The 57671-nt window shown below is 70.0% G+C and carries 50 protein-coding genes, 1 tRNA gene and 2 pseudogenes (1 of these 53 running past the window's edge); 9 read left to right on the top strand and 44 right to left on the bottom strand.

Annotated elements, in window-relative coordinates:
• The 6 genes from carB to pyrR form a co-directional block, all read right to left on the bottom strand.
• On the bottom strand, window positions 1-515 hold the beginning of the coding sequence (gene carB / locus M2271_RS18545) for a carbamoyl-phosphate synthase large subunit (RefSeq protein ID WP_280888361.1). Its footprint begins 2794 nt before the window's first position; 515 of the gene's 3309 nt are visible here — the first part of the coding sequence; the start codon lies at window positions 513-515; its stop codon lies off the left edge, out of view.
• Complete coding sequence (gene carA / locus M2271_RS18540) at window positions 508-1677, bottom strand: glutamine-hydrolyzing carbamoyl-phosphate synthase small subunit (RefSeq protein ID WP_280888360.1); 1170 nt, start codon at window positions 1675-1677, stop codon at window positions 508-510. The genes carB and carA overlap by 8 nt, the downstream gene beginning before the upstream one ends.
• The gene (locus M2271_RS18535) at window positions 1674-2267 is read right to left on the bottom strand and encodes a hypothetical protein (protein WP_280888359.1); all 594 of its coding nucleotides are present in this window, start codon (window positions 2265-2267) and stop codon (window positions 1674-1676) included. The genes carA and M2271_RS18535 overlap by 4 nt, the downstream gene beginning before the upstream one ends.
• Entirely contained in the window at window positions 2264-3550 is a 1287-nt protein-coding gene (locus tag M2271_RS18530; RefSeq protein ID WP_280888358.1) for a dihydroorotase, read from the bottom strand. Before M2271_RS18530 ends, M2271_RS18535 begins: the two co-directional genes overlap by 4 nt.
• 5 nt (window positions 3551-3555) lie before the next feature.
• Complete coding sequence (locus M2271_RS18525; RefSeq protein WP_280888357.1) at window positions 3556-4587, bottom strand: aspartate carbamoyltransferase catalytic subunit; 1032 nt, start codon at window positions 4585-4587, stop codon at window positions 3556-3558.
• A gap of 91 nt (window positions 4588-4678) precedes the next feature.
• Window positions 4679-5290 carry a bifunctional pyr operon transcriptional regulator/uracil phosphoribosyltransferase PyrR gene (pyrR, locus tag M2271_RS18520; RefSeq protein ID WP_280888356.1) on the bottom strand — a complete coding sequence of 204 codons (612 nt, stop codon included), beginning with the start codon at window positions 5288-5290 and terminating at the stop codon, window positions 4679-4681.
• A gap of 277 nt (window positions 5291-5567) precedes the next feature.
• Here pyrR and bldD point away from each other — a divergent pair, with 277 nt between their 5' ends.
• The gene (gene bldD / locus M2271_RS18515) at window positions 5568-6071 is read left to right on the top strand and encodes a transcriptional regulator BldD (protein WP_280888355.1); all 504 of its coding nucleotides are present in this window, start codon (window positions 5568-5570) and stop codon (window positions 6069-6071) included.
• A gap of 170 nt (window positions 6072-6241) precedes the next feature.
• Here bldD and nusB read toward each other — a convergent pair whose 3' ends face one another.
• The 15 genes from nusB to M2271_RS18440 all read right to left on the bottom strand — a co-directional run bounded on the left by nusB (window position 6242) and on the right by M2271_RS18440 (window position 23063).
• A complete protein-coding gene (nusB, locus tag M2271_RS18510) occupies window positions 6242-6676 on the bottom strand; it encodes a transcription antitermination factor NusB (RefSeq protein WP_280888354.1) in 435 nt (144 codons plus the stop codon).
• A 2-nt stretch (window positions 6677-6678) separates the two neighbouring features.
• Entirely contained in the window at window positions 6679-7245 is a 567-nt protein-coding gene (efp, locus tag M2271_RS18505; protein ID WP_280888353.1) for an elongation factor P, read from the bottom strand.
• A 49-nt stretch (window positions 7246-7294) separates the two neighbouring features.
• Window positions 7295-8401, bottom strand: coding sequence for an aminopeptidase P family protein (locus M2271_RS18500; RefSeq protein WP_280888352.1), 1107 nt, complete (start codon window positions 8399-8401; stop codon window positions 7295-7297).
• A 256-nt stretch (window positions 8402-8657) separates the two neighbouring features.
• Entirely contained in the window at window positions 8658-9533 is an 876-nt protein-coding gene (locus tag M2271_RS18495; RefSeq protein ID WP_280888351.1) for a Pro-rich N-terminal domain-containing protein, read from the bottom strand.
• Between the two features lie 524 nt (window positions 9534-10057).
• Window positions 10058-11704: a 3-dehydroquinate synthase gene (aroB, locus tag M2271_RS18490; RefSeq protein ID WP_280888350.1), complete on the bottom strand. Its 1647-nt coding sequence runs from the start codon at window positions 11702-11704 to the stop codon at window positions 10058-10060.
• A complete protein-coding gene (gene aroC / locus M2271_RS18485) occupies window positions 11701-12885 on the bottom strand; it encodes a chorismate synthase (protein WP_280888349.1) in 1185 nt (394 codons plus the stop codon). The genes aroB and aroC overlap by 4 nt, the downstream gene beginning before the upstream one ends.
• Before the next feature lie 200 nt (window positions 12886-13085).
• Entirely contained in the window at window positions 13086-13913 is an 828-nt protein-coding gene (locus M2271_RS18480) for a shikimate dehydrogenase (RefSeq protein ID WP_280888348.1), read from the bottom strand.
• On the bottom strand, window positions 13913-15679 hold the full coding sequence (gene mltG / locus M2271_RS18475; protein ID WP_280888347.1) for an endolytic transglycosylase MltG: 1767 nt from the start codon (window positions 15677-15679) through the stop codon (window positions 13913-13915). Before mltG ends, M2271_RS18480 begins: the two co-directional genes overlap by 1 nt.
• Before the next feature lie 121 nt (window positions 15680-15800).
• On the bottom strand, window positions 15801-16265 hold the full coding sequence (ruvX, locus tag M2271_RS18470; protein ID WP_280888346.1) for a Holliday junction resolvase RuvX: 465 nt from the start codon (window positions 16263-16265) through the stop codon (window positions 15801-15803).
• Between the two features lie 10 nt (window positions 16266-16275).
• On the bottom strand, window positions 16276-18948 hold the full coding sequence (gene alaS / locus M2271_RS18465; RefSeq protein WP_280888345.1) for an alanine--tRNA ligase: 2673 nt from the start codon (window positions 18946-18948) through the stop codon (window positions 16276-16278).
• The gene (locus M2271_RS18460) at window positions 18948-19304 is read right to left on the bottom strand and encodes a hypothetical protein (RefSeq protein ID WP_280888344.1); all 357 of its coding nucleotides are present in this window, start codon (window positions 19302-19304) and stop codon (window positions 18948-18950) included. Before M2271_RS18460 ends, alaS begins: the two co-directional genes overlap by 1 nt.
• A gap of 9 nt (window positions 19305-19313) precedes the next feature.
• Window positions 19314-19763: a DUF948 domain-containing protein gene (locus tag M2271_RS18455; protein WP_280888343.1), complete on the bottom strand. Its 450-nt coding sequence runs from the start codon at window positions 19761-19763 to the stop codon at window positions 19314-19316.
• A 183-nt stretch (window positions 19764-19946) separates the two neighbouring features.
• Window positions 19947-20561: a 30S ribosomal protein S4 gene (gene rpsD / locus M2271_RS18450; RefSeq protein WP_037714931.1), complete on the bottom strand. Its 615-nt coding sequence runs from the start codon at window positions 20559-20561 to the stop codon at window positions 19947-19949.
• Window positions 20562-20860: 299 nt separating this feature from the next.
• Window positions 20861-22216, bottom strand: coding sequence for a replication-associated recombination protein A (locus M2271_RS18445; protein WP_280888342.1), 1356 nt, complete (start codon window positions 22214-22216; stop codon window positions 20861-20863).
• Window positions 22217-22400: 184 nt separating this feature from the next.
• A complete protein-coding gene (locus tag M2271_RS18440; RefSeq protein WP_280888341.1) occupies window positions 22401-23063 on the bottom strand; it encodes a vitamin K epoxide reductase family protein in 663 nt (220 codons plus the stop codon).
• Window positions 23064-23209: 146 nt separating this feature from the next.
• Between M2271_RS18440 and M2271_RS18435 the strand changes: the two are divergent.
• Window positions 23210-23615 (top strand): annotated as a pseudogene (locus M2271_RS18435) (ABC transporter ATP-binding protein); the annotation flags it as partial.
• A 68-nt stretch (window positions 23616-23683) separates the two neighbouring features.
• Here M2271_RS18435 and hisS read toward each other — a convergent pair.
• Window positions 23684-24946: a histidine--tRNA ligase gene (gene hisS / locus M2271_RS18430; protein ID WP_280888340.1), complete on the bottom strand. Its 1263-nt coding sequence runs from the start codon at window positions 24944-24946 to the stop codon at window positions 23684-23686.
• Window positions 24947-24959: 13 nt separating this feature from the next.
• Complete coding sequence (locus M2271_RS18425; RefSeq protein WP_280888339.1) at window positions 24960-25670, bottom strand: MBL fold metallo-hydrolase; 711 nt, start codon at window positions 25668-25670, stop codon at window positions 24960-24962.
• A gap of 179 nt (window positions 25671-25849) precedes the next feature.
• On the opposite strand from M2271_RS18425, the gene M2271_RS18420 reads away from it, so the two are divergent.
• Together M2271_RS18420 and M2271_RS18415 are read left to right on the top strand one after the other, a co-directional pair.
• Window positions 25850-26680, top strand: a complete 831-nt coding sequence (locus M2271_RS18420) for a peptidylprolyl isomerase (protein WP_280888338.1) — start codon at window positions 25850-25852, stop codon at window positions 26678-26680.
• Between the two features lie 135 nt (window positions 26681-26815).
• Window positions 26816-28045 carry a DUF349 domain-containing protein gene (locus tag M2271_RS18415; RefSeq protein ID WP_280888337.1) on the top strand — a complete coding sequence of 410 codons (1230 nt, stop codon included), beginning with the start codon at window positions 26816-26818 and terminating at the stop codon, window positions 28043-28045.
• A gap of 106 nt (window positions 28046-28151) precedes the next feature.
• Here M2271_RS18415 and M2271_RS18410 read toward each other — a convergent pair whose 3' ends face one another.
• The 15 genes and pseudogenes from M2271_RS18410 to pgsA all read right to left on the bottom strand — a co-directional run bounded on the left by M2271_RS18410 (window position 28152) and on the right by pgsA (window position 43516).
• The gene (locus tag M2271_RS18410; RefSeq protein ID WP_280888336.1) at window positions 28152-30713 is read right to left on the bottom strand and encodes a RelA/SpoT family protein; all 2562 of its coding nucleotides are present in this window, start codon (window positions 30711-30713) and stop codon (window positions 28152-28154) included.
• 203 nt (window positions 30714-30916) lie between these two features.
• Window positions 30917-31465, bottom strand: a complete 549-nt coding sequence (locus M2271_RS18405) for an adenine phosphoribosyltransferase (RefSeq protein WP_280888335.1) — start codon at window positions 31463-31465, stop codon at window positions 30917-30919.
• A complete protein-coding gene (gene secF, locus M2271_RS18400; protein WP_280888334.1) occupies window positions 31462-32586 on the bottom strand; it encodes a protein translocase subunit SecF in 1125 nt (374 codons plus the stop codon). The genes M2271_RS18405 and secF overlap by 4 nt, the downstream gene beginning before the upstream one ends.
• Before the next feature lies 1 nt (window position 32587).
• Window positions 32588-34354, bottom strand: coding sequence for a protein translocase subunit SecD (gene secD / locus M2271_RS18395; protein WP_280888333.1), 1767 nt, complete (start codon window positions 34352-34354; stop codon window positions 32588-32590).
• Window positions 34355-34486: 132 nt separating this feature from the next.
• Window positions 34487-35011, bottom strand: a complete 525-nt coding sequence (gene yajC / locus M2271_RS18390; protein WP_280888332.1) for a preprotein translocase subunit YajC — start codon at window positions 35009-35011, stop codon at window positions 34487-34489.
• Window positions 35012-35186: 175 nt separating this feature from the next.
• Complete coding sequence (gene ruvB, locus M2271_RS18385) at window positions 35187-36281, bottom strand: Holliday junction branch migration DNA helicase RuvB (RefSeq protein WP_280888331.1); 1095 nt, start codon at window positions 36279-36281, stop codon at window positions 35187-35189.
• 76 nt (window positions 36282-36357) lie between these two features.
• Window positions 36358-36963 carry a Holliday junction branch migration protein RuvA gene (gene ruvA / locus M2271_RS18380; RefSeq protein WP_280888330.1) on the bottom strand — a complete coding sequence of 202 codons (606 nt, stop codon included), beginning with the start codon at window positions 36961-36963 and terminating at the stop codon, window positions 36358-36360.
• Window positions 36960-37508: a crossover junction endodeoxyribonuclease RuvC gene (gene ruvC / locus M2271_RS18375; protein WP_280888329.1), complete on the bottom strand. Its 549-nt coding sequence runs from the start codon at window positions 37506-37508 to the stop codon at window positions 36960-36962. The genes ruvA and ruvC overlap by 4 nt, the downstream gene beginning before the upstream one ends.
• Before the next feature lie 146 nt (window positions 37509-37654).
• A complete protein-coding gene (locus tag M2271_RS18370) occupies window positions 37655-38407 on the bottom strand; it encodes a YebC/PmpR family DNA-binding transcriptional regulator (RefSeq protein WP_280888328.1) in 753 nt (250 codons plus the stop codon).
• Window positions 38408-38455: 48 nt separating this feature from the next.
• Window positions 38456-39061, bottom strand: a complete 606-nt coding sequence (gene pdxT / locus M2271_RS18365; protein WP_280888327.1) for a pyridoxal 5'-phosphate synthase glutaminase subunit PdxT — start codon at window positions 39059-39061, stop codon at window positions 38456-38458.
• A gap of 6 nt (window positions 39062-39067) precedes the next feature.
• A complete protein-coding gene (gene pdxS, locus M2271_RS18360) occupies window positions 39068-39979 on the bottom strand; it encodes a pyridoxal 5'-phosphate synthase lyase subunit PdxS (RefSeq protein ID WP_280888326.1) in 912 nt (303 codons plus the stop codon).
• 124 nt (window positions 39980-40103) lie between these two features.
• Window positions 40104-40646 (bottom strand): hypothetical protein, encoded by a 543-nt coding sequence (locus M2271_RS18355; protein ID WP_280888325.1) that lies wholly within the window; start codon window positions 40644-40646, stop codon window positions 40104-40106.
• A 54-nt stretch (window positions 40647-40700) separates the two neighbouring features.
• Complete coding sequence (locus tag M2271_RS18350; protein ID WP_280888324.1) at window positions 40701-41870, bottom strand: glycosyltransferase family 4 protein; 1170 nt, start codon at window positions 41868-41870, stop codon at window positions 40701-40703.
• Complete coding sequence (locus tag M2271_RS18345) at window positions 41867-42787, bottom strand: phosphatidylinositol mannoside acyltransferase (protein ID WP_280888323.1); 921 nt, start codon at window positions 42785-42787, stop codon at window positions 41867-41869. Before M2271_RS18345 ends, M2271_RS18350 begins: the two co-directional genes overlap by 4 nt.
• Window positions 42784-43516, bottom strand: a pseudogene (gene pgsA / locus M2271_RS18340) (phosphatidylinositol phosphate synthase). The gene M2271_RS18345 and the pseudogene pgsA overlap by 4 nt, the downstream one beginning before the upstream one ends.
• A 229-nt stretch (window positions 43517-43745) precedes the next feature.
• Between pgsA and M2271_RS18335 the strand changes: the two are divergent.
• Together M2271_RS18335 and M2271_RS18330 are read left to right on the top strand one after the other, a co-directional pair.
• Window positions 43746-45944, top strand: coding sequence for an elongation factor G-like protein EF-G2 (locus M2271_RS18335; protein ID WP_280888321.1), 2199 nt, complete (start codon window positions 43746-43748; stop codon window positions 45942-45944).
• A gap of 269 nt (window positions 45945-46213) precedes the next feature.
• Window positions 46214-47872: a hypothetical protein gene (locus M2271_RS18330; protein ID WP_280888320.1), complete on the top strand. Its 1659-nt coding sequence runs from the start codon at window positions 46214-46216 to the stop codon at window positions 47870-47872.
• A gap of 198 nt (window positions 47873-48070) precedes the next feature.
• On the opposite strand, the gene M2271_RS18325 is transcribed toward M2271_RS18330, so the two are convergent.
• On the bottom strand, window positions 48071-48628 hold the full coding sequence (locus M2271_RS18325; RefSeq protein WP_280888319.1) for an HIT domain-containing protein: 558 nt from the start codon (window positions 48626-48628) through the stop codon (window positions 48071-48073).
• 66 nt (window positions 48629-48694) lie between these two features.
• Here M2271_RS18325 and M2271_RS18320 point away from each other — a divergent pair, with 66 nt between their 5' ends.
• Window positions 48695-49357: a potassium channel family protein gene (locus M2271_RS18320; RefSeq protein ID WP_280888318.1), complete on the top strand. Its 663-nt coding sequence runs from the start codon at window positions 48695-48697 to the stop codon at window positions 49355-49357.
• A gap of 28 nt (window positions 49358-49385) precedes the next feature.
• Here M2271_RS18320 and thrS read toward each other — a convergent pair whose 3' ends face one another.
• From thrS to M2271_RS18305, 3 genes are all read right to left on the bottom strand, one after another.
• Window positions 49386-51362: a threonine--tRNA ligase gene (thrS, locus tag M2271_RS18315; protein ID WP_280888317.1), complete on the bottom strand. Its 1977-nt coding sequence runs from the start codon at window positions 51360-51362 to the stop codon at window positions 49386-49388.
• A gap of 237 nt (window positions 51363-51599) precedes the next feature.
• Window positions 51600-52832, bottom strand: coding sequence for a hypothetical protein (locus M2271_RS18310; RefSeq protein WP_280888316.1), 1233 nt, complete (start codon window positions 52830-52832; stop codon window positions 51600-51602).
• Entirely contained in the window at window positions 52829-53395 is a 567-nt protein-coding gene (locus M2271_RS18305; RefSeq protein WP_280888315.1) for a DUF4365 domain-containing protein, read from the bottom strand. The genes M2271_RS18310 and M2271_RS18305 overlap by 4 nt, the downstream gene beginning before the upstream one ends.
• 192 nt (window positions 53396-53587) lie before the next feature.
• On the opposite strand from M2271_RS18305, the gene M2271_RS18300 reads away from it, so the two are divergent.
• Window positions 53588-54313 (top strand): 3'-5' exonuclease, encoded by a 726-nt coding sequence (locus tag M2271_RS18300; RefSeq protein ID WP_280888314.1) that lies wholly within the window; start codon window positions 53588-53590, stop codon window positions 54311-54313.
• A 39-nt stretch (window positions 54314-54352) separates the two neighbouring features.
• Here the strand turns inward: M2271_RS18300 and M2271_RS18295 are convergent.
• Window positions 54353-54424: transfer RNA gene (locus M2271_RS18295), tRNA-Val, on the bottom strand.
• A 39-nt stretch (window positions 54425-54463) separates the two neighbouring features.
• Entirely contained in the window at window positions 54464-54910 is a 447-nt protein-coding gene (locus M2271_RS18290; protein ID WP_280888313.1) for an SRPBCC family protein, read from the bottom strand.
• Between the two features lie 102 nt (window positions 54911-55012).
• On the opposite strand from M2271_RS18290, the gene M2271_RS18285 reads away from it, so the two are divergent.
• Complete coding sequence (locus M2271_RS18285) at window positions 55013-57580, top strand: hypothetical protein (RefSeq protein ID WP_280888312.1); 2568 nt, start codon at window positions 55013-55015, stop codon at window positions 57578-57580.
• Window positions 57581-57671 lie beyond the last annotated feature (91 nt).

Below are 57671 nucleotides of genomic sequence, written 5' to 3'. Positions count from 1 at the left end.
ACGGGGTAGCCGCCGAGCGTCTCGACGCCCTGCAGGACGTCGTCCATGGTGTGGCAGATCACGGACCGGGCGGACTCGCCGTGCCCGATCTTCTGCCGGACGGCCTCGACGACGTCCTTGAAGAGGTCGCGGTCCTCGCCCTTGTTGATCGCCTCGACGTTGGCGCCGATCAGCTCGACACCGTACTTCTCCAGCACTCCCTGCTCGTGCATGGAGATCGCGGTGTTGAGGGCGGTCTGGCCGCCGAGAGTCGGCAGCAGCGCGTCCGGCCGCTCCTTGGCGATGATCTTCTCGACGAACTCCGGGGTGATCGGCTCGACGTAGGTGGCGTCGGCGATCTCCGGGTCGGTCATGATCGTCGCCGGGTTGGAGTTGACCAGGATGACCCTGATGCCCTCGGCCTTCAGGACGCGGCACGCCTGGGTGCCGGAGTAGTCGAACTCGGCGGCCTGGCCGATGACGATCGGGCCGGAGCCGATGACCAGGACGGACTGGATATCGGTGCGCTTAGGCACGCTGGCCCTCCATCTTGACTGTGTTCATCAAAGACGTGAAGCGGTCGAACAGGTACGCGGCGTCGTGCGGGCCGGCTGCCGCTTCGGGGTGGTACTGGACGCTGAAAGCCGGGCGGTCGAGGAGTTGCAGGCCTTCCACGACGTTGTCGTTCAGGCAGACGTGGGAGACCTCGGCGCGGCCGTACGGGGTGTCGGACACCTGGTCGAGCGGCGCGTCGACGGCGAAGCCGTGGTTGTGCGCGGTGACCTCGACCTTGCCGGTCGTACGGTCCTGCACCGGCTGGTTGATGCCCCGGTGGCCGTACTTCAGCTTGTAGGTGCCGAAGCCGAGCGCCCGCCCCAGGATCTGGTTGCCGAAGCAGATGCCGAACAGCGGCGTGCCGCGTTCGAGGACCGCCTGCATGAGGGAGACGGGATGGTCGGCGGTGGCCGGGTCGCCGGGCCCGTTGGAGAAGAACACGCCGTCCGGGTTCACTGCGTACACGTCCGCCGCGGTCGCCGTCGCCGGCAGCACGTGCACCTCGATGCCGCGCTCGGCCATCCGGTGCGGGGTCATGCCCTTGATGCCGAGGTCGACCGCGGCGACGGTGAACTTCTTCTCGCCGATCGCGGGGACGACGTACGCCTCCTCGGTGGCCACCTCCGCCGAGAGGTCCGCACCCTTCATCTCGGGGGCCTGGCGCACCTCGGCGAGCATGGTGCCCTCGTCGGACAGCGTGTCGCCGGAGAAGATGCCGACGCGCATCGCGCCTCGCTCGCGCAGATGGCGCGTCAGCGCGCGGGTGTCGATGCCGGAGATGCCGACGACACCCTGCGCGCGCAGCTCGTCGTCGAGCGAGCGGCGGGAGCGCCAGTTGGAGGGCACGCGCGCGGGGTCGCGCACGACGTATCCGGCGACCCAGATCCGCTTCGACTCGGCGTCCTCGTCGTTGACGCCGGTGTTGCCGATGTGCGGGGCGGTCATCACGACGACCTGGCGGTGGTACGACGGGTCGGTGAGGGTCTCCTGGTAGCCGGTCATGCCGGTGGAGAACACGGCCTCGCCGAAGGTCGCCCCCACCGCCCCGTAGGAACGGCCGCGGAAGACCCGGCCGTCCTCGAGGACGAGTGCGGCGGGAGGCGTCTTCCGGGCGGAAGCGATTCCCTTGGTGGAGGTCGTCATCGTTCGGCGCCTTCCGTGGTGGTTGTTTCGATCATGGAGTTGATGAGGTCGACCCACTCGGTCTGTTCGGCCGCGCGGTCGGAGCGGAAACCGGAGTCGATCAGCCGCTCACCGTGGGCCCAGGTCACGACGAGCAGGCCCCCCTCGGTGAGGACCTTGCCGGCGATGCCCTTGTCGAGCCGGGCCTCGCGCAGGGCGTCGGCGGGGACGAAGAAGTCGGTCGCCCCGGGGCGTACGACGTCCAGTCCCGCGTCCGTCAGTGTGAGCTCGACCCGGCTGCGGGTGCCGAGGCCGTGCGCGACGATCCGGTCCAGCCACTGCCCTGCGGTGGTGGAGCCGTGGTAGCGGCCGGTCATGCTGAGTTTCACCGGGCCGGGCTCGCGCGGCGCGGCGGGCAGCTCGGGCAGGTCGCCCTGGAGCGTGCCGCGCCACTTCCAGCCCTCTCGCATCAGCCAGTAGACGAGCGCGACGAAGAGGGCGAGACCGACGAGCCAGCCGATACGGGCGGTCCAGTCGGTCACATCGGCCGATTTCCTCTCGGCCGCCAGTCCGGCCGCGAGTCCGGCGGCGAGCACGGTTGCAGGTGTCACGTGAGCTTCCCGTCGACGAGCGTGGCCTTGCCCCGGAGCCATGTGTGCGTCACACGGCCCGGCAGCTCACGCCCCTCATACGGGGTGTTCCGGCTGCGCGAGGCGAAGCCTGCGGGGTCCACGGACCCACGGTATGCCGTGTCGACGAGCGTGAGGTTGGCGGGCTCGCCTGCCGAGACGGGGCGTCCGTGGCCCTTCGCCCGCCCGATGCGCGCGGGCGTGAAGGACATGCGCTCGGCGACCCCGGCCCAGTCCAGCAGGCCCGTCTCGACCATCGTCTCCTGGACCACTGACAACGCGGTCTCCAGGCCGACCATGCCCATGGCGGCCGCGGCCCACTCGCAGTCCTTGTCCTCGTGCGGGTGCGGGGCATGGTCGGTGGCGACGATGTCGATGGTGCCGTCGGCGAGCGCCTCGCGCAGGGCGTGCACGTCCCGCTCGGTGCGCAGCGGCGGGTTGACCTTGTAGACGGGGTTGTAGCTGCGCACCAGCTCGTCGGTGAGGAGGAGGTGGTGCGGGGTGACCTCGGCGGTGACGTCGATGCCGCGGGACTTGGCCCAGCGGACGATCTCGACGGAGCCGGCGGTCGACAGGTGGCAGATGTGGACGCGGGAGCCGACGTGCTCGGCGAGCAGGACATCCCGGGCGATGATCGATTCTTCGGCCACCGCGGGCCAGCCCCCGAGACCCAGCTCGGCGGAGACGACACCCTCGTTCATCTGGGCGCCCTCGGTCAGCCGCGGCTCCTGTGCGTGCTGGGCGACGACACCGCCGAAGGCCTTCACGTACTCCAGGGCCCGCCGCATGATCACGGCGTCGTCCACGCACTTGCCGTCGTCGGAGAAGACGGTGACACCGGCCGCCGACTCGTGCATGGCACCCAGTTCGGCGAGCTTCCTGCCCTCCAGCCCTACGGTGACGGCACCGATGGGCTGCACATCGCAGTAACCGTGTTCCTGGCCGAGCCGGAAGACCTGCTCGACCACACCGGCCGTGTCGGCGACCGGGAAGGTGTTGGCCATGGCGAACACGGCGGTGTAGCCGCCGGAGGCTGCCGCGCGCGTGCCGGTCAGCACGGTCTCGGAGTCCTCGCGGCCGGGCTCCCGGAGGTGGGTGTGCAGGTCGACCAGGCCCGGCAGCAGCACCTTCCCGTCGGCCTCGACGACCTCGGCCCCCTCCGCGGTCAGGCCGCTGCCGACCTCCGCGATCTGCGAACCGTCGATCAGCACGTCCTGCGACTCGCCACCGAGCACCTTCGCACCACGGATCAGGATCTTGCTCATATGTCTTAATTCTCCTCGTCCGCGGAAACGGTGTGCGCGGAGGGCTCGCTGGAAGGGTGGTGGGAGACGGACGGGCGGGTGTGGGAGACGGCGGGTTCGTTGCCCCCCAGAAGCAGATACAGGACGGCCATCCGGACGGAGACTCCGTTTGCGACCTGCTCGACCACCGTGCAGCGCTCGGAGTCGGCGACCTCGGCGGAGATCTCCATGCCCCGGACCATCGGGCCGGGGTGCATCACGATGGCGTGCTCGGGCATCCGCCTCATGCGGTCGCCGTCGAGGCCGTAGCGCCGGGCGTACTCGCGTTCGGTCGGGAAGAACGCCGCGTTCATGCGCTCCCGCTGGACGCGCAGCATCATCACCGCGTCGGACTTCGGAAGCGTGCTGTCCAGGTCGTACGACACCTCGCAGGGCCACGTCTCGACGCCGACCGGCACCAGGGTGGGCGGGGCGACGAGGGTGACCTCGGCGCCGAGGGTGTGCAGCAGGTCGACGTTGGAGCGGGCGACCCGGCTGTGCAGCACGTCGCCGACGATCGTGATCCGTTTGCCGGCCAGGTCCTGCCCGAGGCCGTCGTCCCGGCCCACCAGGCGGCGGCGCATGGTGAAGGCGTCGAGCAGTGCCTGGGTGGGGTGCTGGTGAGTGCCGTCGCCGGCGTTGATGACGGCCGCGTCGATCCAACCGGAGTTGGCGAGGCGGTACGGCGCTCCGGAGGCGCCGTGCCGGATGACGACCGCGTCGACGCCCATCGCCTCCAGCGTCTGGGCGGTGTCCTTCAGGGACTCGCCCTTGGACACACTGGAGCCCTTGGCGGAGAAGTTGATGACGTCGGCGGACAGCCGCTTCTCGGCGGCCTCGAAGGAGATCCGGGTGCGGGTGGAGTCCTCGAAGAAGAGATTGACGACGGTCCGGCCGCGCAGGGTGGGCAGTTTCTTGATCGGCCGGTCGCCGACCCGGGCCATCTCCTCGGCGGTGTCGAGGATCAGGACGGCGTCGTCGCGGGTGAGGTCGGCGGCCGAGATGAGATGACGCTGCATCTGTCAGGCTCCGTAAGACAGTTCACTGGGGAGAATTCGGGCAGGCGCGGGCCTGTGAGCCAGGCGTACGACGGTGGCGTACGCCTGGCTGCTACTGCTGCGCGCCCGGAGCGGTCCGCTTGGCGCCGAGCAGCACGGTGTCGCGACCGTCCTCCTCGGCGAGCTGGACCTTGACCGTCTCCCGCAACGACGTGGGGAGGTTCTTGCCGACGTAGTCGGCGCGGATGGGCAGTTCGCGGTGGCCTCTGTCGACCAGCACCGCGAGCTGCACCGCGCGCGGGCGCCCGATATCGTTCAGGGCGTCGAGGGCGGCACGGATGGTGCGGCCGGAGAAGAGCACGTCGTCGACGAGGACGACCAGCTTGCCGTCGATGCCGTCGCCGGGGATGTCGGTGCGGGCCAGCGCACGCGGCGGGTGCATGCGCAGGTCGTCGCGGTACATGGTGATGTCGAGCGAACCGACGGGGATCTTGCGCTCGGTGACCTGCTCCAACTTGGTGGCCAGCCGCTGGGCGAGGAAGACGCCCCGGGTGGGAATGCCGAGGAGCACCACGTCGTCGGCACCCTTGGCGCGTTCGACGATCTCGTGGGCGATGCGGGTCAGCACCCGCGCGATGTCGGGGCCTTCGAGAACGGGCCGCGCATCGGACCGCGGCTGCGTGTCCTGTTGGTTGTCGTGCTGCGTGTCCTGCTGGTTGTCCATATGAAACGGACCTCCTTCTCCGCCTCACGGGACGGACCTTAAAGGACGTCGGATTTGCGCCATCCACGGTAGCAGGCCCGGACGGCCGCCCTGATTCACCCCCCTGCCGACCCGGGATCACCCTCCTGGCTCAATCGGCGACCGCTACCACGGAAGCGTCGGTGTGGACCATTCGGCTTGACGCGGAAGAGTAACGCTGCGTAACCTCACAGTGAGTTACCAGCCGCGCGGCCTGGACCCCAATCCAGTCGCGTCGACACAGTGTCCGGGGAGCTATATGTCCAGCGAATACGCCAAACAGCTCGGGGCCAAGCTCCGGGCCATCCGCACCCAGCAGGGCCTTTCCCTCCACGGTGTCGAGGAGAAGTCCCAGGGGCGCTGGAAGGCCGTCGTGGTCGGTTCGTACGAACGTGGCGACCGCGCCGTGACCGTGCAGCGTCTTGCCGAGCTGGCCGATTTCTATGGGGTTCCCGTGCAGGAGCTGCTGCCGGGCACCACGCCGGGCGGCGCCGCCGAGCCGCCGCCGAAGCTGGTCCTTGACCTGGAGCGGCTGGCCCATGTGCCGGCCGAGAAGGCGGGCCCGCTGCAGCGGTATGCCGCGACGATCCAGTCCCAGCGCGGTGACTACAACGGCAAGGTGCTCTCGATCCGTCAGGACGACCTGCGCACACTCGCCGTCATCTACGACCAGTCGCCCTCGGTCCTCACCGAGCAGCTGATCAACTGGGGCGTCCTGGACGCGGACGCCCGCCGCGCGGTGGCCTCCCACGAGGAGAGCTGACGCTCCGCGGTTCAGCAGAAACGTACCGCCGGGGTGGCCGGAACCTCATGGTTCCGGCCACCCCGGCGGCTTTCTGCGCCCTTCGGGGGCCTCGCGGGCAAGGCGGACGCCCAGGGGCCCTCAGCGATCCCGCTGAGGGCCCCTGGGCGTTTCCTGGCTCTGCGGGGCTCCTACGCCTCATCCCGGCGCAGCGAGGGCTTGAGGTCCTTGAACCGGCCGAGCAGACCGTTGACGAACGAAGGCGACTCGTCCGTGGAGAACTCCTTCGCCAACTGCACCATCTCGTCGAGCACGACGGCGTCCGGCGTCTCGTCCGCCCAGATCAGCTCGTAGGCGCCGAGACGCAGGATGTTGCGGTCGACGACCGGCATCCGGTCGAGCGTCCAGCCGACCGAGTACTGAGCGATCAGTTCGTCGATGCGCTTCGCGTGCTGCGCATAGCCCTCGACGAGCTGCATCGTGTACTCGCTCACGGGCGGCTGCCGGGTGTCGCCCCGGGAGAGCCGGATCCAGTCCGCGAGGACGGTCAGGACGTCGGCTCCGCGCTGGTCGCCCTCGAAGAGGATCTGGAAGGCGCGCTTGCGGGCCGTATTGCGGGCAGCCACGGTTAGCTGTTCACCCGGCCGAGGTAGTCGCTCGTACGGGTGTCGACCTTGATCTTCTCACCGGTGGTGATGAAGAGCGGCACCTGGATCTGGTGACCGGTCTCCAGCGTGGCCGGCTTGGTGCCGCCGGTGGAACGGTCACCCTGGACGCCGGGCTCGGTCTCCTGGACGACCAGCTCGACGGCGGCCGGCAGCTCGACGAAGAGCACCTCGCCCTCGTGCTGGGCGACGGTGGCGGTGAAGCCCTCGATCAGGAAGTTGGCGGCGTCGCCGACGGCCTTGCGGTCGACCATGAGCTGGTCGTAGGTCTGCATGTCCATGAAGACGAAGTACTCGCCGTCCATGTACGAGAACTGCATGTCACGCTTGTCGACAGTGGCCGTCTCGACCTTGACGCCGGCGTTGAACGTCTTGTCGACGACCTTTCCGGAGAGCACGTTCTTCAGCTTGGTGCGCACGAAGGCCGGGCCCTTGCCGGGCTTGACGTGCTGGAACTCGACGACGGACCAGAGCTGGCCGCCTTCGAGCTTGAGCACCAGGCCGTTCTTGAGGTCGTTCGTGGAAGCCACGGTTGCGGAATCTCCTGGACTGACGTGGACGACCCCGGGGCACGCGCGGCTACAGCGCGAGCAGCTCCTTGGTCGTGATGGTGAGTAGCTCGGGTCCGCCGTCCGCCTCGGGGCGGACGACGAGCGTGTCATCGATCCGGACGCCGCCCCGGCCCGGGAGGTGGACCCCCGGTTCGACGGTGACCGGCACGCAAGCGTCCAGTTTACCCATGGCTGAGGGAGCCAACTCCGGGTCCTCGTCGATTTCGAGTCCCACACCATGTCCGGTCAGCGCGGGAAGTCTTTCGGCGTACCCCGCCGAGTCCAGCACCTGGCGTGCGGCACGGTCCACGTCACGGTAGGCGACACCCGGGGCCAGGATCTCCCGGCCGGCCCGCTGAGCGGCGAAGACGAGGTCGTACAACTCGATCTGCCAGTCGGCGGGGGACGTACCGATGACGAAGGTACGGCCGATCTCGCAGCGGTAGCCACGGTAGGTCGCGCCCAGGCAGACGGAGAGGAAGTCGCCTTCCTCGACCCGCCGGTCGGTGGGGCGGTGCCCGCGTCTGCCGGAGTTCGGGCCGGTCGCGACGGAAGTCGCGAAGGCGGGGCCGTCGGCGCCGTGGTCGACCAGGCGCCGCTCCAGTTCGAGAGCGAGATGGCGTTCGGTACGGCCGACCAGGATGGATTCGAGCAGTTCCCCCAGCGCCTGGTCGGCGATCTCCGCGCCGATCCTGAGGCAGGAGATCTCCTCCTCGTCCTTCACCACCCTCAGCTGTTCCACCGCGCCGCCCAGATCGGCCAGGCGCAGCCGCGGCACCACCGAGCGGATGGCCCGGTGCCGGGCGACCGTGAGGTGGTGCTCCTCGACGGCGAGACACTCGCCGCCCTGCGCCATCGCGTGGCCGGCCGCGGCGACGGCGGGATCACCGCCGGGACCGGGCAGCCGCTCCACGCGCAGCGCCTCGTCGGGCCGGCCCTCGGCGGGGCGTTCGTCCGGCGGGCCGGGACACAGCAGCAGGTCCCCGGCCCTGCCGAGGAGCAGGACGGCGCCGTGCGGGGCGGCGCCTGCGAGGTAGCGGACATTGGCGGGGCGGGAGACCAGCGCGGAGGCGCTGCCGCTGGCTTGGCAGCGTTCCCGTAGGCAAGCTCGGCGGGCAACGTGGACCTCTGACATGACACGAGCGTAGGAGCCCCGCAGGGGGGCCGCCGCTCGGGAGAGGCCGAGTGGGCAGGCACCGATCGAGGGACGGGGCGCGAGCGCGCATGGTGTGCCGGATGCGGGCCGGTCAGGGCTGGTCGCGCCCACGCGGCGGAGCCGCGCATCGATCCAGCCCTGACGCCTCTGCAGGAGGGTCTCTGCCGCGTGCGTCTGCAGGAAGGCTGGTTTCTGTTCCGTCCATCTGCAAGAGGCGGGTTTCTGTCCCGTGCGCCTACCAGTTCGGTGGGCTCGCTATCGACCTTGCCAGTACCTCGTCCAGGACCTGAGCCGTCTGGGGTACGTCCAGTTGGGAGTTGTCGATGATCGGGAGGCCGGAGCCGTACCAGCCCGCCATGCGGCCGTGGATGTGGGCGACCTCGTCGTCGGAGAGGCGGCGGTTGCCGGAGCGTTCGGCGTTGCGCTCCAGGACGACCTCCAGGCCGGGGAGGAGGACGACCGGGAGAAGGCCGGGGCCTACATGGCGCTTCCAGCCGCCGAGGCCGACGACCGGGCGGTCGGGGAAGACGGCGTCGTCGAGGATGCACGAGATGCCGTTGGCCAGGAAGTTGCGCGCGGCGAAGCCGCAGGTGCGGCGGGCCAGGCGGTACTGGGCCTCGGAGTGGTCGTTCCATCCCGACTGGGGGTCGGCGAAGCCGGAGCGGACCCATTCACGGACGTCGTCGAGGCTGATGTGGGCGGTGGGGACCCGGCGGTGGTCCGCCCAGTACTTGGCGACGCTGGTCTTGCCGGCCCCCGCGGGGCCGATGAGCAGCACCGCGAGGGTGGTGGCGGCCGGATCGGGGGCAACCGTGGCGTGCGGCGCGCTGGGCATGACGACGGGCCCGCCGGGCGGCAGTGGCACATGGCCGGTGCCATCGGGGGCGGGGTGCGCCGGGGCGTGCTGCGGGGTGGGGGGCACGGGTGGTGCCGAGGAGACGCCGGCTCCGCTGAAGCCCGGGGCAGGATGCGGCGGGGGCACGGGGGCGGGGCCCTGGTGCGCACCCGGGGGGTGCGGGCCCGGGTGATGTGCGGCCGGTGACCAGCCCGTGGCCCCTTCGTGCCCCGGCTGGTGGGGCGGCGGCAGCGGAGAACCCACTGCGTGCTGCATCCGGTGCCACTCCGTCTCGTTCTGTGACTCCTCCCCCTCGTGAACGAGGGGGCTTCTCCCTTGGGACACAAGCCCCGCAGGACGGCCAAGCCCTGACCGCTGCCGAAGCAGATGTGCAGCGTACTACACCGCTTCGCGGGTCCGAGACCAAGGATGCGTTCCCCTCCCCGGCTGAAGCCGGGGATACCCACGCAAGATCAGAGATGGGGCTCGGTTCGCCTCCGGGGCGCCGCGGTGCCGCAGCCGCGGCTGTGGCCGCGTGGCACTGTCGAGAGCCCGGCCGCGCTCAGACCTCGGGCCTTGGCGCGCTCGACCTCTCCACACCGGCGCGCCCCTTCGGCTCCCTCACCGCAGGCGATGGGCGCTGACAGCGGGGGTACCCGCTCTCCCCCACTGCCTGAAGGGCCTGGGAGGGCCCCCACCCGAACGGTACCGCCCCCTGCCGTCGTTTGGTGCAACGGCCGGGGGCGGTCCGAAGTGCCCTGTGACGCAAGGCACATGGGGCGGCTGGAGTACGGCGGGACCTACTGGCCCACTTCGCCGTAGGCGGCCAGCAGGACCGCCGGGTCCGGCCCCTCCAGAACGGTGGGTTTGGCCAGCCCGTCCAGGACGATGAAGCGCAGCAGGTCGCCGCGGGACTTCTTGTCGACCTTCATGGTCTCCAGCAGCTTGGGCCACTGGTCGTAGCGGTAGTGCAGCGGCAGCCCGACGGACTCCAGCACCGCACGGTGACGGTCGGCCGTCGCATCGTCCAACCGGCCCGCGAGACGGCCCAGTTCGGCGGCGAAGTGCATGCCGACCGACACCGCGGCGCCATGCCGCCACTGGTAGCGCTCGTTCTTCTCGATCGCGTGCGCGAGCGTGTGACCGTAATTGAGGATCTCGCGCAGCCCCGACTCCTTCAGGTCGGACGAGACGACCTCGGCCTTGACCCGGATCGAGCGCTCGATCAACTCCGCGGCGTGCGCACCCGACGGGCTGCGGGCACCTTCCGGGTCGGCCTCGATCAGCTCCAGGATCCGTGGATCGGCGATGAAACCTGCCTTGATCACCTCCGCCAGCCCGGAGACGTAGTCGTTGACCGCGAGGGAGTCCAGCGCGGCCAGGTCGCACAGCACCCCGGCCGGCGGGTGGAAGGAGCCGACCAGGTTCTTGCCCTCGGCGGTGTTGATGCCGGTCTTGCCGCCGACGGCCGCGTCCACCATGGCCAGCACGGTGGTCGGGACGGCGATCCAGCGCACCCCGCGCAGCCAGGTCGCGGCCACGAACCCGGCGAGGTCCGTGGTCGCGCCGCCACCGACACCGACGATGACGTCGGAACGGGTGAACCCGGACTGGCCGAGCGCCTTCCAGCAGTAGGCGGCGACCTCGGCGGTCTTGGCCTCCTCCGCGTTCGGCACCTGGATGGCGACGGCCTCGTAACCCTGTCCGGCCAGGTCGGCGCGGAGCGCGTCGCCGGTCTCGGCGAGCGCCTCCGGGTGGATGACGGCGACCCGCTTGACCCTGTCTCCGACCAACCCGCCCAACTCGCCCAGGAGTTGACGGCCCACCAGGACCTCGTACGGTTCACTGCCCGCGGTGCCGCCGACCTGAATCCTCGTCACCTGGTCTGCCATTACGTCCTCCGGCCGGGGGTCCGGGGGCTGTCCCCCGGGAATTACAGTCTCCAACTCCAAAGCGTCCAGGGAGACTTGCGTGACCTCTTCGGGCGTACGGCCGTCGGTCGTCACGACGACGGTGGCGGCCTCCTCGTACAGAGAGCGCCGCGCCTCCATCAGTTCGCGCCACTGCTTGCGCGGGTTGACGGCGAGGAGGGGGCGGGCCGCGTTCAGGCCGGTGCGCTTGACCGCCTCCTCGACGTCCATCGAGAGGTAGACGACCCGCTGTCCGGCCAGCAGCGCCCGCGTGTCCGCGTCCAGGATCGAGCCGCCGCCCAGGGCGAGGACACCGTCGTGCTCGGCCAGTGCCTTGTGCACGGCGGCCTTCTCGATCGCCCGGAAGGCCGGCTCGCCCTCGTCGACGAAGATCTCCGCGATCGTGCGGCCCTGCTCGGCGACGATGTCGTCGTCCGTGTCCCGGTAGCCGACCCCGAGCCGCCCGGCCAGCAACTGGCCGACGGTGGACTTGCCCACGCCCATCGGTCCGACCAGGACGACCTGCGGAGCGGTCATCGGATGGCCAGGTTGTCGAGGTACGACTGCACATTGCGGCGGGTCTCGGTCACCGAGTCGCCGCCGAACTTCTCCGCGACCGCGTCCGCGAGGACCAGCGCGACCATGGCCTCGGCGACGATGCCGGCGGCCGGGACCGCGGACACGTCGGAGCGCTGGTGGTGCGCCTGGGTGGCCTCACCGGTGCTCACGTCGACGGTCTGCAGGGCGCGCGGCACGGTCGCGATCGGCTTCATCGCGGCCCGTACCCGCAGCAGCTCACCGGTGCTCAGGCCGCCCTCGGTGCCGCCGGAGCGGCCGGACGTCCGCTTGATGCCGTCGTCCGTGTTGACGATCTCGTCGTGCGCCTTCGAGCCGGGCACCCGCGCCAGCTCGAAACCGTCACCGACCTCGACGCCCTTGATCGCCTGGATGCCCATCAGGGCACCGGCCAGCCGGGCGTCCAGCTTGCGGTCCCAGTGCACGTGCGAGCCCAGCCCGACCGGGACGCCGTAGGCGAGGATCTCGACGACGCCACCGAGGGTGTCGCCGTCCTTGTGGGCCTGGTCGATCTCCGCGACCATCGCCTTCGACGCGTCCGCGTCCAGGCAGCGCACCGGATCCGCGTCCAGCTTCTCGACGTCGGCGGGCGTGGGGTACACGCCCTGCGGCGCCTTCGCGGCGGCCAGCTCGACGACGTGACTGACGATCTCGATGCCGGCCGTCTCCTTCAGGTACGACCGGGCCACCGCGCCCAGCGCGACTCGGGCCGCCGTCTCCCGGGCGGACGCCCGCTCCAGGATCGGCCGGGCCTCGTCGAAGCCGTACTTCTGCATACCGGCGAGGTCGGCGTGGCCGGGCCGCGGACGGGTCAGCGGCGCATTACGGGCCAGGCCGGCGAGGATCTCCGGGTCGACCGGGTCGGCCGACATGACCTGCTCCCACTTCGGCCACTCGGTGTTGCCCACCATGACCGCGACCGGGGAACCGAGGGTGAGACCGTGGCGCACACCGCCGAGGAAGGTGACCTCGTCGCGCTCGAACTTCATCCGCGCGCCACGCCCATAACCCAGACGGCGCCGCGCCAGATGGTCGGCCACCATGTCTGTGGTGATCGGCACGCCGGCGGGAAGGCCCTCCAACGTCGCCACGAGTGCGGGACCGTGGGACTCCCCAGCGGTCAGCCAGCGCAACCTGCTCAACGGTGCTCCTCCATGCTCGCGCCTGGTACTGCCCGCCGTACACGTGTTCTCGCGTACGGCATCGGCACGACCGGTGCGCGGCCCCGGCCCGCCACCTCCGATTCTCCCACGTCCGGCCCCGGGGCCCGGCCGCCGGTCCACAGGGCGGACGGAGCGCCGCCGTCCCGACGGGGGGCCGGGCGGCTCCTGGTGCCGCGGCGCTATCGGGCCGCGAGCGCGTGTTCGCCGGCCTTGCGCATGGCGTCCAGCGGGGCCGGCGTGCGTCCCGTCATCTGCTCCACCTGCAGCACCGCCTGGTGCACCAGCAGGTCGAGTCCGCCGAGCACGGCCCCGCCGTACGCCGACCAGCGGGCCGCGAGCTCGGTCGGCCACGGGTCGTAGAGCACGTCGAAGAGGGTCGCGGGCCGTTCCGGTACCGCCGAGGACAGCGCGTCGGTCGTACCGGCGGGGGTGGTGGAGATGACCAGTGGTGCGCGCAGGGCCTGTGCGGCGTCCGCCCAGTGGGCCGTCCGCACCTCGATGTCGAGCCGCTCCCCCCACTTCCGCATCTCGGCGGCGCGGGCCTCGCTGCGGACGTAGGCGACGACCTCGCCGGTGCAGACGCGGGCCAGCGCGGCGAGCGCGGAGGAGGCGGTGGCGCCGGCGCCGAGGATGGCCGCCGAGTCGACCTGTTCGATCCCGTGTTCCCGCAGGGCGGCGACCATGCCGGGGATGTCGGTGTTGTCGCCGACACTGCGGCCGTCCTCGGTGAACACGACCGTGTTGACCGTGCCGACCGTGGCCGCCGTCTCGCTGATCTCGTCGAGCAGCGGAATGACGGCCCGCTTCAGCGGCATGGTCACCGACAGCCCGGCCCACTCGGGGCCGAGCTGCGCGAAGAACCCGGGCAGGGCCGCCTCGTCCAGCTCGAACCGGTCGTACGACCAACCGGTGAGGCCCAGTTCCTCGTAGGCGGCGCGGTGCAGTGCCGGGGAGAGGGAGTGGGCGATCGGTTTGCCGAGAACGGCGGCCCTTCGGGGGGCGGTCATCAGTTCTTGTTCCTTGACGCGTTCCACTCGTTGACCAGTTTCTGGTGTTCCGCGAGCTTCTTCGTGAACTTGCTGGTCTTGCCGTCCATCGAGATGAAGTAGTACCAGCCGTCGTCCGTCGGGTTGAGCGCGCCCCTGAGCGCCTCGTCACCGGGGTTGTCGATGGGGCCGGGGGGCAGGCCCTTGATGTAGTACGTGTTGTAAGGGTTGTTGTATTTGCGCAGCTCGGCGATGCTCAGGTCAATCTTGCTCTGGTTCTTCACATAGTTGTACGTGGAGTCGAACTCCAGCGAACCGTAGGTCTCGGGGTTGCCGGGTTTGAGACGGTTGTAGACGACCTCGGCCATTTTACGGAAATCGTCGTGGCTGGTGCCTTCGGCCTGGGCAAGGCTCGCGACGGTGAGCAACTGCCAGGGGTCGTCGAGTCCGAGGCCCTTCGCCTTCTTCTCCAGGCCGAGCTTTTCGTACGTTTCAGTGGCTCGGGAGACCATGTCCTTGAGAACATCCTCGGGCTTCTGGCCCTTGCTGACCCCATAGCTGGAGGGGTAGAGAAATCCTTCGAGCGGATCCTTCAGATCGGGATGCCCGAGCGCCCAGTCGGGCAGGCCGAGGCTCTTGTACTGCTTCTTCGCCACGCTCGCCGTGGTGCCGTCCGGCACTTCGAGGCGCTTGTCGATCGAGTCGTAGATCTTCGAGTTGCGCCAGCCCTCGGCGATGATCAGGTTGCTGCGGCTCTTCGGACTGAGCAACAGTTCGATCGCGCTCGCGGCCGACATGCGCTTCTGCAGCGTGTAGACGCCGTCCTGGATCGTCTTGCCCTGGGGATTCGACTGCTGCGCGGAGACGAACGCGTCGACGCTCTCGACGACGCCCGCCTTCTTCAGCTGCTGGCCGATCACATAGCCGCCGGCGCCCTTGGGGATGGTCACGGTGACCTGATCGCCGTTTCCGTCACCCGCGTAGTCCGGCGCCGCGCTGAAACGGTCCTGGTAGTACTGGTAGCCGAAGTAGCCGACTCCGCCGACTCCCCCGGCGAAGATCACTACCAGCACCAGACAGGCGCATCCGCTGCGCCGCTTCTTCGGTTTCTTGCCGCCCCGGCCCTTGCGGTCACCGCGGCCCTCTTTCGGGTCGTCCGAGTCGTCCTCGTCGTCGTCGCCCGCGAAGAAGGCATGTTCGCCCTGGTCGGGGCCGGGATCCCAGTCGGTCCGCGGCGGTTCGGGCTCGGCTCCGCGGCGGGCGGGCGGCTCCGGCGGCGGGTAGGCGTCCGGGGTGCCGTAGTGGTCGGGCTGTTCGCCCTCGTACGCCGTGTTCTGCTGTCCGTACGGGTCCGACGGGTCGGTGTACTGGACGCGCGTGTGCGTGCCGGTGGCCCAGCCGCCGTTGTCGTACTGCTGCTGGTTGTGCTGGTGTTGTTGCTGCTGGTTGTGCTGGTGTTGTTGCTGCTGCTGGTTCTGGTTCTGCTGCTGGCCCGCGTACTGCTGCTGCCCGTAATGCGGGTCGTACTGCTGCTGCCCGTAATGCTGCTGGAAGTGCTGCTGCTCGCCGTACTGCTGCTGCGCCTGACCGTATGCGGCCTGCTGGCTGTCGCCCCAGCCTTGCTGGTCGTACTGCGGCTGCTGCGGCTGCTCCGGATAGTGCTGCGGCTGGCCGCCGTAGGGGGACTGCCGGCCCGGGTGGGTCTGCTGTCCGTCCCATCCGTCCCCGTACAAGGGGTCCTCCGGATGCCACGGTTCGGAGCCTTCGCCCCGGCCATACTCAGTCATCGATCCCCTAGAGCCGCGAGGCGGCTGGTCGCGTGTCTACGGCCCGGTTCCCGTTCCGCCTCTCTGTGTGCGGTGGCTGTTCGAATGCCTCCACATCGCGCGGCACGTTACCGTATCGCGATCAGATGACCACTTCGACGCCCTCCCCAGGTGCTTTATCTGACACCCGTTCGGATTCCAACGCCTGCTGGAGGATGATCACGGCCGCAACCTGGTCGATGACCGATCTGCCCTTCTTGGATTTCACTCCCGAGGCGCGCAGTCCCTGACTGGCCGTCACGGTCGTCATCCGCTCATCGACGAGTCTCACCCCGATCGGCGTGATCCCCTTCGCGAGCTCCTGCGCGAAGCCGCGGACCTTGAGGGCGGCCGGGCCCTCGCCCCCCTTGAGGGAGCGAGGAAGACCGACGACGACCTCGATCGGCTCGTACTCCTCGACCAGCTGCTTCAGCCTGCGGTGGGCTGCCGGGACGTCACGCCCGGGGACCGTCTCCACCGGAGTGGCGAGAATCCCGTCGGGGTCGCACGAGGCGACCCCGATGCGGGCGTCCCCGACGTCGATCGCGAGTCGACGTCCTCTGCGCATCTCGTCAGCCTTACTTCGCCGTCTCGGCCACGAGGCGTTCGACGGCGTCGATGGCGTCGCCGACGGCGGCCGGGTTCTGCCCGCCGCCCTGGGCGACGTCCGGCTTGCCGCCACCGCCGCCGCCGAGGGTCTTGGCGGCCGTTCGGACCAGGTCACCGGCCTTCAGACCGCGCTCACGGGCGGCCTCGTTGGTGGCGATGACCGTCAGCGGCTTGCCGTTGTTGACGGTGAACAGGGCCACGACCGCGGCCCGTCCGCCCTGGATGCGGCCGCGCACGTCGAGGACCAGCTTGCGTAGGTCGTCGGCCGTGGTGCCGTCCGGGACCTGACCGGTGACGACGGCGATCCCGCGGACGTCCTTGGCGGACTCGACGAGACCGGCGGCGGCCTGGAGGACCTTCTCGGCGCGGAACTTCTCGATCTCCTTCTCGGCGTCCTTCAGCTTGCCGAGCATGGCGGAAATCTTCTCCGGGAGCTCCTCGGGGCGGCCCTTGACCAGCTCCTGGAGCTGGGCGACGACCGTGTGCTCACGGGCGAGGAAGTTGTAGGCGTCGACACCGACGAGGGCCTCGATACGGCGGACACCCGAGCCGATGGACGACTCGCCGAGCAGCTTCACCAGGCCGAGCTGGGCGGTGTTGTGGACGTGCGTGCCGCCGCACAGCTCCTTGGAGAAGTCACCGATGGTGACGACCCGGACGCGCTCGCCGTACTTCTCGCCGAACTCGGCGATCGCGCCCTGCTTCCTGGCGTCGTCGATGCCCATGACGTCGGCGCGGACGTCCAGGTCGCGGGCGAGCACCTCGTTGATCTTCTGCTCGACGTCGGTCATCACGGCCGTGGGAACGGCGGACGGCGAACCGAAGTCGAAGCGGAAGCGGCCGGGCTGGTTCTCGGAACCGGCCTGGGCGGCTGTCGGGCCGAGGGCGTCACGCAGGGCCTGGTGGGTGAGGTGCGTGGCCGAGTGGGCGCGGGCGATGGCCGTACGGCGGCGGTTGTCGATCGAGGCGTGGGCCGTGGCACCGACGGTGACCTCGCCGAACTGAACGACGCCCTTGTGGACGTACACGCCCGGGACCGGCTTCTGACAGTCGCGGATCTCGATGACGGCACCGGAGTCCACCTTGATGCGGCCGGTGTCGCCGATCTGGCCGCCGCCCTCGGCGTAGAACGGGGTGCGGTCGAGGACGATCTCGACCTCGTCGCCCTCGGTGGCGGCGGGTGAGGAGACACCGTCGACGAGAATGCCGACGACCGTGGACTCGGCCTCGGTGTCCGCGTAGCCGATGAAGTCGGTCTCGCCGGCCCGGTCGGCGATCTCGCGGTAGGCGCCGAGATCGGCGTGGCCGGTCTTCTTGGACCGGGCGTCGGCCTTGGCGCGCTCCCGCTGTTCCTTCATCAGGCGGCGGAAGCCGTCCTCGTCCACGGACAGGCCCTGCTCGGCGGCCATCTCCAGGGTGAGGTCGATCGGGAAGCCCCAGGTGTCGTGGAGCAGGAAGGCCTTGTCGCCGGACAGGACGGCGCCTCCGGCCTGCTTGGTATCGGTGACGGCGGTGTCGAGGATGTTGGTGCCGGCCTTCAGCGTCTTGAGGAAGGCGTCCTCCTCGGCGACGGCGACCTTCTCGATGCGCTCGCGGTCGGTGACCAGCTCGGGGTACTGCCGACCCATCATCTCGATGACCGTGTCGATCAGGTCCTTGACGACCGGGCCGGTGGCACCGAGCAGACGCATGTTGCGGATGGCGCGGCGCATGATGCGGCGCAGGACATAGCCGCGGCCCTCGTTGCCGGGGGTCACACCGTCGCCGATGAGCATCACGGAGGTGCGCATGTGGTCGGTGACCACGCGCAGCGAGACGTCCGAGTCGTGGGCGTGGCCGTACTCGACGCCGGTCAGCTCGGTGGCCTTCTTGATGACGGCCATCGAGGTGTCGATCTCGTACATGTTCTGCACGCCCTGCAGAATCATGGCGAGCCGCTCGAGGCCGAGGCCCGTGTCGATGTTCTTGCTCGGCAGGTCCCCGAGGATCTCGAAGTCCTCCTTGCTGGTGCCCTCGCCTCGCTCGTACTGCATGAAGACGAGGTTCCAGATCTCCACGTACCGCTCGTCGTTGACAGCGGGGCCGCCCTCGACGCCGAACTCGGGGCCGCGGTCGTAGTTGATCTCGGAACAGGGGCCGCAGGGGCCGGGGACGCCCATGGACCAGTAGTTGTCCTTCTTGCCGAGACGCTGGATGCGCTCCTTCGGCACGCCGACGACGTCGTGCCAGATGCGCTCGGCCTCGTCGTCCTCCAGGTAGACGGTGATCCAGAGCTTCTCGGGCTCCAGACCGTAACCACCCTTGTCCTGGGGGCTGGTGAGCAGCTCCCAGGCGTATTTGATGGCGCCTTCCTTGAAGTAGTCGCCGAAGGAGAAGTTGCCGCACATCTGGAAGAAGGTGCCGTGGCGCGTGGTCTTGCCGACCTCTTCGATGTCGGGCGTGCGCACGCACTTCTGCACGCTGGTGGCGCGCGCGTACGGCGGCTTGACCTCACCCAGGAAGTAGGGCTTGAAGGGCACCATGCCGGCCGGGACGAGGAGCAGAGTCGGGTCGTCCGCGATGAGCGACGCCGAAGGGACGACGGTGTGACCGCGCTCCTCGAAGAAGCTCAACCAGCGGCGGCGGATTTCAGCCGACTCCATCAGTGGTCCTCATTCCGGTTGTACGAGTACGTCGTCCTGTCGCTGTCTCTGTCGACGGACTTCGGGTTGCTGCGGTTCTCGATGGCGGCGTACCGCCGGGGGGAGGGAAGCTCGGGGTTCTCGTTGATCCCGAGGGCGTCGCCCAGCTCCGCCTCCCGCTGGGCCATGTTGTCCCGGACGTCCAGCGCGAAGCCCACCGCGCGGTCCTTGAGGCGGTGACCTGCCTCGAGCGCCTTGTTCGCCGCGCTCACGGCGAGGTTCTCGGGCGTCAGCTGCTTCAGCTTGCGGTTGACCTTGGTGGTGGCCCACACACCGGCGGCCACGCCGGAGGTGAACCAGAAGGTACGGCGGAACATCGCTGGCTCTCAGTCCTTCTTTTTGCGGAGGTCTCGCTTGTCCCGCCGAGAGACCGTGCGGCCCACGATCACCGAACGCCGGGGTGCTTTGACGGGCACGTCGCCCTTGTGGCCGCCGAGGGCCTGGCGCACGCCGTAGCCGAAGGCGGCGACCTTGACCAGGGGGCCGCCGAAGGTGGAGGCGACGGTGGTCGACAGTGCCGAGGCGTTCGACGTGACGTCCTGGACGTCCGACGCGATCGCGTCCACCCGGTCGATCTGGGTCTGCGCGGAGCGCACCGCCGCGGAGGCGTCGGCCAGCAGCGGGACGGCCTGGTCGGTCACGTCCGCCACGAGCTTGGTGGTCGCCCTGAGCGTCTGGGCCAGCCTCGCCAGCGCTACGGCGAGGAAGGAGACCAGGATCGCCCAGAAGACGGCCACCAGGATCCCGGCCACCTCTCCACCGGACACTGTGTGCACCCGCTCCCTGAAACGTGCCTGCAGATCGAAAAAGTCGTACGGCGAGCCTATCGCGCCGGGGGTGGAGCTCCGTACCGGATTACGCGACGGTGCCGCATGCGAAAGCCCGCCGCCCCGCCCACCCGGAAGGGCGGCGGGACGGCGGGCTGAGGCGCAGGTGGTGCTACGTCCGTCGCTGGGTGATCAGCGGGCGTAGTACTCGACGACGAGCTGCTCGTCGCAGATCACCGGGATCTCCTTGCGGTTCGGCTCACGGTCCAGGCGGAAGGCCAGGGCACGGAGGTTCACCTGGAGGTAGCGCGGGGTCTCGCCGTCGGGGGCGAAGCCACCCTCGCGGGCGATCGAGAACAGGGTCTTCTCGCGGCTGCGCTCGCGGACCATCACGACGTCGTCGGGCCTGACGCGGAAGGACGGCTTGTCGACCTTCTGGCCGTTGACCTCGATGTGGCCGTGGACGACCATCTGGCGGGCCTGGTAGATCGTACGGGCGATGCCCGAACGCAGGACCAGCGCGTCGAGACGGCGCTCGAGCTCGATGACCAGGGCCTCACCGGTCTTGCCCTGGGTCTTGGCGGCACGCTCGTAGGCGCGGACGAGCTGACGCTCGGACACGTCGTACTGCGCGCGCAGACGCTGCTTCTCGAGCAGACGGACCTTGTAGTCCGAGTTCTGCTTGCGGCCGCGGCCGTGCTCACCCGGCGGGTAGGGGCGGGCCTCGAAGTACTTGACGGCCTTCGGGGTCAGCGCGATGCCGAGGGCACGCGACTTCTTGACCTTGGGGCGGGGCTGGTTCGCCACTTCTTTTCCTTTTCCTTTTCGGCTGCCTCAGGGTTATGGGAGGTCGCATCCGCAGTCGGGGAATCCCGACACATCCACGAGGGACATGTCAGGTAGCCGTTCCCCTGTTCTGGGCACATACGTGCAGCACACGAACGGCCCACCGACCGCTCCCGGAACCCGGGTGGTGGTGGGCTGCCCGCGACACCTACGACGGTGCGCGACGCTCCTGGATCAACAGATCCGGCTGGATGTCCCGCCTGAGGCGCCGACCGGAGCCGGACACGGGACGCAGCACTTCGGGGAATTCTACAGGGTGCTCAGGACCGCTTGCGACCGAGGCGCTTCCTGGTCCACTCCACGGCGTCCGCGTACCGGGCCTCGGCGCCGTGCCGGGTGGGCTCGTAGTACTCGCGTTCCTTGATCTCGTCCGGGGCGTACTGCTGGGCGGCGATGCCCTCCGGCAGGTCGTGCGGATACACGTACCCCTGGGCGTGGCCCAGCTTGGCGGCGCCCTTGTAGTGCCCGTCACGCAGATGCGGCGGGACGGGGCCGGCCAGCCCCTTGCGTACGTCCGCCATGGCGGCGCCGATCGCCGTGGTCGCCGCGTTGGACTTGGGGGCCAGGGCGAGGGCGATGGTGGCGTGGCTGAGGGTGAGGGCGGCCTCGGGGAAGCCGATCATGGCGACGGCCTGGGCGGCGGCCACCGTGATCGACAGGGCGTTCGGGTCGGCGAGGCCGATGTCCTCGCTGGCGGAGATCATCAGCCGACGGGCGATGAAGCGGGGGTCTTCGCCGGCCTCGATCATGCGGGCCAGGTAGTGCAGGGCCGCGTCGACGTCGGAGCCGCGGATGGACTTGATGAGGGCGCTGGCCACGTCGTAGTGCTGGTCCCCGTCGCGGTCGTACTTCACGGCGGCCCGGTCGACCGTCTCCTCCAGGGTCTGCAGGCTCACCTCCGGCTCGCCCTTGTCGAGGGTGGCTCCGGTGGCCGCCTCAAGGGCGGTCAGGGCGCGGCGGGCATCGCCGCCGGCGATCCGCAGCAGGTGTTCCTCGGCGTCCTCGGGGAGGGTGACGGCGTCCTTGAGGCCACGCTCGTCGGTGAGGGCACGGCGCAGGAGTCGGCGCACGTCGTCGTCCGTGAGCGGTTCGAGAGTGAGGAGGAGGGAGCGGGACAGGAGGGGGGAGATCACCGAGAAGTACGGGTTCTCGGTCGTCGCCGCGATCAGCGTCACCCAGCGGTTCTCCACGGCCGGGAGCAGGGAGTCCTGCTGGGCCTTGCTGAAGCGGTGGATCTCGTCGAGGAAGAGGACCGTCTCCTTGCCGAAGCCGCCGGTGGCCCGGCGGGCGCCGTCGATGACCGCGCGGACCTCCTTGACGCCGGCGGTGATCGCCGAGAGCTCCACGAAGCGCTTGTTGGTGGCCTTGGAGACGACGTACGCCAGGGTCGTCTTTCCGGTGCCGGGCGGGCCCCAGAGGATCACCGAAGAGGGGCCGGCCGGGCCGCCCGAGCCCTCGCCGACCAGTCTGCGCAGGGGTGAGCCCGGCTTCAGGAGGTGCTGCTGGCCCACCACCTCGTCCAGGGTGCGCGGACGCATCCGGACGGCCAGGGGGCTGGCGGCCGGGTCCTTCTCCTGACGTTCTTCTGCTGCGGCGGTGAACAGGTCGGGCTCCACACCGAAAACCCTATGTCACCGCACTGACAATCCCGTCGGGGCTGTCGGTCGGCCCGGAAAGCCAGTGGTCAACGGGCCGGAAGCCCAGTGGTCAACAGGCCGGGATCCGGACGGTCAACAGGCCGGAAGCCGAGCAGTCAACAGGCCGGAAGCCGAGCGGTCGACGGCCCCGGATGCCGGCCGGTCAGCTGGTCCAGAAGTCCCACCAGCGCGTCAGGACCAGCATGCCGATGATCCCGATGTGCAGTACCGGCATGACCCAGGTGAACTCGCCGAAGAAGCTCTTCAACCAGCGCGGGGCGGGCAGGAAGCCGTTGCGGATGTTGAACGACGTGACGTACCAGAACATGACGATCGTGGCGACCCAGGCCAGCGAGCACCACAGGCACAGCGCGTTGATCCGGTACAGCGACTGGAACATCAGCCAGGCGCAGAAGCCGACGCCGAAGAGGGTGCCGGCGTTGAAGGTGAGCCAGTACCAGCGCGGGAAGCGAGCCCGGGCGAGCAGGCTCACACCGACGCAGATCACGATGCCGTAGCAGACAAGGCCGAGCATCGGGTTGGGGAACCCGAAAACGGCGGCCTGCTTGCTCTCCATGACGCTGCCGCAGGAGACGACGGGGTTCAGGCTGCAGCCGGGGACGAAGGTCTTGCCCTCGACCTTGGCCTCGAGCAGCTTGAACTTGTCGATCGTGATCACCCACGCGGCGAGCAGGCCTGCCGCTCCGGTGATCACCAGCAGCAGGCCGAAGGCCCGGCTGCCGCCCGCCGTCCGCGGCGCGGCATCGGCGCCCGCCGACGAGGGCGCGCGCTCGGTGGAGACGTCCTTGACTGGAGTCTTGCTCATCACGCCGATTCCGTCTGCTGGAGAGTGGGACCTTCCCGGGGCACCGGCCATTGTGCCGCACCGACCCCGGCGTCCACCGTTCGATGGACATAAGGAAGTACGCACGGTCGTCCCGGAATGCTCGGTTCAGGCCGAGGCTCGAACGCATGGCATCACACGCGAAAAAACTCGCGGTGGACGTACGGGGGCTGCGTCGGCGGTACGGCGACATGGCCGGGATCGACGGCATCGCCCTCGGCATCCACCAGAGCGCGGTGTTCGGCCTGGTGAGGCCCGACGAGGCCCGACGAGGCCGGCAAGAGCACGACCGGGGAGATCTTCCGGGGCGACCGGGACCGGGATGCGGGCGAGGTGCCCGTCCTCGGGGCGGATCCGGCGCGCGCCACGCGCGCGTGGCGTTTCCGTGTCGGAACTGTCTGGCAGGACGAATCCGCGCGCGCGGAGTTGACGGCCGGCAAAACCGTGCGGCATTTCGCCCGCTCCTGTCCGAGGCCGCGCGCCCCGGAGAAGGGCATCGGCCTGGTTGGTCTGGAGGCCAGAGCGGGAGGGCGCGCAGGGCGGGCAGAGCGGGAAGGGCGGGCAGCCCGATGCGCTTGCCCGCCCACCCTTCAACCCGTCCCTCAGCCCAGCCTCGACTCCAGCTCCGCCACGATCTCGTTCACACCGATCGCCGTCTGCTCACCGGACTCCATGTCCTTGAGCTGGACGACGCCCTCGGCGAGGTCGCGTTCGCCGGCGACGATCGTGTAGCGGGCGCCGCTGCGGTTGGCGTTCTTCATCGCGCCCTTGAGGCCCTTGGCCCCGTACGAGAAGTCCGCCGCGACACCCTGCTTGCGCAGCTCGGTGACCTTCGCGAACAGGATCCGGCGGGCCTCCTCGCCCAGCGGCACCGCGAACACGCTGGTCGCGGAGGGAAGTTCGAGTTCCACGCCCTCCGCCTCCAGGGCGAGGACCGTGCGGTCGACCCCCAGTGCCCAGCCGACGGACGGCAGCGCGGGGCCGCCGATCATCTCGGACAGGCCGTCGTAGCGTCCGCCACCGCCCACCGCCGACTGGGAGCCCAGACCGTCGTGGACGAACTCGAAGGTCGTACGGGTGTAGTAGTCCAGACCGCGTACCAGCTTCGGGTCGTCCTCGAAGGAGACGCCCGCCGCCGTGATCAGCTCGCGCACCTCCTCGTGGTACGCCTTGCACGCGTCGCAGAGGTAGTCGCGCAGCAGCGGCGCGTCGGCCAACTGCTTCTGGACGTCCGGGCGTTTGTCGTCCAGCACCCGCAGCGGGTTGATGTCCGCGCGGCGGAGCGTCTCCTCGTCCAGGTCGAGGCTCCGGAGAAAGCTCTGCAGCGCCTCCCGGTACACCGGACGGCACTCCTTGTCGCCCAGGGAGTTCAGCAGGATCCGGAAGTTCCTGAGGCCCAGCGACCGGTACGCCTGGTCGGCCAGGATGATCAGCTCGGCGTCCAGCGCCGGGTCCTCCGCACCGATCGCCTCCGCGCCGACCTGCGAGAAGTGCCTGTACCGGCCCTTCTGCGGGCGCTCGTAGCGGTAGTACGAGCCGGAGTACCAGAGCTTGACCGGGAGGTTGCCCGCCTTGTGCAGGTTGGCCTCCAGCGCGGCGCGCAGCACGGAGGCGGTGCCCTCCGGGCGCAGGGCCAGCTGGTCGCCGCCCTTGGTCTCGAAGGCGTACATCTCCTTCGTCACGATGTCGGTGGACTCACCGACACCCCGCGCGAAGAGTTCCACGTTCTCGAAGCCCGGGGTCTCGATGTAGCCGTAGCCGGAGTTGCGCAGCGGCGCGGCGATCGCCTCGCGGACCGCCAGATACGTCGCGGAGTCGGGCGGGATCAGGTCGTACGTGCCCTTGGGGGCCTTGAAGGTGCTCACGGGAGGTCTCTCGTCACATTCCTCGTCGGGGAGCGTCGACATCCGCTCCCTGGCCGGCCGCCACCTGCCGCAGATACGGGTTGGTGGCGCGCTCCTGGCCGATGGTCGTCTGGGGGCCGTGGCCGGACAGCACCACGGTCGAGTCCTCGAGCGGCAGGCACACGCGGGCCAGCGAGTCGAGCATCTCGTCCATGTCACCGCCGGGCAGGTCGGTGCGTCCGATGGAGCCGGCGAAGATCAGGTCGCCCGAGAAGAAGACCGGCGGAATGTCCGCGGCCTCGGGCATCCGGAAGGTCACCGACCCCTTGGTATGGCCGGGCGCGTGCGCGACGGACAGCTCCAGACCGGCCAGCTCCAGCTTCGCGCCGTCGGTCAGCTCCTTGACGTCGTCCGGCTCCCCCACGGTCAGCTCGCCCATCAGCGGCATTCCGATGGACCGGCCGAGACCCATCGACGGGTCGGTCATCATGTACCGGTCCCCGGGGTGGATCCACGCCGGTACGCCGTGCGCGCCGCACACCGGGACGACCGAGGCCACATGGTCGATGTGGCCGTGGGTGAGGACGACGGCGACGGGCTTGAGCCGATGCTTCTTCAGCGTCTCCTCGACTCCCTGGGCGGCCTGGTGGCCGGGGTCGATGATCACGCACTCCTCACCGGCGGCGGGGGCGACGAGATAACAGTTCGTCCCCCATGCTCCGGCGGGGAACCCGGCAATGAGCACGATCGTCCTTCGTTGTGTCGATTCGGGTGGGCTTCAGAGCGGTTACTCCTGCGGTCAGAGCCTACCGGCGCTGCCGATTCCTCAGCCAACCCATATACGGTACGGGGCACACGCAGGCGGTCGGCTCACAAGACGCACGCGTCCCAGTCGACGTACGAGACGCATGAGGAGAGAATCCGGTGGTCACCCAGGAACAGCGGAAGCGTCAGCTCGCCCGGGAGAAGTTCCTGCGCCAGCAGGAGCGGCGCACGGCCGCGCGACGTAAGGCGCGCATGCGCAACTCGGTGATCGCGTCGGTGCTCGGCGTGATCCTGGTGGGCAGTCTGGCCCTCTACACGACCGGGGTCCTCAAGGACGACGACAAGACCAACGCGAGCTCCGAGACGACGCCGAGCGCGGGACCGCAGCCCAGCAAGGCGCCGGATCCGTGCGAGAAGCCGGCGTCCGGCAAGGTCAAGACGGCGACCTGGAAGAAGGAGCCGGCGGTGACCGTCGACAAGTCGGCGAAGTACACGATGAAGCTCGCGACGACGTGCGGCGACATCGACCTCGCGCTGAACGCGTCGGCGGCGCCGCACACCGTGAACTCGTTCGACTTCCTCGCCGACAAGGGCTACTTCGACCACACCAAGTGCCACCGGCTCACCACCGAGGGCATCTACGTGCTGCAGTGCGGCGACCCGACGGGCAGCGGCAGCGGTGGCCCCGGCTACACCATCCCGGACGAGAACCTGAAGGACAAAAGCCTCAAGAACAACATCTACCCGGCGGGCACGGTCGCGATGGCGAACACCGGCAAGGCGCACACCGGCGGCAGCCAGTTCTTCCTCGTCTACCAGGACAGTCAGCTCCCGCCCAGCTACACACCGTTCGGCACGGTGTCCGCGTCCGGCATGAAGGTCCTCAAGAAGATCGCCGCCGCGGGAGCCCAGGCCGCCGACCCCACGACGGGCAACACGGCCCCCAACGCGACGGTCGTGATCAACAAGGCAACGGTCACCAAATCCTGACCCTCAGCAGGGAAATTTCGGTCGCGCGGGATGCGGACAGGCAACCCGCCGGTCGCCTATGTTGGCCGTGACGAAACTGTGGACGATGCCCGGGGATGCTGAGGCCTCCCGCAGGCATCATGTGGAGGAGGCGCTGTGAGCAGCGACCCGTGGGGCCGCGTCGACGAGACGGGAACCGTGTACGTGCGTACGGCCGACGGCGAGCAGGTCGTCGGTTCCTGGCAGGCAGGCTCCCCCGAGGAAGCACTGGCCTACTTCGAACGCAAGTATGAGGGCCTGATTGTCGAGATCGGCCTCCTCGAGAAGCGAGTGAAGACCACCGACCTGTCGGCAAAGGACGCACAGGCAGCGATCGACCACATCCGCGAGCAGGTCGACGCCCACCACGTGGTCGGTGACCTGGACGCACTGCGGACGCGGCTGGACAAGCTCGTGGAGACCGTCGACAAGCGCCGCGAGGAGCGCAAGCAGCAGCGCGCGAAGCAGTCCGACGAGGCGCGGCACGCCAAGGAGGCGCTGGTCACGGAGGCGGAGGAGCTGGCGCAGTCCGACCAGTGGCGGGCGGCCGGTGAGCGACTGCGTTCCCTGGTCGACACCTGGAAGGGCCTGCCCCGGCTCGACCGCAAGTCGGACGACGAGCTGTGGCACCGCTTCTCGCACGCCCGCTCGGCGTTCTCCAAGCGCCGCAAGGCCCACTTCGCCTCGCTGGACGCGCAGCGCGAGGAGGCCCGCCGCACCAAGGAGCGGTTGGTCGCCGAGTCCGAGGCGCTCTCGGGATCGACCGACTGGGGTCCCACGGCCGCGCGCTACCGCGAGCTGATGGCGGAGTGGAAGGCCGCGGGCCGCGCCCAGCGCGAGCACGAGGACGACCTGTGGAACCGCTTCCGCGGCGCCCAGGACGTCTTCTTCGCCGCCCGCAGCTCGGTCTTCGCCGAGCGGGACGCCGAGCAGTCGGAGAACCTGAAGCTGAAGGAAGAGCTGGCCGAGGAGGCCGAGAAGCTCCTGCCGATCGGTGACCTGAAAGGCGCTCGGGCCGCGTTCCGCTCGATCAACGAACGCTGGGAGGCCATCGGCCATGTGCCGCGGGACGCCCGGCCGAAGGTCGAGGGCCGGGTACACGCCGTCGAGCGGGCCTTGCAGGAGGCCGAGGAGACCGAGTGGCGCCGGAGCAACCCGGAAGCACGCGCGCGTGCCGAGGGGCTGACCGGCCAGCTCCAGGCGGCCGTGGACAAGCTGAACCGCCAGATCGAGCAGGCGCGGACCCAGGGCAACAACGCCAGGGCCGACAAGCTCGAGCGCGAGCTGGAGGGCCGCCAGGCGCTCCTGGACCAGGCGCTGAAGGGACTGCACGAGTTCGGCGGCTGACGGCTGGCGGCTGGACGGTTCAGACAGATCAGGCAGATTGACGAAGAGGGCCCCGTACCTGTGGTGCGGGAGCCCCTCTTTCGTATGCGCTCTCTCGTACGCGCTGCTATGACCGACTGCGCGCCGACGTCACCCGGTACACGTCGTACACGCCCTCGACGCCTCGGACCGCTCTCAGGACGTGCCCGAGGTGCTTCGGGTCGCCCATCTCGAAGGTGAAGCGGGAGGTGGCCACCCGGTCGCGGGAGGTCTGGACGGCCGCGGAGAGGATGTTGACGTGCTGGTCGGACAGAACGCGGGTGACGTCCGACAGGAGCCGGGAGCGGTCCAGCGCCTCGACCTGGATCGCGACCAGGAAGACCGACGACTGGGTGGGCGCCCACTCGACCTCGAGGATGCGCTCGGGCTCACGGGACAGTGACTCCACGTTCACGCAGTCACTGCGGTGAACCGATACGCCGCTCCCACGGGTGACGAAACCGATGATCGGGTCGCCGGGGACGGGCGTACAACAGCGGGCCAGCTTGACCCAGACGTCCTCGACGCCCTTGACCACGACGCCCGGGTCGGTGCTGGTGCGGCGGCTGCGGCCGCGGGACGGCGGGACCGACTCGTCGATCTCCTCGGTGGCCGCCTCCTCCCCGCCGAGCGCCTGGACGAGCTTCTGCACGACGTTCTGCGCGGAGACATGACCCTCGCCGATCGCCGCGTACAGCGCGGAGATGTCCGGGTAGCGCATCTCGTGCGCGAGCGTGACGAGGGAGTCGCCGGTGAGGATCCGCTGGATCGGCAGGTTCTGCTTGCGCATGGCGCGGACGATGGCGTCCTTGCCCTGCTCGATCGCCTCGTCACGCCGCTCCTTGGAGAACCACGCCCTGATCTTGTTGCGGGCGCGCGGCGACTTCACGAAGCCGAGCCAGTCGCGGGAGGGGCCCGCGCCGGCCGCCTTGGAGGTGAAGACCTCGACCAGGTCGCCGTTGTCCAGGGTGGATTCGAGCGGTACGAGCCTGCCGTTGACCCGCGCTCCTATGGTGCGGTGGCCGACCTCGGTGTGGACGGCGTACGCGAAGTCGACCGGCGTGGAGCCGGCCGGGAGCGCTATGACGTCGCCCTTCGGAGTGAAGACGAAGACCTCGTTGCGGGACAGGTCGAAGCGCAGGGACTCCAGGAACTCGCCCGGGTCCTCGGTCTCCTTCTGCCAGTCGAGGAGCTGGCGCAGCCACGCCATGTCGTTGAGGTGGTCGTCCTTGCCGGTGGTCCTCGGCTGGTCCGAACGCACCTTGGAGGTGCCGGCGACGGCCTCCTGCTTGTACTTCCAGTGCGCGGCGATGCCGTACTCGGCGCGGCGGTGCATGTCGAACGTGCGGATCTGGAGTTCGACCGGCTTGCCGTTGGGCCCGATGACCGTCGTGTGCAGCGACTGGTACATGTTGAACTTGGGCATCGCGATGTAGTCCTTGAACCGGCCAGGGACCGGGTTCCATCGCGCGTGCACGGTGCCGAGCGCCGCGTAGCAGTCCCGAACGGTGTCCACGAGGACGCGGATGCCCACCAGGTCGTAGATCTCCGCGAAGTCACGGCCTCGGACGATCATCTTCTGGTAGACGCTGTAGTAGTGCTTGGGTCGGCCGGTGACGGTCGCCTTGATCCGGGCGGCGCGCAGGTCGGCCTGGACCTCGTCGGTCACTACGGTCAAATACTCGTCACGTTTCGGTGCCCTCTCGGCCACCAGCCGGACGATCTCGTCGTACATCTTGGGGTAGAGGATCGCGAAGGCGAGGTCCTCCAGTTCCCACTTGATGGTGTTCATGCCCAGGCGGTGGGCGAGTGGCGCGTAGATCTCGAGGGTCTCGCGCGCCTTCTTCTCCTGCTTCTCGCGCTTGAGGTAGCGCATGGTGCGCATGTTGTGCAGCCGGTCGGCGAGCTTGATGACCAGGACCCGCGGGTCCTTGGCCATGGCGACGACCATCTTGCGCACGGTCTCGGCCTGCGCGGCCTCGCCGAACTTGACCTTGTCCAGCTTGGTGACGCCGTCGACCAGCAGGGCGACCTGGTCGCCGAAGTCGCGGCGGAGCTGGTCGAGGCCGTACTCGGTGTCCTCGACGGTGTCGTGCAGCAGGCCGGCCATGAGGGTGGCCGGATCCATACCCAGCTCGGCGAGGATCGTGGTCACCGCGAGCGGATGCGTGATGTACGGGTCGCCGCTCTTGCGCTTCTGGCCGCGGTGCCAGCGTTCGGCGACCTGGTAGGCGTTCTCGATCTGCCGCAGCGTGGCCGTCTCGATCTTCGGGTCGTTGCTGCGCACGATCCGCAGCAGCGGCTCCAGGACCGGGTTGTACGGGTTGGAGCGCTGGACACCGAGGCGGGCGAGACGGGCGCGGACACGGTTGGAGGAGCCGGAGCGGGCGGGCTGTGCGGCGGCCGGGCGGACCGCGGGTGTGTTCACGGGGCGCTGGGACTCGGCCGACTTGGGACGGGACTGCTCGGCCGGCTTGGGACGGGACTGCTCGGCCGGCTTCTCGGCCGGCGCTGCCTGGGCATGCCCGACCGGCCCGCGGGTGTCGTTCTTCGCACCGGACGCGTTCGTCCCGTGCGGTGCGGGCTTGGCCGCGGGCACCGAGCCGGGCTCGGGCTTGGCGGCGATAAGGGGCTGGGCCTCGTCTGGCAAGAGGACTCCTCGTCCGCGATCCGGGTCCCCAGGTCAGGCTCCGGAGATCCCATGGTAGCGATCCTGCGCCCCGGGATCGCCTTCAGGCCACTCTGAGGGCCGTCTACCGGTGAAACGCAAGGGACGGGCGCCGGATTCCTCCGGGCCCGTCCTTCGGTGTCCTGCGGGTGGCATCAGGGTGTCCACCTGGTGCTCCCGGCGCCTCAGACCTTGAGCAGCGCCTCCAGTGGGGCGCCGGCGAGGGTCGGTTCCAGACGGGCGCGGCCGCCCAGGAAACCCAGTTCCATCAGCACGGCGAGGCCCGCGACCTCGGCGCCCGCGCGACGGATGAGCTGGATCGACGCCTCGGCGGTGCCGCCGGTGGCCAGCACGTCGTCGACCACCAGCACGCGATCGTCCCCGCTGAGGTCCTCGGCGTGCACCTCGATCTCCGCGGAGCCGTACTCCAGGTCGTACGCCTGGCTGAGGGTGGCTCCGGGGAGCTTGCCCGCCTTGCGTACGGGGATGAAGCCGAGGCCGGCGCGGACCGCGACCGGGGCGCCCAGGATGAAGCCGCGGGCCTCCAGGCCGACGATCTTCGTGGCGCCGGTGTTCACGGCGACCTCGGCAAGGGCGTGGGTGAGCGCGGTGAACGCCACCGGGTCCGCCAGGAGCGGGGTGATGTCCTTGAACATCACGTTCGGCTCCGGATAGTCGGCCACCTCACGGATGCGGCTGAGCAGCAACGTCGTGAACTCCGCGAGCTCGGTCATCGGCGCTTCCCCGAGGGTCGGCCACGGCCTCGGTTGCGGGACGAGGGCTGGTTGCGCGGACCGACGACCGCGGGAGCGGCGTCGCCGTCCTCCGGCTCGTCGTCGTACCGCTCGTCGCCGACCAGGGCGTCCGGGGACTCGCCCTGCGCGGCGGCCTGGGCGCGCTTGGCGAGGACGCGCTTCTTGAGGGCCTTCATCTGCGGCTCGCGCTCCTTGAGGTCGGCGACGAGCGGCGTGGCGATGAAGATCGAGGAGTACGCACCGGCCGCGAGGCCGACGAACAGCGACAGCGAGATGTCGTTCAGCATGCCTGCGCCAAGGACACCGCCACCGATGAACAGCAGACCTCCCACCGGCAGCAGCGCCACCACGGTGGTGTTGATGGACCGGACCAGGGTGCTGTTGATCGACCGGTTGGCGACATCGCTGTAGGTCCAGCGGGTCTGCTTGGTGATCTCCTTGGTCTGCTCCTTGAGGCTGTCGAAGACGACGACCGTGTCATAGAGCGAGTAACCGAGGATCGTGAGCAGACCGATCACGGTGCCGGGCGTGACCTCGAAGCCGACGAGGGCGTAGATGCCGACCGTGATGGTGATGTCGTGGATCAGGGCGACGAACGCGGCGATCGCCATACGCCATTCGAACGCGATCGCCAGATAGATCACGACCAGGACCAGGAAGATGCCGAGGCCCTGCCAGGCCTTGTTGGCGATCTGGTCACCCCAACTGGGGCCGATCAGGTCGGCGTTGATGTTCTCCGAGTCGACCTTCAGGTCCTTGGCGAGCTCGTCCTTGATCTGGTTGGACTTGTCGGTGTCGATACCGGCGATCTGGATGCGCAGGCTGCCGCTGCCCAGCTTCTGCACGATCGCGTCGTGGCCGGAGGTCTCTTCCGCGTACCTCTCCGCCTGGGAGACCGAGGCGGCCGTGCCCTTCGGGGTGGTGAAGACGGCTCCGCCCTGGAAGTCGATGCCCATGTTCAGGCCGCGCACCGCCAGGCCGACGATGGCCGTGATGGTGATCAGGATCGAGATGCCGTACCAGATCTTGCGGTTGCCGACGAAGTCGTAGCCGACCTCGCCACGGTGGAGCCGGGCGCCGAGGGTGCCGAGCTTCGACATCTCACGCCTCCTTCGGGTCGACAGGGCCTGCGGCGGGGGGAGAGGGACGGCGCGTGCGACGCAGCGGAGGCTTGGCGCCGAGTGCCTTCGGGTCGAGACCCGACCACTTGTGACCGCTCGCGAAGAACTTCCGGCGGGCCAGGAGGGTCAGCAGCGGCTTGGTGAAGAGGAAGACCACCACCACGTCGAGCACGGTGGTCAGACCGAGCGTGAAGGCGAAGCCCTGGACCTTGCCGACGGTGACGATGAAGAGCACCGCGGCGGCGAGGAACGACACGAAGTCGGAGACCAGGATGGTGCGCCGGGCGCGCGGCCAGGCCCGCTCGACGGCGGGGCGCAGCGTGCGGCCCTCGCGGATCTCGTCCCGGACCCGTTCGAAGTACACGATGAACGAGTCCGCTGTGATGCCGATGGCGACGATGGCACCGCAGACGGCCGGCAGGTTCAGCGCGAAGTTGATGGTAGGGCCGAGCAGCGCCATGATCACGTAGGTGAGAGCAGCGGAGCACAGCAGCGAGGCGACCGCGATGAGCGACAGGCCGCGGTAGTACGCCACCAGGTAGATGATGACCAGGGCGAGGCCGATGGCGCCGGCGATCAGACCGGCGTGCAGCTGGTCGCCACCGAGCGCGGCGGTCACCGTGGTGACGCTGTCCTCCTTGAAGGTCAGCGGCAGAGCACCGTACGACAGCATGTTGGCGAGGCTCTGGGCCTCGTCCTGGTTGAAGCTTCCGGAGATCTCCGCGTTGCCGCCGGTCAGTGCCTGGCGGACGTACGGGTCGGAGACGACCTCACCGTCGAGGACGATCGCGAACTGGTTCTGCGGGGACTGGTTCTGCGCCAGTTTGCCGGTGATGTCGGCGAACTTCTTGGTGCCCTTGGACGTGAAGTCCATGGTGACGGTCCAGCCGGCGGCGGTCGTCGTGTTGAAGACGGCCTGCGCCTTGTCGACATCGGTGCCGTCCACGGCGGCGGGGCCCAGGACGTACTTCGACCACTGTCCCTGCGCGTTCTTGCCGCAGGCCACGGTGGCGTCGGTGGGCTTGGCACCCTTGCCGGCGTCGGTGCGCTGCGTGGGCTTGGTGCAGTCCAGCGCGGCGTACTGGGCCTGGAGCTTGCTGGTCGCGTCGGAGCCGCTGCTCGCCGCGGGGGGCGCGGAGGGGTTCCCAGAGGCCTTCGCGGACGGGGTGGCGTCGGCCTTCAGCCCGTCGGTGACCGCGCGGCCCTGCGAGGTGGAGGTCGCCGACGGGGGGGTGGAGCTGGAGGGAGACGAGGACGAGGTCGCCTTGTCCGGGGCCTTGGGGCTGCCCGAGGCGCTGGTGGACGCGCTCGGCGACGGGGTCCCCGGAGCGGCGGCGCCCGAGACCTCGGTGGCGATGACCGGCCGGAAGTACAGCTTCGCGGTGGTGCCGACCTGGTCCTGGGCCTCCTTGGAGTTCGTGCCCTTGGGGATGTTGACGATGATGTTCTTGTTGCCCTGGGTCTGAACCTCGGCCTCCGAGACACCAAGACCGTTGACCCGGCGGTTCATGATCTCTACCGCGGTGTCCATGTTGGTCTTGTTGATCGCGGACTCCTGGCCCGGCTCCGCGACCGCCCGCAGCGTGATGCTCGTACCACCGGCGAGGTCGATGCCGAGCCGCGGGGTGGTGTGCCCGGACCAGAACATCCCGCCGGTGAGCGCCACGATGGCGATCAGGATGAGGGCCAGCGAGCGCCCTGGCTTGCTCTGGGCACTCGCGCTCCGGCCCTTCTTAGGTGCTGCCACCTTCTCGTACTCCCTCTCGGGCCACCTGGCGCCTGATCGGCGGGCGGGCGGCCATGACATGGTGTCGGGATCCCGTGCGAGCCGCGCAGGGTCCGCAGGCGCACGGAGGCCCGCGCACCCCGGAGTGCGCGCCTACTTCGCCTCGGAGTCTCCGCCGGTCTTCTTCGGCTCCTCGTCCGTCTTCGCCTCGGCGGCCTCGGTGTCGGCCGGGGCGTCGGTCGACGCGTCGACCGGCTCCTCGGCCGTGTCCTTCTTACCGAGGTCGACGGGCTTGTCGTCGGAGGCGGCGGCAGCGTCGGCGGCGGGCTCGTCGGTCTCGGTGAGGGAGGAGGCGTCGTCCGGGACGACGTCGGAGTCGGACTTCAGGTCGTGCTCGATGCCGTGGACGATGCGGTTGTACTCGTCGTCCGACAGGACGGCGCCGATGGAGTTCTTCGCGAAGAGGAGCTCGACGCCGGGACCGGCATCGACGAGGACCGAGTCCTCGTTGACCTCCTTCACCGTCGCGTACAGGCCCCCGATGGTGCGGATGCCGCTACCGGGCTGCATTTCGTTACGCATCTGCGCGGCCGATTGCTGCTTGCGCTTGGCCGAGCGGGTCATCAGGAACATGGCCCCGATGAGCACGATGAACGGGAGGAGGGTCACGAGACTCACGGGTCGGTACTTCCTTCACGCGACCGCGATGGTGAGCGGCCTGATGGGTGGGGGTGTGCATACCGTCGACAAAGGCGGCATCGGCGGAGTCTAAGCGAGTCCGCGCGCAGGGAACAACGCTCAGCATGGCACCGGGGTTCCTGCTCCGGCCAATGCGCGCGCCGTCACGACCGGGTCACGTCCCGAACAGGTCCCGTTGTCCGTTTCCGGTGGCTGTCGAGCGGGGCGGGGTGAGACCGAGATGCGCCCATGCCGCGGGCGTCCCGACCCGACCGCGCGGAGTGCGGGCGAGCAGCCCCTCCCGGACGAGGAAGGGTTCGGCGACCTCCTCCACGGTCTCACGCTCCTCCCCCACCGCGACAGCGAGCGTGGACAACCCGACGGGACCGCCGCCGAACAGCTTCAGCAGGGCCTCCAGTACCGCACGGTCGAGTCGGTCGAGGCCGCGGGCGTCGACCTCGTAGACCTTCAGCGCGGCCTCCGCGATGTCGCGCGTGACGATCCCGTCGGCCTTGACCTGGGCGTAGTCCCGGACCCGGCGCAGCAGCCGGTTGGCGATACGGGGCGTGCCGCGGGAGCGGCCGGCGATCTCGGCGGCGCCGTCGGCCCCGATCTCCACGTCGAGCAGCTGGGCCGAGCGGTGGATGACTCGCTCCAGCTCGGTGGGCTCGTAGAACTCCATGTGCGCGGTGAAGCCGAAGCGGTCGCGCAGCGGGGGCGGCAGCAGGCCCGCGCGGGTGGTGGCGCCGACCAGGGTGAAGGGCGGCAGTTCGAGGGGGATGGCGGTGGCGCCGGGGCCCTTGCCGACGATGACGTCGACGCGGAAGTCCTCCATCGCCATGTACAGCATCTCCTCGGCGGGCCTCGACATGCGGTGGATCTCGTCGAGGAAGAGGACCTCGCCCTCCTGGAGGGAGGAGAGGATCGCGGCGAGGTCGCCGGCGTGCTGGATGGCGGGGCCGCTGGTGATGCGGATCGGGGCGTTCATCTCGGCCGCGATGATCATCGACAGGGTGGTCTTGCCGAGGCCGGGGGCGCCGGAGAGAAGCACGTGGTCGGCGGTGGCGCCGCGCGCGCGGGCGGCGCGCAGGACGAGGTCGAGCTGTTCGCGGACCTTCTCCTGACCGATGAACTCGTCCAGGTCCTTGGGGCGCAGGGCGGCCTCGACGGCCTGGTCCTCACCGTCGGCGACAGAGCCCACCAGCCGCTCCGCGGCGGGGCCGACGAGCCCCTCTTCGGCGGGGGTGTCGGTCGAGTCGTCCCAGTTCATGGAGTGTGCCTCGGGATTCGCGGTCGGTTGGGGCATACGAGGAGGTGGGCGCCGTTCGCGGCAGCGGCTCCCTGGGTCAGCGGGCTCTGTTGAGCGTCTGCAGGGCCGCCTTCAGCAGCCGGCCCACCTCGGGTGTGCCCCCGGTGGCCTCGGCCTGCGGCGCGACCGCGCTGACCGCTTCGTCGGCCTCGCGCGTCGCGTACCCGAGGCCGATCAGCGCGGCGTGCAGTTGATCGCGCCAGCCTGTGCTGATCGCCGAACCGACGGCGGGCACGCCGATCGGCTCGCCCAGGCGGTCCTTGAACTCCAGGAGGAGCTTCTGGGCGCCCTTCTTGCCGATCCCGGGGACCGCGGTGAGCGCCTTCTCGTCACCGGTGGCGACGGCCCGGCGCAGGGCGTCCGGCGCGTGCACGGCGAGCATCGCCTGAGCGAGCCTGGGTCCGACACCGCTCGCGGTCTGGAGCAGTTCGAAGGTCTGGCGCTCGTCGTCGTCCGCGAAGCCGTACAGGGTCAGTGAGTCCTCTCGTACGACGAGGGAGGTGGCGAGTTTGGCCGGCTGGCCGAGCCGCAGCGTGGACAGTGTGTTCGGCGTGCACTGCACGGCCATGCCGACACCGCCGACCTCGACCACCGCGGCGTCGGGAGCGAGTGCGGCGACCGTGCCGCTGACGAAGGCGATCATGCCGTACGGCCTTTCGAAGGGGTGAGGGCTTTGGCTGCGTGCAGGGCGACCGCCTGCTGGAGTCGGTTCTGCGCGGGAGCGCGCCAGATGTGGCAGATGGCGAGCGCGAGGGCGTCAGCGGCGTCGGCGGGCTTGGGCGGCGCGCTCAGCCGCAGCAGCCGGGTGACCATCGCGCCGACCTGGGCCTTGTCGGCGCGGCCGCTGCCGGTGACGGCGGCCTTGACCTCACTGGGCGTGTGCAGGGCGACCGGGATGCCGCGGCGGGCGGCACAGAGCATGGCGACCGCGCTGGCCTGGGCGGTGCCCATCACGGTCTGCACGTTGTGCTGACTGAAGACCCGCTCCACAGCGACGAATTCGGGCCGGTGCTCGTCCAGCCACTGCTCGATGCCCTGCTCGACGGCGACGAGGCGCAGCCCCAACTCGGCGTCCGCGGGCGTCCGTACGACACCGACGCCGAGCATGGTGAGCGGTCGGCCGGGGACGCCCTCGACGACACCGACACCGCATCGCGTGAGTCCGGGGTCCACCCCCAATACGCGCACGCGCGCCCTCCCTTCGATCGCCTGTTTGTGCAGGCTATCCGGTACCACCGACAACGACCGCCGACGACGCCCGGCAAAGCGACGGGCCGACGGGGTGTGTCCCGTCGGCCCGTTGAGCCGCTTGGTCCGCCGAGCTCGCGGCGACGTTACGCGTCGACCTTCTCCATGATCTCGTCGCTGACGTCGAAGTTGGCGAAGACGTTCTGCACGTCGTCACTGTCCTCGAGCGCGTCGATCAGCTTGAAGATCTTCCTCGCGCCCTCTTCGTCGAGCTCGACCTGCATGGTCGGGACGAAGTTGGCGTCGGCGGAGTCGTAGTCGATCCCGGCGCCCTGGAGGGCGGTGCGGACCGCGACCAGGTCGGTGGCCTCGGAGAGGATCTCGAAGGACTCACCCAGGTCGTTGACCTCCTCCGCACCCGCGTCCAGGACGGCGGCGAGGACGTCGTCCTCGGCCAGCTCGCCCTTGGGGACGATGACGACGCCCTTGCGGTGGAAGAGGTACGACACCGAGCCGGGGTCGGCCATGGAGCCGCCGTTGCGGGTCATGGCGACGCGGACGTCGGAGGCGGCGCGGTTGCGGTTGTCGGTGAGGCACTCGATGAGCACCGCGACGCCGTTCGGGCCGTAGCCCTCGTACATGATCGTCTCGTAGTCCGCACCACCGGCCTCAAGGCCACCGCCGCGCTTGATCGCGGAGTCGATGTTCTTGTTGGGCACCGACGACTTCTTCGCCTTCTGCACGGCGTCGTACAGCGTCGGATTGCCCTCGAGGTCCACGCCGCCCATCCGCGCCGCGACCTCGACGTTCTTGATCAGCTTCGCGAAGAGCTTGCCGCGCTTGGCGTCGATCACGGCCTTCTTGTGCTTCGTCGTGGCCCATTTAGAGTGGCCGGACATCTGCCTGTCTCCTTCGCGTAACCCGTCTCTGTACGAACCCCAGAGATCCTACAAGGACTCCGCTGTCCGCTCGGCGCGCACCATGTCGACGAACAGGGAGTGCACACGGTGGTCCCCGGTCAGTTCCGGGTGGAACGACGTGGCGAGCGCGTTGCCCTGGCGGACCGCGACGATGTGACCGTCGTGCTCGGCGAGCACCTCGGCCTCGGCGCCGACGGATTCGACCCAGGGGGCGCGGATGAACACGCCTTCCACAGGATCCCCCGCGATGCCCGCCACGTCGACAGCCGCCTCGAAGGACTCGTTCTGACGTCCGAAGGCGTTACGGCGCACGATCATGTCGATGCCGCCGATCGTCTCCTGGCCCGAGCGCGGGTCGAGGATCTTGTCGGCGAGGAGGATCAGGCCGGCGCAGGTGCCGTAGACGGGCATACCGGCCCGCACGCGCGCGCGGAGGGGTTCCATCACGCCGAACAGGACGGCCAGCTTGGAGATGGTGGTGGACTCGCCGCCGGGGATGACCAGACCGTCCGTCTCGGCGAGTTCCTCGGGGCGCCGCACCGGCCTGGCCACGGCGCCGGCCGCGGCCAGGGCCACGAGATGCTCCCGTACGTCGCCCTGGAGTGCCAGGACTCCTATGACAGGAGTGTTCATCAGTGACTACCAGCCACGGTTGGCGTAGCGCTCGGCCTCGGGGAGCGTGTCGCAGTTGATGCCGACCATGGCCTCGCCGAGGTCGCGGGACGCGTCCGCGATGATCTTCGGGTCGTCGTAGAACGTGGTCGCCTTGACGATGGCGGCGGCGCGCTTGGCCGGGTCGCCGGACTTGAAGATGCCGGAACCGACGAAGACGCCCTCGGCACCGAGCTGGCGCATCAGCGCGGCGTCGGCCGGGGTCGCCACGCCACCGGCGGAGAACAGCACGACCGGGAGCTTGCCGAGCTCGGCGACCTCGCGCACGATCTCGTACGGGGCGCGCAGCTCCTTGGCGGCGGCGTACAGCTCGTTGTTGTCGTAGCCGCGCAGGCGGGCGATCTCGTTCTTGATCTGGCGCAGGTGACGGACGGCCTCGACGACGTTGCCGGTGCCGGCCTCGCCCTTCGAGCGGATCATCGCGGCGCCCTCGGCGATACGGCGCAGGGCCTCGCCCAGGTTGGTGGCACCACAGACGAACGGCGTGGTGAACGCCCACTTGTCGGAGTGGTTGACCTCGTCGGCCGGGGTCAGCACCTCTGACTCGTCGATGTAGTCGACGCCGAGGGACTGCAGCACCTGGGCCTCGACGAAGTGGCCGATGCGGGACTTGGCCATGACCGGGATGGAGACGGCCTCGATGATGCCCTCGATCATGTCCGGGTCGGACATGCGGGCCACGCCGCCGTCCTTGCGGATGTCGGCGGGGACGCGCTCCAGGGCCATGACGGCGACGGCGCCCGCGTCCTCGGCGATCTTCGCCTGCTCCGGCGTGACGACGTCCATGATCACGCCGCCCTTGAGCTGCTCGGCCATGCCGCGCTTCACGCGGGCGGTGCCGGTCTCGGGAACCTGGTTGTCGGAAAGCGTGGTGGACACGGGTGACCTCACTCGGTGGAAGAGGGTTGCTGCAGCATCGAGGTAACGGGACGGGACCAGGCCACATCAAGGGCCAATGGGGAGGCGGTGGATCGTTTTCCGGCCGTTGACCCGTGAACGTGGCCTAAGTCGCTCGTTCGGAGAGGGTTGTGGGCGGCTCGTCGTCCATCTCGAACGCCAACGGGAAGGGCGCATGGCCCGCCAGCCGGAACCAGCGCACCTTGCGATGCCGGCGCAGCGCGCGGGCCGCGCGTACGGCGTCGTTGTGGAAGCGCCGGGCCATCGGCACCCGGCGGACCGCCTCGGTCAGTTCCCGGGCCGCCGCCTCTCCCCCGGGTGCCTCCCGTACCGCCTCCACCTGCGCCGTCTCGGCGAACACGGCCCGCAGTGCCTGGCTCAGCTCGCTCTCGGCGACTTCCCGCTGCTCCTCCTCGGCCTGGCGGGCGGCGTGGGCCGCCTCGTACAGGACGATCGACGCGGCCGGGTCGAGCACCCCGGAGGTGGCCAGTTCCTGGGCCACCGAGGCGCGGCGCAGCAACTGCGCGTCGAGTGCGGCGCGGGCCGCGTCGATCCGGGCGTGCAGCCGGTCGAGCCGGCCCGCGGTCCAGCTCAGATAGAGACCGATCGCGAACAGGGCTACCGCGATCCAGATGAGTGTCGACGTCACGGGCCGCAAGGCTACCCGTGCCCGGCGGCGCCTTACGACCCGTACGAGAGCCCGTCAGTCCCGCGCCAGCCCCAGCCGCGCCAGCAGGCCCGTCGTCCGTTCGTCGTCCTCCGCGGCGACCGCCGTCGCGCCGGCTGTCACCGTCTCGTACACGGACAGGATGTCCGCGCCGACCGTCGACCAGTCGAACCGGCGTACGTGCACGCTGCCGCGCGCGCTGAGCCCGGCCCGTCGCTCCGGGTCCGCCAGCAGCCGCAGGGCCACCTCGGCTAGGGCGTCCGCGTCCTCGTTGGCGAACAGTTCGCCCGCCGCGCCCTGGTCCAGCACCTGGGCGAAGGCGTCGAGGTCCGAGGCGAGCACGGGGGCGCCGGCGGACATCGCCTCGACCAGGATGATGCCGAAGCTCTCACCGCCGGTGTTGGGGGCGACGTACAGGTCGACGCTGCGCAGGAAACGGGCCTTGTCCTCGTCGCTGACCATGCCGAGGAACTCCACGCGCGGGCGCAGTTCCTTCGGAAGGTTCTCGACCGCCTCCTCCTCGTCCCCGCGGCCGGCGACCAGCAGCCGGGTCTGCGGGCGCTCGGCGAGGATCTTCGGCAGCGCCTTCATCAGCACCGGCAGGCCCTTGCGCGGCTCGTCGATGCGTCCGACGAAGCCGATGGTGTCTCCCTGCCACTCGGGCTTGGGCTCGGCCCTGGCGAAGAAGTCGACGTCGACACCGTTCGGGATCACCACCGCGTCCCCGCCGAGGTGCTCGACCAGAGTGCGGCGGGCGTACTCGCTCACCGCGATCCGGGCGCTGATCTTCTCCAGTGCGGCCTGCAGGATCGAGTACGCGGCGATCATGGCCCGGGAGCGCGGGTTGGAGGTGTGGAAGGTGGCGACGATCGGGCCCTGCGCGGCCCAGCAGGCCAGCAGGCCGAGCGAGGGCGAGGTGGGCTCGTGGATGTGGATGACGTCGAACCGGCCGTCGTGCAGCCAGCGCCGCACCCGGGCCGCCGACAGGAAACCGAAGTTCAGCCGGGCCACCGATCCGTTGTACGGCACCGGCACGGCACGTCCGGCCGAGACGACGTACGGCGGCAGCGGGGTGTCCTCATCGGCGGGGGCGAGGACGGACACCTCGTGCCCGAGGCGGATGAAGTACTCGGCGAGATCGCGGATGTGGAACTGGACGCCGCCCGGCACGTCCCAGGAGTACGGGCAGACGATACCGATCCTCACGCGGTCCCCCCGTCGGCGGATCGGGCGGGATCGAGGTCCTTGAGCCACAGTCTCTGCAGCATGTGCCAGTCCTCCGGATGGTCGGCGATCCCCGTGGCGAAGGCATCGGCCAGCGCCTGTGCCATGACAGACGTCTTCTCGGCCCGCGTACCTGACTCGGGGACCTCGACCGGGGGATGCACCCGGCCCCGCATGACGGGTGAGTCGTCGTACCAGAGCGTCACCGGCAGCAGCAGCGCGCCGGTCTGCTGGGCGAGCAGCGCAGGTCCGGCCGGGATGCGGGTGGCCTCGCCGAAGAACCGGACCTCGACGCCGGAGGAGGACAGGTCCCGCTCGGCGACCAGGCAGACCAGACCGCCGTCACGCAGCCGCCGGGCCAGCGTGCCGAAGGCGGTGCCGCCGCTGTGCGGCAGGACCTCCATGCCGAGGCCCTCGCGGTAGGCGACGAAACGGTCGTACAGCGTCTCCGGCTTGAGGCGTTCGGCCACCGTCGTGAACGGTGTGTCCAGCTTGGTGGTGACCCAGGCGCCGGCGAGGTCCCAGTTGGCCATGTGCGGCAGCGCGAGGATGACGCCCTTGCCGGCCGCGAGGCCCTCCGTGAGGTGGTGCGCATCCTTGGGGTCGAAGCCGCCCTTGACGCGATCGGCGCTCCAGGCGGGAAGCCGGAAGGACTCCATCCAGTAGCGCAGATACGACCGCATGCCCGCGCGGGACAGTTCGGCGAGGCGCTCGGGGCTCGCATCGGGCACCACGCGCGCGTAGTTGCTCTCCAGCCGCAGCACACCCTTGCCGCGCTGCTTCCAGGCGAGGTCGGCGATGCTCCGGCCGAGGCGTACGGCGACCGGTTCGGGCAGCTTCTTGACCACGCCCCAGCCCAGGCCGTACAGCGCGTCGGTGACCCGGTCCTGGGCGCTCACTTCGCCGCCTCGCTCCCCCGCGTCTCCTCCTGGGCGGACGCAGCCTCCGCCTCTTCCGACTCCCGGCGGACCGTGACGACCCGCTGGATCAGCGTGACCAGGCTGCCGACCGCGACGATCCACAGGGCTACCGGCAGCAGGTACTGGATGCCGGGCACGCCGAACGTGTGCAGGCCCGCGAGGCCCGCCAGGACCAGGGCGATCACCAGGCGCTCGGCGCGCTCGACGAGTCCGTTCACGGCGACCGGCAAGCCGATCGATTCGCCCCGGGCCTTGGTGTACGACACCACCTGGCCGCTCGCCAGGCAGAAGATCGAGACCGCGCACAGCACGTTGTCGTCGCCGCCGCCCGCGTACCAGAGGGCGAAGCCGCCGAAGATCGCGCCGTCGGCGACCCGGTCGAGCGTGGAGTCCAGGAAGGCGCCCCAGCGGCTCGTGCGGCCGAGCTGGCGGGCCATGTTCCCGTCGACGAGGTCGGAGAACACGAAGAGCGTGATCACGACCGTGCCCCAGAAGAACTCGCCCCTTGGGTAGAAGACCAGCGCACCCGCGACCACACCTGCGGTGCCGAGGAGGGTCACCGTGTCGGGGCTGACGCCCCGCCGGATGAGAAACGCGGCGAACGGTGTGAGGACACGCGTGAAGAATGCACGCGCGTACTTGTTCAGCATGGCCTTCCCGAGGGTTCGGTGTGGCCGAGCGGCCCCTGCTGGCCGCCGGCTGGCCCATCGTAGCCACGCGCGCGTGTGGGCGACGGACGGGCACCCGCGGCCCGGCCCCGGGATGCGGTGGACGGCCCGCGACCGGCGGCGGGCGATGCGATCCCGTCCCTCGTATGGACGCACCGTGGCGGGAGTGGAAAGCTCGAAGAACACCGCGGGCGTCGCCGGAGCCGCCACCGCACGCGGACCGCGTGTCCGCGCCCACAGTGACCTCACCGTGCACGGGAGGCAAGGCCATGGGCGACAAGGCGAACACACACACCGGAGCCGCCGGCAGAGCAGCGGCGGCCGACCACCCCGCGTCCGTACGGAATGTGGTGCTGGTCGGCCACTCCGGTTCGGGCAAGACGACATTGGTGGAAGCCCTCGCGCTGACGGCGGGGGCAGTGAACCGGGCGGGCCGCGTGGAGGACGGCGGCACCGTCTCCGACTACGACGAGATCGAGCACCGTCAGCAGCGCTCGGTGCAGCTCTCCCTGGTCCCCGTGGAATGGGGCGGGTACCGGGTCAATCTTCTCGACACCCCCGGATACGCCGACTTCGTCGGAGAGCTGAGGGCCGGTCTGCGAGCGGCGGACGCGGCCCTTTTCGTCGTCTCCGCCTCGGACGGCGTGGACGGCTCGACCCGCATGGTGTGGGAGGAGTGCGCGGCGGTCGGTATGCCCCGGGCGATCGTCGTCACGCACCTGGAGGCCGCCCGCGCGAACTTCGAGGAGATGACCCGGATCTGCGCGGAGGCCTTCGGCGGCGACGACCCCGACGCCGTCCTCCCGCTCTACCTGCCGCTGCGCGGCCCGCAGGCACCGGACGGGCACGCGCCCGTGACCGGGCTGATCGGGCTGCTGTCGCAGCAACTGTTCGACTACTCCTCCGGGACGCGCAAGGAAGCCGAGCCGGGCGAGGACCAGCTGCCGCTGATCGAGGAGGCCCGCAACCGGCTGATCGAGGGGATCATCTCGGAGAGCGAGGACGAGACCCTCATGGACCGCTATCTCGGCGGCGAGCAGATCGATGTCAAGACGCTGGTCGAGGACCTGGAGCGGGCCGTCGCGCGCGGGGTCTTCTTCCCGGTGCTGGCCGCCGCACCCGCGGCCGAGGGCGCCCGTGCGGGACTCGGCACGGTCGAGCTCCTGGAGCTGGTCACCGGCGGTTTCCCGACCCCGCTGGAGCGGCGGGCCCCCCGGGTCACCACGCTGGACGGCGAGCCGCGTGAGCTGAAGCTGTGCGATCCGGACGGGCCGCTGGTCGCGGAGGTCGTGAAGACCTCGTCCGACCCGTATGTGGGCCGGGTCTCGCTGGTACGGATCTTCTCGGGCACCCTGCGTCCGGACGAGACGGTCCATGTCTCCGGGCACGGGCTCACGGACCGGGGGCACGAGGACCACGATGTCGACGAGCGCATCGGCGCCCTGTCGGCTCCCTTCGGCAAACAGCAGCGGGCGCTGACCCACTGCATCGCCGGTGATCTCGCGTGTGTGGCGAAGCTGAGCCGCGCGGAGACCGGGGACACGCTCTCGGGCAAGGACGACCCGCTGCTCATGGCGCCGTGGGAGATGCCCGACCCGCTGCTGCCGCTGGCCATCCAGGCACACAGCAAGGCCGACGAGGACAAGCTCTCCCAGGGGCTGGCCCGGCTGGTCGCCGAAGACCCGACCATGCGGCTGGAGCAGAACCAGAACACCCACCAGGTGGTGCTGTGGTGCCTGGGCGAGGCACACGCGGACGTCGCGCTGGAACGGCTGCGCAGCCGTTACGGCGTGCAGGTCGACGTCGTCCCGCACAGGGTCTCCCTACGGGAGACGTTCGCGGCGAAGTCGGCGGGCCGCGGCCGGCATGTGAAGCAGTCCGGCGGGCACGGGCAGTACGCCGTCTGCGAGATCGAGGTGGAGCCGCTGACCGGCGGTTCGGGCATCGAGTTCGTGGACAAGGTCGTCGGCGGGGCGGTGCCGCGCCAGTTCATCCCGTCCGTGGAGAAGGGCGTGCGGGCCCAGGCGGCCAGAGGAGTCGCGGCCGGCCATCCGCTCATCGACATCCGGGTCACGCTGCTGGACGGCAAGGCGCACTCGGTGGACTCCTCCGACGCCGCGTTCCAGACGGCCGGTGCGCTGGCGCTGCGGGAGGCGGCGGCCGACGCGAAGATCCATCTGCTGGAACCGGTCGCCGAGATCAGTGTCCTGGTCGGGGACGGCTACGTGGGCGCCGTGATGAGCGACCTGTCGGGGCGGCGCGGCCGGGTGCTCGGCACCGAACAGATCAGTGGCGGGCGGACGTTGGTCAGGGCCGAGGTGCCCGAGATCGAGATCGACCGGTACGCGGTCGATCTGCGTTCGCTGTCCCACGGCACGGCCCGTTTCAGCCGTTCGTACGCGCGGCACGAGCCGATGCCACCCCAGATCGCGGAAAGGATCCGCGAAGAGGCGGGCAGCTCTGCATAGTTGGTGACAGGCCCCACCAGTGACGTTCGCGGAACGCTCCCCTCCGCGTCGGCGGGCGGCTTCGGCCGTCCGCCGACGGTTGTCGGGGTGGCAGCAGACGGTTACTGGGGCGTCAGCAGACGGTTGTGGGTGAACCCCCGACGGATGTCGGGGCGACCGCCGACGGATGTCACTGCCTGCGGATACGCTGATGACCTGATCAACATGTGTGCGGAGCACGGAAGTCGGGAAGGCCGCAGGAGCAAGACCTGCGACGATCGGGGGCGGGAATGACCGTTGGGAGCGGTTACGCGGACATGTTCGGTCCGCAGGTGCCGCGCACGGGCGACGGGGGCCAGACGTCGACGTTCGCGCTGGCCTCGGCGGCTTATCGGGACAGTCCGGTGGAGGAGATCCTCAAGGCCAACAACGAGTGGCACAAGTCGGCCGTCAGCGGCGGCCGCAAGTGGACGAGACTCTTCCGGCCCAATCTGGGTGAGGCGTTCTCCGGGGCCGTGGTCTCCCGCATGCTCGGGGCCGGCCGCAAGCCGCTCATCCAGTCCTTCGGCGCCGAGCCGCAGGTCGTGGTCGAGCACTGCCTCGCCGCGAACAACATCCGCAGGGAACGGGACAACCTGCTCACCATCGTCATGGTGCTGTGCGGGCTGCTGTTCCTGCCCGGGCTGCTCATCTGGCTGCTGGTCTTCCAGATCCGCACGACGATCGCCAAGCAGGAGGGCAGGGCCGGCGCCCTGGCCACCGCACTGCTCGTCGGGGTGGGCGCCCTCGCGGTGATCTTCCTGGTCAAGATGCCGTTCTCGGGGTTCTGGGCCTGGTACGCGCGCGCGGCGGTGGTCCTGCCGGTGGTCGGCTGGTTCTGGGCGAAGCGGATCTGCGAGCGCACGGCGCAGGACCTGCGGGGCCGTTGGGACAGCCTGCTGTCCGGCAGCAGCATCGGGGCGAAGGTGCCTGAGGCGGTGCCGACCAGCCCCAAGCAGACGGCGGCCGAGCAACTGCGCCAGTCCCTGGCCACGTTGAGCGCCGAGCAGCAGTCCAACTCCGTCTTCTACGCCGGGCCCAAGGGCATACTCGGCATGGGCACCCGCTGGGGCAGCTGGCAGCTCGCCGAGGACCTGCTCCCCGCCGACCCCACCCGTGAGATCCACCCCTTCCGCAGCTGGGACGTCATTCGCGCGATCCACGACCAGCTGCGCATGCTGGAGCGCGGCCCGCTGAACACGGGCGGCTTCACGAAGGCGTCGATACGCCACTGGATCGTCACCCCCGTCGCGGAGAACGCGACGGCGGTGTCCCGGCCCGAGGGCACCGACGTGGACGCGTACCAGGTCAAGACGCACGCGATACAGGACATCTGCAACAAGCAGCAGTTCGGCGCGGGCGACCGGCACTATCTGGGCGTGCAGTGGACGCTGTGGGACGGGCAGCTGGTCATCACCATGCTGATCACGGTGACCGTGCTGCACGAGACCCTGCGCATCGAGGTGACCGGGCACGCGCTGGGTCCGGTGCACGGGCTGTTCACCTCGAAGCCGGAGGCCAAGGAGAAGGAAGTCACGAAGTCGGTGAAGTTCTGGGAGACCCGGAAGGTGAAGCTTCCGCTGGTCGACGCGGACGAGGTGGTGCGACTGGCGGCCCGGGCGCCCCTGACCTGGTATCCCCCGCTGCTCAACTGGCTCGGCGGCAACCTGACCCTGCCCGAGCCCTTCGGACTGCGGCACGCCTGGGCGGACAGGCCCTGGAGGCACCGTTTCATGGCCGACGACGCGCTGCGCGCCGCGACGCCGGTCCTGCGGGTGGTGCACTCGGCGGCGATCCGGGTCCTGAAGGAGAACGGCGTGGACACGGAGAAGTTCGGCGCGCGGTCGGCATCCCTCAGCGGGGCGGTACAGGACGCCTCGCCGAAGCAGGCGGACCTGTACGACGCGTAGGCCTCCGGCGGCGGGGCGGGGCGTACCTGCGGGTGGGCCGGCGTGGCCCCTCCCGGGGGCCACGCCCCGGCCCTCCTGCGGCGTGGACTGCGGTCTGGACTGCGCTCAGGCCCTCCTTCGCCCCGTCCGACCTCGTCCTCGCGACGCTGGACGGGCGGCCGGGTACCACGGGCACCCGCATGCCCGCGGCCTGGCGGCTTACGACGGCCAGGCCTGAGCCAGCATCTTCCTCGTGTCGGCCAGCAACTGCGGCAGCACCCTCGTGTGGCCGACCACCGGCATGAAGTTCGTGTCGCCGCCCCAGCGCGGGACGACGTGCTGGTGGAGGTGGGCCGCGATACCCGCGCCGGCCACCGAGCCCTGGTTCATGCCGATGTTGAAACCGTGCGCGCCGGAGGCGGTGCGCAGGGCGGCCATCGCCTGCTTGGTCAGCGCGGCGAGCTCGATCGTCTCCGCGTCCGTGAGTTCCGTGTAGTCGGCGACATGGCGGTAGGGCACGACCATCAGGTGACCGCCGTTGTACGGGTACAGGTTGAGCACGGCGTAGACCTGCTCACCGCGCCGGACGATCAGCCCGTCCTCGTCGGACTTGGCCGGGATGGCACAGAAGGGACAGCCGTCGTCGGCACCCGGGCCGGTCGGCTTGTTCTCACCCTGGATGTAGGCCATCCGATGGGGCGTCCACAGACGCTGGAACGCGTCCTGGGTCCCCACTCCCCGTTGCTGCTCCGGCTCACTCGTCATGCAGTGCAGCATATTGCTTCGCCTGTTCGCGGCGTGTCGTCGGGGTTACGGGACAACCGTCCCGGCCAAGCTGGGCCGATGGACGACGACAGCCGGACGGCACGCTGGGAGCGGCAGGCGGGGATTCCGCTCGGAGTCGCCTCACTGCTCTTTCTCGTCGCGTACGGAGTGCGCATTCTGGGAGAGGGGCTGCCCCAGCCTGTCCTCGATCTGTCTTCGGCGGTCTTGTACGGTGCCTGGGCGTTGTTCGTCGTGGACTACGTGGTGCGCTGGCGCCTGAGCGGCGAGGGGCCGGGTTTTGTCCACCGGCACTGGCTGGACTCGCTGGTCGTCGTGCTGCCCCTGCTGCGGCCGGTACGCATCGTGCGGACCTACGACGCCATGCAGGACCGCCGACAGAGGGAGCCCCGGCTGGCTCTGCAGGCACGGGTCATGCTCTACGCGGGCATGGCGTCCACACTGCTCGGCCTGTCCGCCGCCCTTGCCGAGTACTACTACGAGCACGCCGCCCCCGGCGCGTCGATCCGCACGTTCGGCGACGCGCTGTGGTGGGCGGCCTCCACGCTGGCGACCGTGGGTTACGGCGACGTCGTCCCCGTGACGACGATGGGGCGGCTGATCGCAGTGGTCCTGATGGGCTGCGGCCTCGCCCTGCTGGGCGCGGTGACGGGATCGTTCTCGTCGTTTCTGATGCAGCGGTTCGCACGTGCCGGGGACAACGTGAGGCCCCCGGGACGATGACGTCACGGGGGCCCACGGCACGTACGCGTCAGACCTGCGCCCGCTCCTCCACGACCTTCGCGATCTTCGCGATGGCCTCGTCGACCGGGATGCCGTTCTCCTGCGAGCCGTCGCGGTAGCGGAAGGACACGGACCCGTTGGACATGTCCTCGTCGCCCGCGATGACCATGAAGGGCACCTTCTGCTTCTGGGCGTTGCGGATCTTCTTCTGCATCCGGTCCGAGGAGGAGTCGACCTCGACCCGCAGGCCCTGCTTCCTCGCCGCGGCGGCGAACTTCTCCAGGTACTCCACGTGCCCGTCACCAATCGGGATGCCGACCGCCTGGACCGGCGCCAGCCATGCCGGGAAGGCGCCCGCGTAGTGCTCCAGGAGCACCGCGAAGAACCGCTCGATGGAGCCGAAGAGGGCGCGGTGGATCATGACCGGACGCTGCTTGGAGCCGTCGGGCGAGGTGTACTCGAGCTCGAACCGCTCCGGCAGGTTGAAGTCGAGCTGGATGGTCGACATCTGCCAGGTGCGGCCGATGGCGTCCTTGGTCTGGACGGAGATCTTCGGGCCGTAGAAGGCGGCGCCGCCCGGGTCCGGGACCAGGGGCAGGCCCTGCTTCTCGGCGACCTCGCGCAGCGTCTCCGTGGCCTCTTCCCAGGCCTCGTCGGAGCCGACGAACTTCTCCGGGTCCTTGGTCGACAACTCCAGGTAGAAGTCGGTCAGACCGTAGTCCCGCAGCAGGCCGAGGACGAAGGTGAGCGTCTTGTCGAGTTCCTCGGACATCTGCTCACGCGTGCAGTAGATGTGCGCGTCGTCCTGGGTGAAGCCGCGGGCCCGGGTCAGACCGTGTACGACGCCCGACTTCTCGTACCGGTACACGGTCCCGAACTCGAAAAGGCGCAGCGGCAGTTCACGGTAGGAGCGGCCACGCGCGTCGAAGATCAGGTTGTGCATCGGGCAGTTCATGGGCTTGAGGTAGTAGTCCACGCCCTCGTCGAGCTGCATGGGCGGGTACATGCCGTCGGCGTACCAGTCCAGGTGGCCCGAGGTCTCGAAGAGTTTCCCCTTCGTCGCGTGCGGGGTGTAGACGAACTCGTAGCCCTCCTCCTCGTGGCGGCGGCGCGAGTAGTCCTCCATGACCCGGCGGATGATGCCGCCCTTGGGGTGGAAGACCGCGAGGCCGGAGCCGATCTGCTCCGGGATGGAGAACAGGTCGAGCTCGGAGCCCAGCTTGCGGTGGTCGCGCTTCTCCGCCTCGGCGAGGAAGTCGAGGTGCGCCTTCAGCTCGTCCTTGGTCGGCCAGGCGGTGCCGTAGATGCGCTGGAGCATCGGGTTCTTCTCGCTACCACGCCAGTAGGCGGCCGCGTTGCGCATCAGCTTGAACGCCGGGATGTTCCGGGTCGACGGCAGGTGGGGACCGCGGCACAGGTCCTTCCAGCACAGGTCGCCGGTCTTGGCGTCGAGGTTGTCGTAGATGGTGAGCTCACCGGCGCCGACCTCGACGTCCGCGCCGTCGTCGGAGGAGGCCGAGCCCTTGAGGCCGATCAGCTCCAGCTTGTACGGCTCGTCGGCCAGTTCCTCGCGGGCGGCCTCGTCGGTGACCACGCGGCGGGAGAACTTCTGTCCCCGCTTCTGGATCTCCTGCATCTTCTTCTCGACGGCCTTGAGGTCCTCGGGTGTGAACGGCTTCTCGACGTCGAAGTCGTAGTAGAAGCCGTCCTTGACCGGCGGGCCGATGCCCAGCTTGGCCTCGGGGAAGAGTTCCTGCACGGCCTGTGCCATCACGTGCGCGGTGGAGTGGCGCAGGATGTCGAGACCGTCCCCGGAGGAGATCTCGACGCCTTCGACCTCCTCGCCCTCGGACAGGACATACGACAGGTCCTTGAGCTCGCCACCCACGCGCGCGGCGATGATCGAACGCTCGCCGGCGAAGAGCTCGGCGGCCGTGGTGCCCGTCGTCACCACGCGCTCGTCCCGCTCGGAATCGCGTTGGATGACCACACGGACGTCTGACACCGGTCTCTCCTGACTGAAGGCGGATTGCGGCGCCATACCGGGAGCGCGCGCATGCCCCGGATCGTACCGACCCGGGGCCCCCGACCGCTAAACGGATAAACCTCAGCTCCGATGACCTCAGCTCCGGCTCCCCGGTCCACCCCCACCTCAGTCGCCTCCGCAGGCCCCCTCGAAGCCTCGGTCACCTCCACAGGCCCCTCGTAGCCCCAGTCACCTCCGGCATGTCTCGTCGAAGCCTCAGTCCCCTCCGCAGGTCTCCTCGAAGAAGGCCGTGATCTCCGCGGTCTCCTGCAGGACCTTCATCAGTCGGTCCCGCTCCGCCTCGTCCACCTGCACCGGTTCGACCCCGGAGGCGTCCGTCAGCCGTCGGAACCCGCCACGGCTCTCCAGCCGGCCGAGCACCCGCACCGGCAGCCCGACGAGGTGCGCGTGCCCGGCGATCCGGTAGGACTCCTCGTCCAGGGTCAGCCGGACGTGCGGAACCTCCGCGCCGGCGATCACCCGCAGCCGCACCGAACCCTCCCCGCGCGGCCCGGACCTGCGCATCCGGACCACGGCCCCGGTGATCCGCGCCGGCACGGAGGGCTCCTCGCGCAGATAGCGGGCGCCGGCCTCGCGCAGTACGGGCAGGTCGCCGGGCGAGAACTCGACGGGCTCGCCGCCCGCCGCGCAGTCCTCGGGAACACCGGCGGCGGGCGCCCAGTCGACGGCGACGCGGGCCCCTTCCGTACCCCGCACGAGAGCGATCAGCGCCTCCGTGAGCTCACGGCTCACGCCTGCCTCCACGGCGCCGTCGAAGGCGTCCATGCCGCCGGTGGCCCGCTGGTAGTCGATGGCCTCGCGGGCGGCGTACAGGGCCTGATGCAGGCGTACGGCCAGTGGGCGGGCGGTGTCGACGGGGGCGAACGCGGTCAGGCGGCGGCCCTCGGCCGCGGCGCCGACGAGCACGTTCTCCAGGGACCCGGCGGCGGTACGCCGGTAGCGGGCGCCGTAGTAGCCCGCACGCGCGCGCGTGGCGAGCGCTCCGGCGAGCAGCATCTTCCGGGCGGCTGTCCGCAACTGCTCCTCGACCGTCCAGGGAGCGGCGCCGGCCGGTCCGGTGGGGACGTCGCGCCACCAGCGGATCTCGTCACTGGGCACCGCGAGACAGACCAGCACCTCGCGCGCGGAGGGCGCCCCGCTGCGGGACAGCGCGAGGAGCGCCTCGCCGAGCAGGTCGTCACTGTCGGGAAAGGCGCGGCTCTCAGGGACCAGCAGGCTCATGCCGCCGCCCGGTGCGGGCGGGGTCCAGCGGCCGTAGCGCCCGGCCGCTCCCCCGCGCCGCTGCCAGCCGTGCCGGTGCAGCAGGGCACCGAGTACGGCGGGGTCGACCTCGGCGGGGTCGGGGGGACGGGTCCAGGTGACGGCTGCCTGGTCGACGGAGTGCGGCCGGACGGGCCGCAGTGGCTCTTCCAGCGGGCGGTGCGTCATGGTCTGCCTCCGGTCCCGACCCGCGTCATGATCTCGCAGAGCGCCCGGTCGTCGAAGATGCGCGAGGTCGGTATCCGCACGGTGGTCCGGGTCCGGCCGGTGACCGGGTGACCGGCGAGGTTGACCCAGTAGCAGCAGTGCCTGAGGTCGAGCCCGTCGTGGCCGGCGCGCAACCAGTCGTCCTGGGATCTCGGCACGAGCATCACCACGAGGATCTTGTGCACCGAGACCGGGCTGCGGGCGAGCTTGCGCAGGTGGTCGTTGTCGAGCGTGAAGGAGAACGTGCGTGCGGGAGGGTTCGGCGGGATCTGGTAGGTGCACTTCAGCTGCACCTTGATGGTGACTTCGTCGTCGACGGTGTGCGCGGGCGAGCCGTGACTGAGGTGCCAGTCGATGCCGTTGTCCGGAAAGGGCTGCGACAGCGAGCAGCCGGCCGCCGCCGCGACCGCGTGCAAGTAGCCCACCTGCAAGGTTTCCATGCAGGCGGTGGTGGCGAGTGTGCCGCGATGGGGGCCCGTGCGTTCGGGCAGCAGCCCGCCCCGCTCGGGCTGCGCTATCGCCATGAGCAACAGCCTTCCAGGACAAGTGAGATGCCCAGACCTGGGCCGAGTGGATCCCGCGTCGGTCCACTGAACTGCATGGACCCGTAGTTCTGTTGTGTCCTTCCGGCGTACGGCGCAAACAGCCCGGGTATCACCAAACGGGGCAGACGACGGGGCGTCAGCTGCCGTGGGTGAACGAGGGGTTGGGTAAGTATGTCTAGCTGGTACGAAGGGCCACTGGCCGCTTTCGACACGGAGACCACAGGCGTGGACGTGGAGACCGACCGGATCGTGTCGGCCGCCGTCGTCGTCCAGGACACCCCGGGGGCCCGGCCGCGGGTGACCCGGTGGCTGGTGAACCCCGGCGTGCCGGTGCCCGCCGGGGCGACGGAGGTACACGGACTGACGGACGAGCATCTGCAGCGCAACGGCCGCTGGCCCGCTCCGGTGATGTACGAGATAGCGGAGAAACTGGCCGAACAGGCCCTGGTGGGACGTCCGTTGGTGGTGATGAACGCACCGTTCGACCTGACGATCCTGGACCGGGAGTTGCGCCGACATCGCACCTCGTCCCTGGACCGCTGGTTCGAGGCCTCCCCCCTGCTCGTGCTCGACCCGAGGGTCCTCGACAAGCATCTGGACCGCTACCGCAAGGGCCGTCGCACCCTCACCGACCTGTGCGCGCACTACGGCGTCTCGCTGGAGGGCGCGCACGACGCGGGGGCCGACGCACTGGCCTCGCTGGATGTCGTACGGGCGGTGGGGCGCCGGTTCGCGGCGCGGCTGGAGCGGCTGAGCCCGGCGGAGCTGCACACCCTGCAGGCGGTGTGGCACGCGGCACAGGCGCGCGGCCTGCAGGCGTGGTTCGCCCGCAGCGGCACGGAGGAGACGGTGGATCCGGCGTGGCCGCTGCGACCGGACATGCCGGCCGCGGCGTGAAGAAGGCCGGTCCGCCTCAGGCGGACCGGCCTTTCCCGGTGGGCGATACTGGGTTCGAACCAGTGACCTCTTCGGTGTGAACGAAGCGCTCTCCCACTGAGCTAATCGCCCGGGAACGAACTGAACAATACAGGTCCCCGCGGGTTTCCTTCAAACCGTTCCCAGGTAGCCGGCCAGTCCGCGCCGCCCGGCCCGCATCATCAGCCGGTGATTGGCACGGAAGACCGGCCGTCCCGGTACGGCGAACCGCCTGAGCAGCGGCTTGCCGACGTCGACCACCTGCTCGTAGCGAGCCAGGCTGCCCGTGCCGTCCACGGTGACCGTCCAGCGCGCCCAGCCGTCGATGTCCCCGGACAAGGCGCTCTCCAGGACCCCGGCCACCGGATCGCGCCGCACCTCACGGGCGGTGAAGGTCATGTCGTACGGCAGGAGGGAGCGGATGCGGACGACACCGGTCGTGCCGTCGATCCGGGTCACCTCGCGCACCTGGCGCCACCAGCGCGGATAGTCCTCGACCGCCTCCAACGCGTGGTACACGGCGGCGGGCGCCGCGGCTAGGCGCCACCGGCTGCGGAAGCGGTAATGGGTCCAGTCCATGATCGGAGTCTGCCCGTCGGCGGGCGCGGTGAGCCATATCTGAGTACAACCTGAGTACCCACACTCATGCCGTACGACGTGACGCGCACCACACTCGACGGTATGACGCATATTCCGCCACCGGCCGAGGAGTTGCGACTCCTCGACGCCGAGCTGTGGCGACTGGACGCCCACCGGGCCCAGTTGTTGACCCGGCGCGCCTGGCTGGTCACCACTCTACAGAAGCCGCATAAGCCGCATATGTCACAGAAGCCGCAGTCTGCGCCGGCGCTCGTGGCCCCGCCGCGGCCGGAGACCTCCGCCCCGAGCGTGCAGAACCTGCTCCTTCTGCTCGGCGGCGTCCTGCTCACCATCGCCGCGATGGTGTTCACACTGGTCAGCTGGGGTCACCTGGGGATCACCGGGCGGGCCCTGGTACTGGGCGCGGTCACGCTGGCCGCGCTCGCCGGGCCGGCGGTGCTGCTGAAGCGGGGGTTGCGCTCGACGGCCGAGTCGGTGGCGGGCCTCGCCGCCGCGCTGACGGTGCTGGACGCGTACGCCCTGCATCAAGCCGCCCTCGCGGGGGTCGACGGCACGGGATACGCGGCGGTCGCGACGGCCGTACTGGCGGGGGTGTGGGCCGCCTACGGTCTGCTCCCGGTCACAGCAGGGATGCGGCTGCCGCTCCCCGCCGCGCTGGTCGCGGCCCAACTTCCGCTGCTGCTCTGGGCGGTCACGGCGGACGCGGGGCCCTACGGGGTCACGGCCGCGCTCCTGGTGACGGCCGGGGCCGACACGGCGGTGGCGCTTCGGACGACCGCCCTTTCCCCGCGGGTCGTCGCCGCCGTCGGCGCGTACGGCACGGGTGCCGGGGGCGTCCTGGCCGCCGGATGGCTGTCCTGGACGGCCGCCGGCCCGAGCGCCGCCGCCCGTGCGGCGGCGCTCCTCCTCCTGGCGGCCGCGATCGCTCTGGGCGCCGCCTGGCGGAGCCAGGACGAAAAACGAGCCGTCGGTCTGGCCGTCGCCTCGGGGCTGATCGCGGTCGGCGCGATCGGCGGTGCGGCGCGCCCCGCCCTGCCTGAGGTGTGGACGGTGCCGGTCCATCTGGCCTGCGGGTTCGCCCTGTTGGCGGCGGTGCGGGGCGGTGTCCTGCCGGACGCGGTGCGGCACGGTCTCGCGTGGGCCTCCGGCGCGGTGCAGGCGCTCGCCGTGCTGTGGACGCTGCCCGTCCTCGCCGTCGCGCTGCTGGGTCCGGCCGGCTGGGCGACCCGCGCGTGGACCGGGGCACCCTCGGACTCCCGGGCCGCGGTGACGGTGGACGTGCCCTGGCCGCCGCACGCGACGACGGCCCCTCTCGTCCTGACGGCCGTCGCGACCGTGCTCGTCCTGACGGTCCGCGACGCGACCTGGCGCCCGCGAGCCCTGACGGGCGCGCTGGGACTGGCCTGGGCCACGGCTGCGATCCTTCCGGCCGTGCTCGAACTACCTTACGGGGTAGGCCTGTTGGTCCAGGGATTCGTCATCGCTGCGGCCGTGGGAGCAGCGGGAGCCGTACGTCGAGCGGCAGCAGCATCCGCACCCGCACCCGCACCCGCACCCGCACCAGCACCAGCACCAGCACCAGCACCAGCACCAGCACCAGCACCAGAGGGTACGACGGCGGGTGTCCCCACCCCGTTCACACCGGAAGTCACTCCGCCACAGCCCACCGCGCCGACAACCGACGTACATCACTTCCTGCCCGCCGAGCTCACGGCCCTCGTCCTCGCACTGGTCAGCTCGCTCAGTCTCGCCTCGCTCTCCCTTGCCACACAGACCGCGACCCTCACCGTGCTCTCCGCCCTGACCGCGCTGTGCGCGGCCGCCTCCTGGCAGTCGCGCCTCACGCCCGTCACGGCCCCGGCCGCCCTCGTGCACGCCGCCGCGCTCGCCTGCGCGACCGGTGCCGCCGCGGGTTGGCCGGCCGCGCACACCGCCCTGCTGGTCCTCGTGGTTCCAGCCGTCGCGGCGCTCCTGGCGGCACGGCTCGGCGGCTCCTCGGCGACCGTGCCGGTCGAGGCGGCGGGCGCGGCGGCCGGCCTGCTCGCCGTGACCCTCGCCCTCACCGACCTCCCCCTGCTCGCCCTCGTCCTGGCACTGTGCGCGGTGATCACCGCCGGCACGGCCGTACGCCCGGACCGGCGCCCCCTCGGCTACGCGGCCACGGCCCTCTTCGTGCTGGCCACCTGGGTCCGCCTGGCCACCTGGGACGTCGGCGCCCCCGAGGCGTACACCCTCCCGGTCACCGTCCCGGCGCTACTCATCGGCGTGCTGCGCAGGCGCCGCGATCCACAGGCGTCCTCCTGGACGGCGTACGGCCCCGGCCTGGCCGCCACCCTGGTCCCGAGCCTCGTCGCGGCCTGGAGCGACACGCACTGGACGCGCCCGCTGCTCCTCGGCGGCGCGGCACTGCTGGTCACCCTGCTGGGCGCCCGACACCACCTCCGGGCACCGCTGCTGCTCGGCGGCTCGGCGCTCACCCTCCTCGCGCTGCACGAACTCGCCCCGTACCTCGTGCAGATGACCGGCATGCTCCCCCGTTGGGTGCCTTTCGCCCTCGCCGGACTGCTGCTGCTCGCACTCGGGGCGACGTACGAGCAGCACATCCGGGACGTCCGACGGGTGCGGGAAGTCCTGGACAGGATGAACTAGTGCCGCATCAGGCAACGTTCGCCCTGTCGTGACGCGCCGTCCGGGTGCTGTACCGGGCAGCGTGTGGCTGTCAGGGTGTGTCGGTGGCAGA

Origin of the sequence: Streptomyces sp. LBL (assembly GCF_029893585.1) — a bacterium.
GTDB lineage: Bacteria > Actinomycetota > Actinomycetes > Streptomycetales > Streptomycetaceae > Streptomyces.
Note: the sequence above shows the minus strand (reverse complement) of the source record. Positions and strands in the feature narration are given on the sequence as shown.

What these genes read in the sequence shown, in the direction of transcription:
- carA (WP_280888360.1), bottom strand. Translation starts at nt 1,677, where the DNA reads ATGACGACCTCCACCAAGGGAATCGCTTCCGCCCGGAAGACGCCTCCC.
- M2271_RS18530 (WP_280888358.1), bottom strand. Translation starts at nt 3,550, where the DNA reads ATGAGCAAGATCCTGATCCGTGGTGCGAAGGTGCTCGGTGGCGAGTCG.
- M2271_RS18525 (WP_280888357.1), bottom strand. Translation starts at nt 4,587, where the DNA reads ATGCAGCGTCATCTCATCTCGGCCGCCGACCTCACCCGCGACGACGCC.
- pyrR (WP_280888356.1), bottom strand. Translation starts at nt 5,290, where the DNA reads ATGGACAACCAGCAGGACACGCAGCACGACAACCAACAGGACACGCAG.
- bldD (WP_280888355.1), top strand. Translation starts at nt 5,568, where the DNA reads ATGTCCAGCGAATACGCCAAACAGCTCGGGGCCAAGCTCCGGGCCATC.
- M2271_RS18500 (WP_280888352.1), bottom strand. Translation starts at nt 8,401, where the DNA reads ATGTCAGAGGTCCACGTTGCCCGCCGAGCTTGCCTACGGGAACGCTGC.
- M2271_RS18495 (WP_280888351.1), bottom strand. Translation starts at nt 9,533, where the DNA reads ATGCAGCACGCAGTGGGTTCTCCGCTGCCGCCGCCCCACCAGCCGGGG.
- aroB (WP_280888350.1), bottom strand. Translation starts at nt 11,704, where the DNA reads ATGACCGCTCCGCAGGTCGTCCTGGTCGGACCGATGGGCGTGGGCAAG.
- M2271_RS18480 (WP_280888348.1), bottom strand. Translation starts at nt 13,913, where the DNA reads ATGACCGCCCCCCGAAGGGCCGCCGTTCTCGGCAAACCGATCGCCCAC.
- mltG (WP_280888347.1), bottom strand. Translation starts at nt 15,679, where the DNA reads ATGACTGAGTATGGCCGGGGCGAAGGCTCCGAACCGTGGCATCCGGAG.
- ruvX (WP_280888346.1), bottom strand. Translation starts at nt 16,265, where the DNA reads ATGCGCAGAGGACGTCGACTCGCGATCGACGTCGGGGACGCCCGCATC.
- alaS (WP_280888345.1), bottom strand. Translation starts at nt 18,948, where the DNA reads ATGGAGTCGGCTGAAATCCGCCGCCGCTGGTTGAGCTTCTTCGAGGAG.
- M2271_RS18460 (WP_280888344.1), bottom strand. Translation starts at nt 19,304, where the DNA reads ATGTTCCGCCGTACCTTCTGGTTCACCTCCGGCGTGGCCGCCGGTGTG.
- M2271_RS18440 (WP_280888341.1), bottom strand. Translation starts at nt 23,063, where the DNA reads ATGAGCAAGACTCCAGTCAAGGACGTCTCCACCGAGCGCGCGCCCTCG.
- M2271_RS18405 (WP_280888335.1), bottom strand. Translation starts at nt 31,465, where the DNA reads ATGACCGAGCTCGCGGAGTTCACGACGTTGCTGCTCAGCCGCATCCGT.
- secF (WP_280888334.1), bottom strand. Translation starts at nt 32,586, where the DNA reads ATGTCGAAGCTCGGCACCCTCGGCGCCCGGCTCCACCGTGGCGAGGTC.
- ruvB (WP_280888331.1), bottom strand. Translation starts at nt 36,281, where the DNA reads ATGAACTGGGACGACTCGACCGACACCCCCGCCGAAGAGGGGCTCGTC.
- ruvA (WP_280888330.1), bottom strand. Translation starts at nt 36,963, where the DNA reads ATGATCGCCTTCGTCAGCGGCACGGTCGCCGCACTCGCTCCCGACGCC.
- M2271_RS18370 (WP_280888328.1), bottom strand. Translation starts at nt 38,407, where the DNA reads ATGTCCGGCCACTCTAAATGGGCCACGACGAAGCACAAGAAGGCCGTG.
- pdxT (WP_280888327.1), bottom strand. Translation starts at nt 39,061, where the DNA reads ATGAACACTCCTGTCATAGGAGTCCTGGCACTCCAGGGCGACGTACGG.
- M2271_RS18335 (WP_280888321.1), top strand. Translation starts at nt 43,746, where the DNA reads ATGGGCGACAAGGCGAACACACACACCGGAGCCGCCGGCAGAGCAGCG.
- M2271_RS18330 (WP_280888320.1), top strand. Translation starts at nt 46,214, where the DNA reads ATGACCGTTGGGAGCGGTTACGCGGACATGTTCGGTCCGCAGGTGCCG.
- M2271_RS18325 (WP_280888319.1), bottom strand. Translation starts at nt 48,628, where the DNA reads ATGCTGCACTGCATGACGAGTGAGCCGGAGCAGCAACGGGGAGTGGGG.
- M2271_RS18320 (WP_280888318.1), top strand. Translation starts at nt 48,695, where the DNA reads ATGGACGACGACAGCCGGACGGCACGCTGGGAGCGGCAGGCGGGGATT.
- M2271_RS18310 (WP_280888316.1), bottom strand. Translation starts at nt 52,832, where the DNA reads ATGACGCACCGCCCGCTGGAAGAGCCACTGCGGCCCGTCCGGCCGCAC.
- M2271_RS18305 (WP_280888315.1), bottom strand. Translation starts at nt 53,395, where the DNA reads ATGGCGATAGCGCAGCCCGAGCGGGGCGGGCTGCTGCCCGAACGCACG.
- M2271_RS18300 (WP_280888314.1), top strand. Translation starts at nt 53,588, where the DNA reads ATGTCTAGCTGGTACGAAGGGCCACTGGCCGCTTTCGACACGGAGACC.
- M2271_RS18290 (WP_280888313.1), bottom strand. Translation starts at nt 54,910, where the DNA reads ATGGACTGGACCCATTACCGCTTCCGCAGCCGGTGGCGCCTAGCCGCG.
- M2271_RS18285 (WP_280888312.1), top strand. Translation starts at nt 55,013, where the DNA reads ATGACGCATATTCCGCCACCGGCCGAGGAGTTGCGACTCCTCGACGCC.